The organism is Tatumella terrea (assembly GCF_039523755.1).
Classification (GTDB): Bacteria; Pseudomonadota; Gammaproteobacteria; order Enterobacterales; family Enterobacteriaceae; genus Tatumella; species Tatumella terrea.
The window spans coordinates 286,655-343,963 of record NZ_BAAAFX010000018.1; the positions used below are offsets into that span (position 1 = coordinate 286,655).

Annotated in this window: 59 protein-coding genes and 1 other annotated feature (2 of these 60 only partly in view); of the genes, 34 read left to right on the top strand and 25 right to left on the bottom strand. The window is 51.6% G+C overall.

What is annotated here, in order from left to right:
• The 9 genes from ABD035_RS14600 to ABD035_RS14640 all read right to left on the bottom strand — a co-directional run.
• On the bottom strand, nucleotides 1-440 hold the 5' portion of the coding sequence (locus ABD035_RS14600) for a recombination protein NinG (RefSeq protein WP_343870923.1). It extends 169 nt beyond the left edge of the window; the window shows 440 of its 609 coding nt (coding positions 1-440); the start codon lies at nucleotides 438-440; its stop codon lies beyond the left edge, outside the window.
• 101 nt (nucleotides 441-541) lie between these two features.
• Nucleotides 542-799 (bottom strand): hypothetical protein, encoded by a 258-nt coding sequence (locus ABD035_RS14605; protein ID WP_343870924.1) that lies wholly within the window; start codon nucleotides 797-799, stop codon nucleotides 542-544.
• Between the two features lie 9 nt (nucleotides 800-808).
• Nucleotides 809-1,258 (bottom strand): DUF1367 family protein, encoded by a 450-nt coding sequence (locus ABD035_RS14610; RefSeq protein ID WP_343870925.1) that lies wholly within the window; start codon nucleotides 1,256-1,258, stop codon nucleotides 809-811.
• 264 nt (nucleotides 1,259-1,522) lie between these two features.
• Nucleotides 1,523-2,038 (bottom strand): GNAT family N-acetyltransferase, encoded by a 516-nt coding sequence (locus ABD035_RS14615; protein WP_343870926.1) that lies wholly within the window; start codon nucleotides 2,036-2,038, stop codon nucleotides 1,523-1,525.
• A 243-nt stretch (nucleotides 2,039-2,281) separates the two neighbouring features.
• On the bottom strand, nucleotides 2,282-2,980 hold the full coding sequence (locus tag ABD035_RS14620) for a replication protein P (RefSeq protein ID WP_343870927.1): 699 nt from the start codon (nucleotides 2,978-2,980) through the stop codon (nucleotides 2,282-2,284).
• A complete protein-coding gene (locus ABD035_RS14625) occupies nucleotides 2,977-3,798 on the bottom strand; it encodes a replication protein (protein WP_343870928.1) in 822 nt (273 codons plus the stop codon). The genes ABD035_RS14620 and ABD035_RS14625 overlap by 4 nt, the downstream gene beginning before the upstream one ends.
• Complete coding sequence (locus ABD035_RS14630) at nucleotides 3,795-4,622, bottom strand: ParB/RepB/Spo0J family partition protein (RefSeq protein ID WP_343870929.1); 828 nt, start codon at nucleotides 4,620-4,622, stop codon at nucleotides 3,795-3,797. Before ABD035_RS14630 ends, ABD035_RS14625 begins: the two co-directional genes overlap by 4 nt.
• Before the next feature lie 34 nt (nucleotides 4,623-4,656).
• The gene (locus ABD035_RS14635; protein ID WP_343870930.1) at nucleotides 4,657-4,935 is read right to left on the bottom strand and encodes a CII family transcriptional regulator; all 279 of its coding nucleotides are present in this window, start codon (nucleotides 4,933-4,935) and stop codon (nucleotides 4,657-4,659) included.
• Between the two features lie 104 nt (nucleotides 4,936-5,039).
• Nucleotides 5,040-5,243: a Cro/CI family transcriptional regulator gene (locus tag ABD035_RS14640; RefSeq protein WP_343870931.1), complete on the bottom strand. Its 204-nt coding sequence runs from the start codon at nucleotides 5,241-5,243 to the stop codon at nucleotides 5,040-5,042.
• 100 nt (nucleotides 5,244-5,343) lie between these two features.
• Here ABD035_RS14640 and ABD035_RS14645 point away from each other — a divergent pair, with 100 nt between their 5' ends.
• The 17 genes from ABD035_RS14645 (at nucleotide 5,344) to ABD035_RS14725 (ending at nucleotide 14,859) form a co-directional block, all read left to right on the top strand.
• Nucleotides 5,344-6,051, top strand: a complete 708-nt coding sequence (locus tag ABD035_RS14645) for a LexA family protein (protein WP_343870932.1) — start codon at nucleotides 5,344-5,346, stop codon at nucleotides 6,049-6,051.
• 290 nt (nucleotides 6,052-6,341) lie between these two features.
• Nucleotides 6,342-6,830, top strand: a complete 489-nt coding sequence (locus ABD035_RS14650; protein ID WP_343870933.1) for a Panacea domain-containing protein — start codon at nucleotides 6,342-6,344, stop codon at nucleotides 6,828-6,830.
• Between the two features lie 16 nt (nucleotides 6,831-6,846).
• On the top strand, nucleotides 6,847-7,437 hold the full coding sequence (locus tag ABD035_RS14655) for a hypothetical protein (RefSeq protein ID WP_343870934.1): 591 nt from the start codon (nucleotides 6,847-6,849) through the stop codon (nucleotides 7,435-7,437).
• 515 nt (nucleotides 7,438-7,952) lie between these two features.
• Nucleotides 7,953-8,195 (top strand): hypothetical protein, encoded by a 243-nt coding sequence (locus tag ABD035_RS14660; protein ID WP_343870935.1) that lies wholly within the window; start codon nucleotides 7,953-7,955, stop codon nucleotides 8,193-8,195.
• A 75-nt stretch (nucleotides 8,196-8,270) separates the two neighbouring features.
• A complete protein-coding gene (locus tag ABD035_RS14665) occupies nucleotides 8,271-8,741 on the top strand; it encodes a hypothetical protein (RefSeq protein ID WP_343870936.1) in 471 nt (156 codons plus the stop codon).
• A 541-nt stretch (nucleotides 8,742-9,282) separates the two neighbouring features.
• The gene (locus tag ABD035_RS14670) at nucleotides 9,283-9,405 is read left to right on the top strand and encodes a hypothetical protein (RefSeq protein ID WP_256360140.1); all 123 of its coding nucleotides are present in this window, start codon (nucleotides 9,283-9,285) and stop codon (nucleotides 9,403-9,405) included.
• A gap of 94 nt (nucleotides 9,406-9,499) precedes the next feature.
• Nucleotides 9,500-9,700, top strand: coding sequence for a hypothetical protein (locus ABD035_RS14675; protein WP_343870035.1), 201 nt, complete (start codon nucleotides 9,500-9,502; stop codon nucleotides 9,698-9,700).
• Entirely contained in the window at nucleotides 9,690-9,950 is a 261-nt protein-coding gene (locus ABD035_RS14680; RefSeq protein ID WP_343870937.1) for a hypothetical protein, read from the top strand. The genes ABD035_RS14675 and ABD035_RS14680 overlap by 11 nt, the downstream gene beginning before the upstream one ends.
• 2 nt (nucleotides 9,951-9,952) lie before the next feature.
• A complete protein-coding gene (locus ABD035_RS14685; protein WP_343870938.1) occupies nucleotides 9,953-10,774 on the top strand; it encodes a PD-(D/E)XK nuclease-like domain-containing protein in 822 nt (273 codons plus the stop codon).
• Nucleotides 10,774-11,349, top strand: coding sequence for a hypothetical protein (locus ABD035_RS14690; RefSeq protein WP_343870940.1), 576 nt, complete (start codon nucleotides 10,774-10,776; stop codon nucleotides 11,347-11,349). Before ABD035_RS14685 ends, ABD035_RS14690 begins: the two co-directional genes overlap by 1 nt.
• Entirely contained in the window at nucleotides 11,346-11,663 is a 318-nt protein-coding gene (locus ABD035_RS14695; protein WP_343870941.1) for a hypothetical protein, read from the top strand. Before ABD035_RS14690 ends, ABD035_RS14695 begins: the two co-directional genes overlap by 4 nt.
• A 64-nt stretch (nucleotides 11,664-11,727) precedes the next feature.
• Nucleotides 11,728-12,096 carry a hypothetical protein gene (locus ABD035_RS14700; RefSeq protein ID WP_343870942.1) on the top strand — a complete coding sequence of 123 codons (369 nt, stop codon included), beginning with the start codon at nucleotides 11,728-11,730 and terminating at the stop codon, nucleotides 12,094-12,096.
• The gene (locus ABD035_RS14705; protein WP_343870944.1) at nucleotides 12,096-12,467 is read left to right on the top strand and encodes a hypothetical protein; all 372 of its coding nucleotides are present in this window, start codon (nucleotides 12,096-12,098) and stop codon (nucleotides 12,465-12,467) included. The genes ABD035_RS14700 and ABD035_RS14705 overlap by 1 nt, the downstream gene beginning before the upstream one ends.
• Nucleotides 12,464-12,907, top strand: coding sequence for a hypothetical protein (locus tag ABD035_RS14710; RefSeq protein ID WP_343870945.1), 444 nt, complete (start codon nucleotides 12,464-12,466; stop codon nucleotides 12,905-12,907). The genes ABD035_RS14705 and ABD035_RS14710 overlap by 4 nt, the downstream gene beginning before the upstream one ends.
• Nucleotides 12,908-13,348: 441 nt before the next feature.
• Nucleotides 13,349-13,828: a class I SAM-dependent methyltransferase gene (locus ABD035_RS14715; protein ID WP_343870946.1), complete on the top strand. Its 480-nt coding sequence runs from the start codon at nucleotides 13,349-13,351 to the stop codon at nucleotides 13,826-13,828.
• A gap of 184 nt (nucleotides 13,829-14,012) precedes the next feature.
• Entirely contained in the window at nucleotides 14,013-14,594 is a 582-nt protein-coding gene (locus ABD035_RS14720) for a hypothetical protein (RefSeq protein ID WP_343870948.1), read from the top strand.
• Between the two features lie 61 nt (nucleotides 14,595-14,655).
• Nucleotides 14,656-14,859 carry a hypothetical protein gene (locus ABD035_RS14725; protein ID WP_343870949.1) on the top strand — a complete coding sequence of 68 codons (204 nt, stop codon included), beginning with the start codon at nucleotides 14,656-14,658 and terminating at the stop codon, nucleotides 14,857-14,859.
• Nucleotides 14,860-15,116: 257 nt separating this feature from the next.
• On the opposite strand, the gene ABD035_RS14730 is transcribed toward ABD035_RS14725, so the two are convergent.
• Nucleotides 15,117-16,298 (bottom strand): tyrosine-type recombinase/integrase, encoded by a 1,182-nt coding sequence (locus ABD035_RS14730; RefSeq protein WP_343870950.1) that lies wholly within the window; start codon nucleotides 16,296-16,298, stop codon nucleotides 15,117-15,119.
• Nucleotides 16,299-16,474: 176 nt separating this feature from the next.
• Between ABD035_RS14730 and sbcB the strand changes: the two genes are divergently transcribed.
• Nucleotides 16,475-17,905 carry an exodeoxyribonuclease I gene (gene sbcB / locus ABD035_RS14735; protein WP_343870951.1) on the top strand — a complete coding sequence of 477 codons (1,431 nt, stop codon included), beginning with the start codon at nucleotides 16,475-16,477 and terminating at the stop codon, nucleotides 17,903-17,905.
• 717 nt (nucleotides 17,906-18,622) lie between these two features.
• Here the strand turns inward: sbcB and ABD035_RS14740 are convergent.
• Nucleotides 18,623-19,984, bottom strand: coding sequence for an APC family permease (locus tag ABD035_RS14740; RefSeq protein WP_212714743.1), 1,362 nt, complete (start codon nucleotides 19,982-19,984; stop codon nucleotides 18,623-18,625).
• Nucleotides 19,985-20,369: 385 nt separating this feature from the next.
• Nucleotides 20,370-21,206 (bottom strand): SDR family oxidoreductase, encoded by an 837-nt coding sequence (locus tag ABD035_RS14745; protein ID WP_343870952.1) that lies wholly within the window; start codon nucleotides 21,204-21,206, stop codon nucleotides 20,370-20,372.
• A 215-nt stretch (nucleotides 21,207-21,421) separates the two neighbouring features.
• Nucleotides 21,422-21,540: a sequence feature (His leader region), on the top strand.
• Nucleotides 21,541-21,600: 60 nt separating this feature from the next.
• On the opposite strand from ABD035_RS14745, the gene hisG reads away from it, so the two are divergent.
• The 10 genes from hisG (at nucleotide 21,601) to ABD035_RS14795 (ending at nucleotide 31,049) form a co-directional block, all read left to right on the top strand.
• Nucleotides 21,601-22,500 (top strand): ATP phosphoribosyltransferase, encoded by a 900-nt coding sequence (hisG, locus tag ABD035_RS14750; protein ID WP_025903437.1) that lies wholly within the window; start codon nucleotides 21,601-21,603, stop codon nucleotides 22,498-22,500.
• Nucleotides 22,501-22,503: 3 nt separating this feature from the next.
• On the top strand, nucleotides 22,504-23,811 hold the full coding sequence (gene hisD, locus ABD035_RS14755; RefSeq protein ID WP_212714741.1) for a histidinol dehydrogenase: 1,308 nt from the start codon (nucleotides 22,504-22,506) through the stop codon (nucleotides 23,809-23,811).
• On the top strand, nucleotides 23,808-24,887 hold the full coding sequence (gene hisC / locus ABD035_RS14760; protein ID WP_343870953.1) for a histidinol-phosphate transaminase: 1,080 nt from the start codon (nucleotides 23,808-23,810) through the stop codon (nucleotides 24,885-24,887). Before hisD ends, hisC begins: the two co-directional genes overlap by 4 nt.
• A complete protein-coding gene (gene hisB, locus ABD035_RS14765; protein WP_212714739.1) occupies nucleotides 24,884-25,951 on the top strand; it encodes a bifunctional histidinol-phosphatase/imidazoleglycerol-phosphate dehydratase HisB in 1,068 nt (355 codons plus the stop codon). The genes hisC and hisB overlap by 4 nt, the downstream gene beginning before the upstream one ends.
• Nucleotides 25,951-26,541: an imidazole glycerol phosphate synthase subunit HisH gene (gene hisH, locus ABD035_RS14770; RefSeq protein ID WP_212714738.1), complete on the top strand. Its 591-nt coding sequence runs from the start codon at nucleotides 25,951-25,953 to the stop codon at nucleotides 26,539-26,541. The genes hisB and hisH overlap by 1 nt, the downstream gene beginning before the upstream one ends.
• On the top strand, nucleotides 26,541-27,278 hold the full coding sequence (gene hisA / locus ABD035_RS14775; RefSeq protein WP_212714737.1) for a 1-(5-phosphoribosyl)-5-[(5-phosphoribosylamino)methylideneamino]imidazole-4-carboxamide isomerase: 738 nt from the start codon (nucleotides 26,541-26,543) through the stop codon (nucleotides 27,276-27,278). The genes hisH and hisA overlap by 1 nt, the downstream gene beginning before the upstream one ends.
• A complete protein-coding gene (gene hisF / locus ABD035_RS14780) occupies nucleotides 27,260-28,036 on the top strand; it encodes an imidazole glycerol phosphate synthase subunit HisF (protein ID WP_212714736.1) in 777 nt (258 codons plus the stop codon). The genes hisA and hisF overlap by 19 nt, the downstream gene beginning before the upstream one ends.
• Nucleotides 28,030-28,647: a bifunctional phosphoribosyl-AMP cyclohydrolase/phosphoribosyl-ATP diphosphatase HisIE gene (gene hisIE / locus ABD035_RS14785; protein ID WP_343870954.1), complete on the top strand. Its 618-nt coding sequence runs from the start codon at nucleotides 28,030-28,032 to the stop codon at nucleotides 28,645-28,647. Before hisF ends, hisIE begins: the two co-directional genes overlap by 7 nt.
• 401 nt (nucleotides 28,648-29,048) lie before the next feature.
• Entirely contained in the window at nucleotides 29,049-29,834 is a 786-nt protein-coding gene (locus tag ABD035_RS14790; protein WP_425579730.1) for an ABC transporter substrate-binding protein, read from the top strand.
• A gap of 96 nt (nucleotides 29,835-29,930) precedes the next feature.
• On the top strand, nucleotides 29,931-31,049 hold the full coding sequence (locus tag ABD035_RS14795; protein ID WP_343870955.1) for a succinylglutamate desuccinylase/aspartoacylase family protein: 1,119 nt from the start codon (nucleotides 29,931-29,933) through the stop codon (nucleotides 31,047-31,049).
• A gap of 27 nt (nucleotides 31,050-31,076) precedes the next feature.
• Here the strand turns inward: ABD035_RS14795 and ABD035_RS14800 are convergent, their stop codons facing one another.
• The 13 genes from ABD035_RS14800 to udk all read right to left on the bottom strand — a co-directional run bounded on the left by ABD035_RS14800 (nucleotide 31,077) and on the right by udk (nucleotide 46,879).
• On the bottom strand, nucleotides 31,077-32,357 hold the full coding sequence (locus tag ABD035_RS14800) for a glycosyltransferase family 2 protein (protein ID WP_343870956.1): 1,281 nt from the start codon (nucleotides 32,355-32,357) through the stop codon (nucleotides 31,077-31,079).
• Between the two features lie 343 nt (nucleotides 32,358-32,700).
• A complete protein-coding gene (gndA, locus tag ABD035_RS14805; RefSeq protein WP_212714732.1) occupies nucleotides 32,701-34,107 on the bottom strand; it encodes an NADP-dependent phosphogluconate dehydrogenase in 1,407 nt (468 codons plus the stop codon).
• A gap of 213 nt (nucleotides 34,108-34,320) precedes the next feature.
• Entirely contained in the window at nucleotides 34,321-35,454 is a 1,134-nt protein-coding gene (locus ABD035_RS14810) for a glycosyltransferase family 4 protein (protein WP_343870958.1), read from the bottom strand.
• Nucleotides 35,451-36,353, bottom strand: coding sequence for a glycosyltransferase (locus ABD035_RS14815; protein ID WP_343870959.1), 903 nt, complete (start codon nucleotides 36,351-36,353; stop codon nucleotides 35,451-35,453). The genes ABD035_RS14810 and ABD035_RS14815 overlap by 4 nt, the downstream gene beginning before the upstream one ends.
• On the bottom strand, nucleotides 36,350-37,507 hold the full coding sequence (gene glf, locus ABD035_RS14820) for a UDP-galactopyranose mutase (RefSeq protein ID WP_343870960.1): 1,158 nt from the start codon (nucleotides 37,505-37,507) through the stop codon (nucleotides 36,350-36,352). Before glf ends, ABD035_RS14815 begins: the two co-directional genes overlap by 4 nt.
• 3 nt (nucleotides 37,508-37,510) lie before the next feature.
• Entirely contained in the window at nucleotides 37,511-39,415 is a 1,905-nt protein-coding gene (locus ABD035_RS14825) for a DUF4422 domain-containing protein (RefSeq protein ID WP_343870961.1), read from the bottom strand.
• Between the two features lies 1 nt (nucleotide 39,416).
• On the bottom strand, nucleotides 39,417-40,157 hold the full coding sequence (locus ABD035_RS14830) for an ABC transporter ATP-binding protein (RefSeq protein WP_343870962.1): 741 nt from the start codon (nucleotides 40,155-40,157) through the stop codon (nucleotides 39,417-39,419).
• A complete protein-coding gene (locus ABD035_RS14835) occupies nucleotides 40,157-40,924 on the bottom strand; it encodes an ABC transporter permease (protein ID WP_212714726.1) in 768 nt (255 codons plus the stop codon). The genes ABD035_RS14830 and ABD035_RS14835 overlap by 1 nt, the downstream gene beginning before the upstream one ends.
• A gap of 161 nt (nucleotides 40,925-41,085) precedes the next feature.
• Complete coding sequence (gene galE / locus ABD035_RS14840; protein WP_343870963.1) at nucleotides 41,086-42,099, bottom strand: UDP-glucose 4-epimerase GalE; 1,014 nt, start codon at nucleotides 42,097-42,099, stop codon at nucleotides 41,086-41,088.
• A 35-nt stretch (nucleotides 42,100-42,134) separates the two neighbouring features.
• The gene (gene galF / locus ABD035_RS14845) at nucleotides 42,135-43,031 is read right to left on the bottom strand and encodes a UTP--glucose-1-phosphate uridylyltransferase GalF (RefSeq protein WP_212714724.1); all 897 of its coding nucleotides are present in this window, start codon (nucleotides 43,029-43,031) and stop codon (nucleotides 42,135-42,137) included.
• A gap of 747 nt (nucleotides 43,032-43,778) precedes the next feature.
• Nucleotides 43,779-45,578, bottom strand: a complete 1,800-nt coding sequence (asmA, locus tag ABD035_RS14850; protein ID WP_343870964.1) for an outer membrane assembly protein AsmA — start codon at nucleotides 45,576-45,578, stop codon at nucleotides 43,779-43,781.
• A gap of 20 nt (nucleotides 45,579-45,598) precedes the next feature.
• Entirely contained in the window at nucleotides 45,599-46,180 is a 582-nt protein-coding gene (gene dcd, locus ABD035_RS14855) for a dCTP deaminase (protein WP_025903416.1), read from the bottom strand.
• Between the two features lie 57 nt (nucleotides 46,181-46,237).
• Complete coding sequence (udk, locus tag ABD035_RS14860; RefSeq protein ID WP_212714722.1) at nucleotides 46,238-46,879, bottom strand: uridine kinase; 642 nt, start codon at nucleotides 46,877-46,879, stop codon at nucleotides 46,238-46,240.
• Between the two features lie 254 nt (nucleotides 46,880-47,133).
• On the opposite strand from udk, the gene ABD035_RS14865 reads away from it, so the two are divergent.
• The 6 genes from ABD035_RS14865 to mdtD form a co-directional block, all read left to right on the top strand.
• Complete coding sequence (locus tag ABD035_RS14865) at nucleotides 47,134-47,760, top strand: phosphatase PAP2 family protein (RefSeq protein ID WP_343870965.1); 627 nt, start codon at nucleotides 47,134-47,136, stop codon at nucleotides 47,758-47,760.
• 73 nt (nucleotides 47,761-47,833) lie between these two features.
• Complete coding sequence (gene yegD, locus ABD035_RS14870; RefSeq protein WP_343870966.1) at nucleotides 47,834-49,186, top strand: molecular chaperone; 1,353 nt, start codon at nucleotides 47,834-47,836, stop codon at nucleotides 49,184-49,186.
• 162 nt (nucleotides 49,187-49,348) lie between these two features.
• Complete coding sequence (locus ABD035_RS14875) at nucleotides 49,349-50,521, top strand: MdtA/MuxA family multidrug efflux RND transporter periplasmic adaptor subunit (RefSeq protein ID WP_343870968.1); 1,173 nt, start codon at nucleotides 49,349-49,351, stop codon at nucleotides 50,519-50,521.
• Complete coding sequence (locus tag ABD035_RS14880; protein WP_343870969.1) at nucleotides 50,521-53,652, top strand: MdtB/MuxB family multidrug efflux RND transporter permease subunit; 3,132 nt, start codon at nucleotides 50,521-50,523, stop codon at nucleotides 53,650-53,652. The genes ABD035_RS14875 and ABD035_RS14880 overlap by 1 nt, the downstream gene beginning before the upstream one ends.
• A complete protein-coding gene (gene mdtC, locus ABD035_RS14885; protein WP_343870971.1) occupies nucleotides 53,649-56,717 on the top strand; it encodes a multidrug efflux RND transporter permease subunit MdtC in 3,069 nt (1,022 codons plus the stop codon). The genes ABD035_RS14880 and mdtC overlap by 4 nt, the downstream gene beginning before the upstream one ends.
• Nucleotides 56,717-57,309, top strand: the 5' portion of a protein-coding gene (gene mdtD / locus ABD035_RS14890; protein ID WP_343870972.1) for a multidrug transporter subunit MdtD. The gene runs 841 nt beyond the window's last position; the window shows 593 of its 1,434 coding nt (coding positions 1-593); the start codon lies at nucleotides 56,717-56,719; its stop codon lies beyond the right edge, outside the window. Before mdtC ends, mdtD begins: the two co-directional genes overlap by 1 nt.

Consider the following 57,309-nt stretch of genomic DNA (forward strand, 5'->3'; position numbering starts at 1 on the left):
TTTCCGGACAGGTGCTGGTTACAGGGGACACATTGCTTATGGCAGTTTGTCTCGTCATACCGCGTTGCTGGAGAGGCTCCACGCGTCCGATAATGTCCGGCATCATACTTACCCTCATGATGACGTCCGCAGCTAATACAGGGCTGCTCAGCGTCTCTGATGCGGATGAATTGATTGAATGCTGCCTGGGCTTTGCTGTGGAAATAGCTGAGGGGTTTTACTTCGAGTTTGCGTATTTGGTGGTGACGTCTTTCCTGCTGCGCTTCTTTCTTCCTTTGCTGCTCCTGCTTTAACTTTTCCTTCTGTCTGAGCATTAGTGCGTATGCAGTGCCATGTTCCGGACTGCACCACCATTCGTTAGGGAATCGTGGGTTAAACCATTCACGGCATATTTTGCATCGTCGTCGGGATGACTTAGTCAATTTCGTTTGCTTCATCATCACCTCCCAGATCATAAAAGTTTGGGCTCTTTGCGCTGTACAGTTCATCGCAGGAGTCGCAGAGTTTCCCGTCAGTAGCCGGAAATCCGCAGGCTGTGCAGTCAGTTTGCATGGCACCCCCTGAGGTAACTATCCAGCAGTTTTATACGCCCTACCGATGGCATAGTGCTTTTCCGGTAAACGTTGGCCCATGCCCGCGCCGGATCGGTTTTGCACTGAATTTTGTCGTTATCAATCAGCCACCGGAGGTCCTGGTTTACTTTGCTGGCATGGGACCCTGTAGCTGCGATTATTTCGCCGTTGGTTAACCAGCGTCCGTCCTCGAATAGGTCGAGTATCTTTTGTCGGTATGGTGTCATAAGACTTCCTCAGAAAAAGGCATACAGCCTGTTTAAGATGTCCGGGTCTTTGGTACCCGCAAATACGTGTTTAATGGCGGCGTTAATCAGTGCGCTATACACCCTCTCGAAACGTTCCTGCGCCATGCTGGCGAACGCCAGGCTTTCCGCTTCTGTCCGGACGTCACCGTTTAATCTGACCGTCTGGACATAGAAGCCGGCCAGTATCGTCAGGTCTTTACGGAACCGGTCAAACTGACTGCTTTCGTCCATATGCTCCAAACCAGCACGGTTCGCGCACCAGTGATCGAAGCAAAAGCCAAAGAAGGCCATTACCTTGCGGTGAAAGGACGGATTACGGGTCAGTTTGATTTCGGCTGTGTAGGTTTCGCCGGTTTTGAAGCGCTGGAGTCGTTCGAGGTCAGTGTCATTTGCTGGAGAAAATACGCCACCTGGGTGTTTCACCAGGTCGAATTGCAATGGTTATCTTCCTATAAAAAAAGTAGTCTCATGAATACGTTAGTTTCCATCCCGAACCATTTACTTAATTAATAGCACTGAATGTCATACCACAATTAACATGAGCATTTAAAAAATAATTGGCACTACTTCTATATTTAGAATGAATGGCTTCATGGCTCCAAAAAAATAACAACCACAGAAACACTTAGTGCCATAATAAATAACAGGGTGGTTTTTATCGCAACTCAGTTATCAACCAATGAACTTCATTAGATAACCCCATCAAATATCCTTACCCATAATTTTCAACGGAATATTTTTAGCTCCTGCTTTTAGAGTGCCATTACTGATATAATTCAAGCCTTGGTTTTCATAAAATCTGCATGCACGCTCATTCTGTTTAATCACCTCTAGCCAAAAATAATCATACCCTTTATCTTTAGAGTATTGCATGATTAGTTCAAGTATATGTTTTCCATAACCTTTCCCTGTAGTCCCCTCATCAAGATATAGTTTACTTAAAAAAACCCCAACTCTACCTGTCCCTGGAACACGCATCTCCCAGATAACTTTAGCGAATCCTATTGGTCTGTCAGTAACTATCAAGTACCAAGTAACTCTCGGGTTAGCAAGACTTTTCCTGATCGATTCATATGAATATTCTTTATTTATATAGTCTTCCATATCATTCTTTGAAAGCCATATTTGGCTATAGTGAGTTCGATAAGTAACTCGTGCCAAATCATGAAGTAACTTCAAATCGCCTGAACTTGCTTTGCGTATACCTAACTCCATCATCTCGACTCCAACTCAACAAAATCCATTAAAAATATCAATGTAAATTATAATTAGCTCATAAACTTTTACGCTACTAAGTAATTTATTAACCGTGATTATCACATCGCCAGGCAGAGAGATAATAAATTTAACAAAGGAACAGTAGAATGTTGGGCCGAGGAATGTCAATAAATATAAGGATATATTATTAAAAAGTGTGACTAGTGCAATCAAATAAGTTCGATTACGTAAATTTTCTTCATGTTATCTTTTACGCAGTCCGAACCGGGCCCGAATATCTGCAATATGTGATTTCGCCACATCGGGTTTAGACGGTATGTGCAGCTGCGGGATTTGCTTCCGGGGCTCTGGGATATCCTCTCCGGAAGTTATCCGGTCTGCCATGGATTTGAGCTGCTTACCGCACCGCTGACGCAGTTCTGATTCCGTCAGGTTCCCGGCCTGCATCTGGCTGTACAGGGCGGTGATCATCCAGTAGTCAGCGTTGTTATCCCAGGGGTAGTTTTCCGGACAATCATAAAACCCCCGCTCCCCGCAGTATTTCATAACCCGGCGGTACAGCTCGTCAGCGTCCGGTAATCCTGCGGCGTGGCAGGCCCCAGCCTTGCACTGTTCGATGAACTGGCCCGGGGATGGCATGAACGGGGTATCTTTCGCCCTGGCCCACCGCATACCGGCCGCCAGTTGCTCACGGGTGGTGATCCCGTTTTCAGCAAAAGCAGCAATCCACTGTTTTTTCGCGGCTGATTCATCTGCCTGAGTACGCAGGTTTGTCGCCGCCGCCGCCGGGAATACCTGCCGGAACTGCCGGAACAGCGCATCGACCCGGCGCTCAGCCTCGCTGTTAACCACGCTTTGTGTCGGCTTATCAGGATAGTTACCTGCGATCTGCGATAACGTACCGGCGTCACGGTTGGCGACTGCCTGGAGTAATCGACTCATATAAATTCCTCCCATGATTCAGGGCTGTTCCAGTGGTGTTCAGGCTGTTGGTTCACTGGCGGGCTTGTTACAGGCCGACCCTTCGGTTTAAACAGGCCCTGGTAGCCGTTGGCGATGCTGGAATCAATCACCGCCGCCGGGTCATGGCCCTCGTCGTAGCATTCGCGTAGCAGCTTGAACGCCTTTGTCACGGTCACCTGTGTTTTGATTGGCTTACCAGACTGGCGACGGTAGTCCACCCATTCACTCCAGGACTGGCTATTCAGGAAGTCCGGAACGGGGATACTCAGAGGGTCAAACTTCGGCGATTCCCCCTTGGGGGATTTAGGGGGTTTATTACTTTCTTTCTTTTCTTTTGGATAATGTCTTTTGTGTGTCTCTGGATTAGAGACAGGCAAAGTCTCCAACTTAGAGACACTTTTTGTCTCTGGTTTAGAGACAAAGTTGCTAACTTGGAGACACTTGCTGAATTTCCACGCTGAAACCTCCTTGTTAACCCCGATCTGATTCCCTTCCATTAACAGGCAATTCATTGAAATCAGTTCTTTTTTTGCTTTGTTGACGTTCTGTCTCGATATCCCGGTGACCTGAGATATCTGCTCGTCAGCAATGCGATCTGTTTTCTTGTTGAAGCCATATGTTTTACGGATGTAAGCCATCATGACCTTCAACTGACGCGCTGTTAAATCGGCACTTGCAATGGCCTCCAGTAGTTCGTTAGCGATTTTGGTATAACCATTATCGGTATCGACCACGCGGCGCTCCACGGCCCGGAGATCGGGCCTGATTGGTGATACGTTATCGTATGCAAGGTTCATGAAACCTCTCCCTGCCGGATACCGGCTCTGTATTCGTCAAGGATGAGAGTGATTTCTCTGGCGGTACCGGATGCCAGAAGCAGGTGATCATCACCGCAGTTATCATTTTGCAATGATGCGTCTACCAGAAGCTCTACAAGCCGTCTGGCTTTGGATGCACTGAACAACGGTATAGCGTCAGCGCGGGTTATTTTCTTCTTCCCAGCGGCCTTAGCCTTATCCAGTTGTCCGACTGCAACAGATGTCGCATGCGGGCCGTGTTCACGGGATAAAGCGACGGCAGTTGTTGCCGCAACCTCACCAGACCGGACCATGTCGAGAAGCTCCGTTCCGCAACGGACCAGATCCAGATGCAGGTTAACGTCCGAGACAGACCGTTTAACTTTCCTGGCTATCTCAGCCGGTTCCCATCCCTGATTAATCATCCGCAGATAGGCAGAGCCACGTTCAATCGGTGTGAGAGGCTTACCCTGGGATGATGTAACCATGAAGGCGATACGGTCAGCATCCGAGCCGACAAAGTCCTTACACTCAATGCGCAGGATCGGGTGCCCCGCTTCTGTGGCGGCAAGTGCGCCGTAATAGCGGTGGTGACCATCCAGAATCTTAATGCCCTTCTCTGTGACCTGTACGGCCAGCGGAGGAAGGTATTCACCGGCGATGAAGGCATCCCGGAATTCATTAACGTGATCCTGGTCGATTTCACGAACGTTAAAGCCAGGTTCGACGTATAACTCAGATAGCGGTACCACATACGTTTTATTGACCGATGTGCCGGTGCCGTTTTTCTCTTTGTGCTTGTAAAGCTGATAAAGTGTAGACATAATGACCCCTGTGAATTGATCCAGTAATTCGCTATCAGGCCTCAAAGAATTCGCCGTTCTTTGGGGTCTTTTCATTTGTGAGCAATACCCGCAGACGCTGGGCCAGATCGTTAATCTGTTCGTCATCCACGCCCCACTCCAGCACCGCCAGTAGCAGTGACATCTTCGGAATGAAATTAACTTTCCAGCGCGACACCTGAGACTTATCGACGCCAACAGCTTTCGCTACGTTGGTCAGCCCGACTAATGCGATTTTGTTCAATAACTTGCTCTCAATAGCGCGAGCGTTGTTGCGTGTGGTTGTTACTTCCATTTGAGAAAATCCTTGTGTGTGTAGTTGAGTGATCAGCAGGTGCTGTCACTTAAATTGGTCCCTGGTATTCCGAGGGTGGCAGACTGTTAAAGAGCGGTTGGTGCTTATGCGGGTTGAATATCACGCTTATTGCTAGGGAATGGTTTCAGTTCTTCAGCGATCACTTTCCCATTCTCAAGGATGGTGACTGTGATGTTCCTGCCTGAAGAAATGGCTTTGCTGATTGCGCTTTGCCGGCAGTTAAAAACCTCAGCCGCCTTTTCTTGACCATTCCGAGAGACAAATGCTGATAGTGTTAATTTTTCCATAATCTCTCCTTAATCTTCGCCATCATTATCACTGTTAGTAATGAAATAGTCAACACTAGCGGTGATTGGTGAATATTCCATGCGGTTATAAAATGCAGCTATGAAAAAGAAACCTCTGACAGAAGAACAAATCGCAGACGCCGCAAGGCTTAAGGCGATCTTTGAAAGCAAGAAAAAAGAGCTCCGGCTATCTCAAGAGACGCTGGGAGAGGCTATTGGCATGGGTCAGAGTGGAGTGAATCAGCTTCTGAACGGTTCAAATGCCCTAAACCATGCTCACGCATCAAGGCTTGCAAAGTTACTGGGTGTTCCCGTTGAGGAAATTAGCCCCGTGCTGGCTGATGAAATTAGAGAAATGTACTCTGCTGTTCAGGGTGTTTTCTCAGCACCTAAACAACAGTATGAATATCCGCTTTTTACTACTGTTCAGGCCGGTAATTTTTCTGAGGTAGGCTCTTACACCCAGATGGATGCCAAAGACTGGATAAGTACCAGTAAGAAGGCCAGCAATTCAGCATACTGGCTTGAGGTTAAGGGGCATTCAATGACTGCACCACAGGGTTCAAAACCCAGCTTCCCCGAAGGGATGCTGATCCTGGTTGACCCTGCTGAAGATGTTCAGCCTGGTGATTTCTGCGTTGCATCTGTGAACGGTGACTCAGAGGTTACTTTCAAAAAGTACGAAAAAGATGCTGGCATCTGTTATCTGACCCCACTCAATCCCTCCTACCGCACCCTTGAGTGTGACGCCACTTGCAGGATTGTTGGTAAGGTCGTAAAGGCCCAATGGCCGGAAGACACGTTCTGAGGCGTAGCCGTTGAGGCCAAGATGCGGTTTAAGTGATGGGGTTGGCGTGAAGATAGGCCGCAGAAATGCGGCCTTTTTTATTGCCCACACCTTTACGAGCTCTGCGGGATATGTAAGTTCGTTATTTACGGTCAAGTAAAAAATGTGCTTCAAATTCACTCGCTTATCGTAAGTTGCTGATATAGCTATTGTTATAATCATATACATTACAACATGTGTAATGTACCATTTTTAACTATTAGACTTGGTCAAAGTGATCAAGTGATTACCTAAAGTTAAGGAGGCATAACATGGCTTATTCGTCTTTAGCAGTTGCAAATGCCTTTTATGATGAAGCGAAAAAATGCGGTGGGTCATTAAGCCCAATGCAGATGCAAAAGCTTGTTTTTATAGCGAATGGGTTCAAATTAGCGATCGAAGGTTCTGCTCTTGTAGATGATTCTTTTGAAGTTTGGCGTCATGGTCCTGTGGCACCGACTCTTTACAGATACTTGAAGTCATTTGGTTCGAATCCTATCACTTCTCCGATTAAATCATGGCGTATAGATGGAGAGGATTATGAAACGTTTACCCCATCAATCAAAAAAGATGATGGCAACTCGCACAATCTGATAAAAAAAGTTTTTTCTGTATATGGGGATGTTGATGCATTTGCCCTTTCAGAAATCACTCACCTTCCAGGGTCGCCTTGGTCAAAGACTAAAGAAGCTCATGGATTTAACTCTGTAATACCATCTGATATTATTAAAAATTATTATAAAAACCTATTAAATTCATAGCTTGCAAGGGTCTACATTGTCAAATAAATACAATGATGTAGCTAAGGCATTCCAGAAAGAAACTGTTAATGCAGAGGAAGCTGAAAAAGCAGAGAAAAAACGCCCAGGTAAAGCTGGGCGTCATAGTAAACACACTCATCACGAAGATGAAGAAGAATGTACTAACCCAAAGTGCTCACAGCTAATTAGTGGGTTAGAGGATGACATATCTGAGCTCAAAAAATATGCAGAGCAAGCTGAAAGTACCAAAGATTCATTATACCGGTTAGAAAGTTTAAGAAAGCGACTTGCATACATTATTTTTTCTATTATTGGCTTTTGGCTTGTATTGGTTTTTTGTTTGGTTTTTTTAGGTAGTTTGGATGTGACTTATTTTAAGGGGAAGTGTTCACCATCAAGTTATAACCTACTGAGATCTATAGATATAATTTCTCAGCAGTGCATATACTTGAAACATGGCACAGTTCTTTCCTTGAGTGAAAAAATAGTTATTACTTTAATTACTACAACAACAGTGAATGTCCTCGGGTTGGCTTATATTGTCGCTAGGTGGCTATATCCAGAACCAAAAGTAAAAAAGAAAAAAAAGAAAAAAAAAGGAAAATAGCAAACTCTGCCATAGCCAGCTTTAGCACCTCCCCTGATAGCTGTACCACACGAAATCACACCCAGACCGAACCTCCGACACTATCCCGCCCTGCCCTGTGCGGGATTTTTTTCGTCTGAGGAAAAATAAATAACCTTAAATACCAGTCAGTTAATTACCACGCGCAATTTATTATCACCGCTAGTGTTGACTATAAAATTACTACCGGTGATACTTAGCCCATCGAAACGAAACATCGATGCGGTAAACGGACTACCTACCGCGCCGGACATGAGGTCAGGCTGCTATTTAACAACAAGGTTCCTGTGAATACACAGGCCGAAGTGAGTTCTTCGGGGAGTGGTGAATGCGCAGGCTGATGCGTCAATGTCGCTGTATCGGTGACGCTCGGGAAATCCGAAAGTTGGGGTTGTACCCATGCGACAGGATGTAGATGGCGAGCTCTGAACACAGAATCCATGCCGGATATCAGCACCGGCCACCACTCCACCAAAGAACTTACAGAGGATATCCCAATGAACAGAAACAGACGCCGCATGGCGGAGTTCAACGCCCGCAAGGCAGCCGAAGCAATGCAGCTTAAACCAGTTGATCGCGTTGAGCAGGCACTGAAAGCACCGAACTGGCGCAACCGCCCTGAGCAGGAACCACCCCCTGCTTATGTACAGAAGTCCAAGTTTCAGAAAATATGCAACGAAGCCGGCCGGCAGATTCACGCTGTGCAGAAGGTCAGAGGCCGGTCTATTCCTTTAGTGTAAAAATAGAATACTCATGGACATCAATGCGTAAGAGTGCTAGGAATAATTAATCATCTTATTTTATAGGTTACTTTGATGGATGGGTTTCGCTTCGAAAATCTGAAAAGCCATATATTAAATTTATCCGAATCTGAAGATTTCTCTGTTGCGTGTAGCGAATGGATTCTTGATAGTATTGAACTATCTGAAGAATGGGATAATTGTCCTTGCGGTCAAGATATCAAAGAACATTGCTACATAAAGAATAAACTAAACAATAAAACTACCTACGTTGGTAACAAATGCATAAAAAGATTCATGCAAAAAGATGAAGATAATCTTTTTAGTGGGATGAGGCGCATAAAAGAAAACCCTCGAGCAAATGCTAGCCAGGCCGTTATTGATTACGCTCAGCGCAAGGGCTACTTGCATGATGAAAAAGAGTACAATTTTCTCGTGCAAACAAAAAATAAAAGAAAACTATCTGAGCTGCAACTAAGATGGAAAGAGAAAATCAACAACAGGATACTAAGCGGCATAGTTGTTAAGAAAAGGACTGTCAGATAATAGCTTAACTGATTAATTTTCAAGAAGTCATATGGCCCCTCTCGCAGGGGCTTTTTTGTGGAAGAGAGGAAATGGGATGCGATAAGTGCAAGGGTGGATTTGTTTTTACTCGCTGCTGTTCCGGCCTGGCTGAAATGTGTGGGTGCATGGGTTACCCGGTACAGGCCACCAACTGCAAAGAGTGCAACGCTGAAAACAAAGAGCCAGAAGACGATGATATTACCGAGCTTTTGCAACTTACCGAATGGGTAGATTAAGCAGCCACTGATCTGCTTTTATGGGAGAAGGTAGTGAAAAACTCAGGCCCCATGTGCACCGTGTATCGCAAATTGAAAAATGAGTACCGATGGAGAGCTAAATTCGCTCGGCCTAATGACTTCTATCGCAGGCAATGGATACGTCTCGCCTTAGTTAACCGAGATCGGGAAAGCCAAAGCAAACAATTAAGCAGCCACTGAGCTGCTTTTTTTACGCCCTCATATCAGCGTCCATTCACTGAGTGGGCGGTTATATGACCATAACACCTAACGGAGTATCGCTAATGACAACCAACGTCATCGGCGGCGTCATTGGCGCTGCTAAATCACTGTTTAAATCACAGCTTGACCGTATCAAGCGATTTGTTAATGAAGCGGCCCGTCCGGGCGGGGAGGCTTTTGCGTGAAGAGGCTGAAATTTAACGTCGGATTTATTCGCTACTCACTGCCGGATAACGATGCTAACCGGCTTCGGATGTTACAGCTTACCAGGAGGTCGAAATGAGCCTGAACCTGACTATCGAATGCTCAGATGTGCAGACACGCGGGGCTATGCGGCCCGGAAAGGTCAGCGTTTCACTTGAAGATTGCGCCATCGACGGCCTGACCACTGAGCAGCAAACAGAACTGTGCGGCCAGATGGATTTCGACGTCCTGGTTGAGTATGTGAATTCGCTTATGGAGGTGAACCATGCTGCATGAACCTTCATTTGCAGTCGCTGAGAACGCAGAGGCACAACGCTGGGATCGGCACTATGCCGAACTGAATTATGACGAAGCGGTGCGGGAACGGGCCGAGGAGTTATCTGCCCTATTCCCTGATGGCGTTGAAATGTTCGCAGCAGATAACCCGGCGTATTTCTCTCTGCTGGCAAGCGACGATGCACAGGACGCCTATGCCGCGTTCGTTGATCGCATTTGTCTGGCTAAAGCTCAAGCCGAATGGAGTTGACTATGGAACCAGGCATCTACCACAACTTATCAAATGCTGATTATCATGCGGACCCGGCGATCGGGTCTACTTCAGTTAAGCAAATCAGCGTTAGCCCAGCAAACCTCTACTTCAACCCATTCAAAGGCAGTAAGTCAGCTCATATTGGTAGCGCCATCCACGCAGCCATACTTGAGCCTGATGTGTATAAGCGGGACTTCCATTTGCTTCCTGATGGCCTTGACCGGCGATCAGCTGACTACAAGGCAGCGGTAAGTGAATACGGTTCAGACTTTGTTCTTGTGGGTAGCGAGGTTGAAACAGTAAACCGCATGGTTGAGTCAGCAAGAATGAACAGTGATTTTGTTGATTACATGCGGTCACCTGGTAAATCTGAGATCTCCATGTTTGCCACGTGTGACATCACTGGCCTTAACCTGAAATGCAGGTTTGACAGGCTTTCTGAGTCCTATCCTTACCCGCTGGATGTGAAAAGTTGCAGGGATGCATCGGAGCGAGGGTTCAGCAGTGCATTCGGCCAGTATCACTACCACATCCAGGCGGCCTTTTACCTTCATGTCCTAAGGCTGGTAACCGGCAGAGATCTTAATCAGTTCTGTTTTTTCGCCGTAGAAAATACAGCTCCTTATCGAAACTGCATGTATTACATCGGCGAGGAGTCGCTTGAGCAGGGACGAAAGCAGATGCTTGAGGCGCTGGAGAAACTAGCCGAATGCATGGAAAGCGAATCAGCCAGATATGAGGGGATTGTTCTCCCCTCGTCTGAAATAAACATCCCTTCTTATCTCTTCGATGAAGAGTTTGATGACGAGGTAATAATCTAATGGACCTATCAAAAACCATTATCCCACGCTCTGATCAGCTTAATTTTGACGATGTTCAGATAAGTAGTATCACCGCGGTAATTAAATCTGTCCGAGCCGGAAATAAAGAGCAGCCAGTATTTATTGATTTGGAAGGATATGACGGAAGGCCTTACAAACCATCAAAATCAATGCGCCGAGTCTTGATTGAGGGTTGGGGCAATGACGGCCATGCCTGGGCGGGGAAATCTTTAACCTTGGCCGGAGACCCCTCTGTGAAGTACGGAGGTGTGGCTGTTGGCGGCATTAAAGTTAAAGCCATGAGCGATGTCGAATCCAGCTTTTCTCTGATGCTGACGGTATCGCGAGGGAAACGCGTAGAGCATGTGGTCGAAAAATTGGTAACGAAACCCAAGGTAGACCCGCTGGAGTGGTTTTCCGAAGTAGCAATGCACTCAACGCTGGCTCAACTTGAAAGTAGATTTGAGAAAACAAAGGCGGCTCTTGCTGGCGATGACGATCGGGTGAGTAAGGCCACTGAGGTATATAAGACCAGAAAATCAGAGCTGGAGGCGGCCGGAGGAAATTCCGCATGAAGCTAACGCCCCACTACCGCCGGACAAGGGAATGTCCGCTATCTGGCATCAAGGAGAAGATAACCTGGCAGTTAAACAAGGGGCCAATGACAGGCCAGCAACTTGCCGACAAATTCGGCCTTAGCCTCGGAAGGATAAACGAGGTTATGCGCTCCAGCTTTAAAGGCGACACCGTAAAGCTCGGCAAAGGAGAGCCATTCGCCACTGATGGCAGAGCCATGGACAGGCTCTACTGGTTGGAAGCCAAACCACGGCGCGTTAATGCGAAAGAAAAGACACGGATCGTCTTCAGCCGAAAGCACTACGTCAATTAAACCCCATTCACCCACCCTATCCTCTGCCATACGGCACCGGGAGGGTTATCTGTTGGAGAGGAAAGTGACTAATAATCAATACGCAGAACGAGACATCATGGACCTGGATATATCAGGCAACCACTACTCCCGCCATATATCAGCAATGACCCGCGAGGGACTTCACAGTAAATCAGACATTGCTGCGGAACTGGCATGGCGGGACGCACGCATTGCAGAACTGGAAACCCGTACAGTGAAGCTGCCGAAGCCACACACCCACTTAATCTGGATTCAGGCAGGCCATGCGCCGGATGGCTTTTGGGATTACGTAACGGTATCTCACAGCGAGAAAGACAGAAGCTGTGATGGCTCTGAACGCTACCCGGTTTATGCGCGTTGGGACATCGAAGAGGTGCTAAAAGCTGCTGGCATCAAGTTGGAGTCTGAGTGATGAAAAAATTAACTAAGCGTGTGCAGGCTGGCGGCCTGTGGTTCGATGTTCCGGTAAATATTAACTATGTGGCGTTTTCGCACTCTGGTGATGTTTATTGTTACCTGCGTAAACCGCCAAAGCCAGTCGCCAGCTGGAAGAGATCGATGTTCCAACCTTGCGGAATGGTATCTCTCGAAGGTGCAGACTGGCGCGAGTGCTGTTGGTATGTGGGCGACCAGCTTGATGGTGAGGACACCGAACGCCGGGAGTGGATGGCGCGTGGTGTTGAATTAGCGATTAATAAACTGAAAGGACTCGGTGACAAATCTTATTCACCGTATGAGCTTGAGTGCCTCTCGAACTCCATTCGAGCCGGGGAGGTTGAATGAAACCAATAACTGAGCAGAGACGGCAGGAGCTGATTGCTGATTGTGAAAAGGAAATAGAACACGCTGAAAAGCTTCTTTTGTCAGCAGGTCTCGCAATAGGATGGCGGAAGGTACATGAAAATAACTTGTTAAAACATCAAATCGCCCTGGCTTCACTGACTGCGGCGCCGGAGGTATCAGAGATTGAGTCTGTGCACCCGGAAAATGGAAACACAATCATTCATTTACGCAGGGGCGGATTAAAGAACATCTCACCTGAGGATATTGCAGAGTATGAAATGATTGAAACCGAGAAATTCTACACCGCCCCGCCGGTTCCGGTGATTAAGTTGCCTGATGAGATTGAGGGTATCGAACATTCAGAGTATGGGGCTGGAAAGAAGGACGGGTGGAATTTATGTCTTGATGAAATCAAACGACGCAACGGCCTGGGGGAGTGATGACAAAAATACGAGCAATAGCATTAACCAGACCATGCAGTAACTGTCCATTCCTGGACTCTCCGGAGTCCATTTCTCACACGCTGAAGCCCGGGCGGCTGGCTGGAATTAAGTCTGGGCTTCTTGCTGACGATATGGCGCCGTTCCTGTGCCACAAAACACTGTCAGGCCATGAAGATGATTGCGGCCAGTATCAGCATAGTGGCAAAGAGTCTCACTGCATGGGCTCAATGGCTTGGCTTTATAATCAGGGCCGTTTTAATATCAGCATGAGACTCGCTACAATGGATAAGACATGGCTCGAAAACCTGAAGCAAAGCGCCCTTTTGGTGGTGCGATGATCCAGAGAATAAGCATGCTGATAATCAGAGGATGGTTCCCTGCTTTCATTAAACGAATAGCGTTCCGCATAGCTCTGTGGGATGCGTACAGGAGGAAGTGATGGATACGCCAGTGCTGGACATGTGCTGCGGCTCCCGAATGTTCTGGTTCAATAAAACAGATGAGCGAGCAACATTCTGCGATATCCGCTCTGAGAAGCACACTTTATGCGATGGACGCGCACTAAATATTTCCCCCGATATAATCGCCGATTTTCGTAACCTACCTTTCCCTGATGATAGTTTTGCTCAGGTAGTTTTTGACCCTCCCCACCTTGTGCGGGCTGGTGAAAATGGATGGATGCGGAAAAAGTATGGTGCTCTGGATAAGGATAACTGGCAGCGGGATATTGCGGATGGATTCCGTGAGGCATTTCGGGTATTGCGGCCACACGGGACTTTGATATTCAAATGGAATGAAACGCAGGTTCCGGTGAAGCTGGTGATCGCCCTAACTGACCAGATGCCGACCATCTGGCAGCGGACTGGTAAGGGGGATAAAACGCACTGGATTATATTCCTTAAGGAGCCACCCGCATGATACTCGCCGGATACGTCATCCTCATTCTCTCCGGTAACCAGGCAACTCCCCTCACTGAAACACTCTACCCAACCGAAACACAGTGCGAACATCAGATCGAGGCTATGGGTGATATCCAGCCCCGGCATATGCTTTTGTGTGGTAAAGTGATAAGGAAAATGTAAGATTTAGAGAGGGAGAGTGCGTGAGTTCAAATATTCTATACCCAGCAATAACTTCCGCTTTTGTAGCTGTTTTAGCATTATTGTTCAATAAAGAAATGAAGGAAAATGATTATACCAAAGATTGGATTAACTCATTTTCCGCTGCAACAGCTGAATTCATATCTCATTTAGTGCAAAGAAATAGATGCCAGCAGGAATTAACAAGGATAGCTGGATATTTAGGAACCTCTCAAATTAAAGATTCTGATCAAACCAGAAGAGATGAGCGCTGGGTGGATGCCAGGAAAGATTTGGAAAAGAATCTTTATAATCATTTGACCGAGTTAATAAAACAAGAGGCATTAATAAAGATGCTTTTAGTTTCATCAGGTAAAATCAAAGAAAATCAAAGGCTTCTACTAACCCAGAAGATCGAGGATTCTGAAGCATGGCGGCCGGGAGAAAGTTTATCTGAAAATGCTGAAGAAATTTGCAAAATGTCATCGGCAATAATTAAAGATGAATGGATTAGAATAAAAAAATATGGCCCCGTACACAAATTTGTTATCTTGGTAATAATATCCACCATTATAATTGGATGTATAGAATTGTTGAAAAAGTGAAGCCACATCAAAAACATAACCGCCCATCGAGGCGGTTTTTTATTGCCTAAAGGAAACCACTATGTACGCAGACCAACTCGACCAGGCTTCAGAACTGGAGCAGCAACAACTGAAAATTGCGATGGCGAACCGCCCGCGACCGAAGCCATTCACCGGCAAATGCTATAGCTGTGGCGACAAGATCGACAAAGGCCACTATTGCGATTCAGCCTGCCGTGAAGATGACGAGAAACGCGAACGCGCCACGAAGTTTAACCGCCACTAACCCCCCCACTAAACCAAACCACCCTACCCCCGCACCGGTCACCGGCGGCATCGTCGTGCCTGCGGGTTGGGTAAAGGAGAATGCTATGCAGATTGAGCAACTCGTCACTGAAAAAGAAGTAATGGCCTGCCTTAACATCCGATCGCCCAATACCATGTGGCGTTACAGAAAGGAATGCTGTTTTCCGGAGCCGGTACGTTCACACCCGAACCAATACCGGCCATCGGAGGTACAAAGCTGGATAAACAATGGCGGGTCTAAGCAGAAGATAGCTTCCTGACGTGCCAGAGTATCTTATCGGCGTGAAGCTCATACCCCTGCTTCTGCTCCTCGATCCAGTCATGCTTATTGTACACAGCCATAATCCCGCCCAAATCATGCCCCAGCATCTTCTCGGTGACATGGGGCGCAACTCCCTGCTCAGACAGTCGTGTAACGAGCGTTCGGCGAAAATCGTGCGCCCTCCAGTACCCGATATCCATCTCGTCACGAATCCTGCCTATATACCTGTTGGCCGCCGATATGGATATCGGCTTGTCCAGCGCATCTCCCGGAAACAAAATCCCTTTATATGTTGTCAGCGCCTTTTCAAGCAGTGGCTCAATTTTCGGAAATATTGGTCTGCGGATTATATTTCCCATCTTGCTCAGTTCAGCAGGAGTGGTCCACACCATGCTGTCGAGATCAAAGTGCTGCGTAGTGGCCTGCCTTAGCTCTGAGTTCCTGGCCCCCCATAACATCAGCATCTGATGAAGGAGCTTGTTAGACGTTGATGCCCGGCTACGGTCTATTTTCAGCCATATCTGTGCAAGCTCCGGATAAGTAAGAACCCTGTCACCCACCTGAGATGATGTACCAAAGTCGCGAGGCAGAATGTTCATCAGAGATGATGATTCAATATACTGCCTACGGATGCACCAGTGTGTTGCCGTTCTTAACTGGCTAAGAACCTGGCGGGCACGGCGTGGATTTTCCCGCTCCTGCACAGTAAAGAAATCGACCCATTGCTTAGCAGTAATATCTTCCATAGGTACAAAGCGAAATGCGCTATCCATTACCTTCATTACCGTGGAACTGTATAGGTCCCTGGTCTTAGGCCTGAGTTGCGTAATTACGTAGTTTTGATACCAGTAGTTCAGGCAATCAGAAAGAGTGGCTTTTGAACTCTGCCCCCTTTCAAACTTAGAGCGCGGGTCCGCGCCGGAAGCAACCAGCAGCCTCAGTTCATCAGTAATGTTTCTGGCATCTTTCAGAGACACGGACGGATACCGGCCAATGCTCATGCGCTGAAATTTCCCCTGCCATTTAAAGCGGAACTGGAAGTTGATAACTCCTTTTGGTGATATCCTTGCGCTCAGTCCATGAGAGTCTGTAACCTCAGAGGGTCCGGTATAGGCTTTGCCTGAAATTGTTCTTAGCTTCGTGTCTGAGAGAGCCATTCTAAAATTGGTACACCCGAAAAATTGTGGTTGGTACAAGAATGGTACAAAATATCACATGAAGTAAAGAGGATAACAAAGGAAAGTTCAGGATAAAAAAGGTTGTTAATTGAGCAATTATAGCGATAACAAATTGATATTTAATAAAATAACAGGAAAGAAAAGGAAGGTTTCGGATGAAAAAGAATGAATCAGTAACGCCTACCTTCCTTTTTCATGATTATGAGACCTTCGGTAAGCATCCGGCGCTGGATCGCCCTGCGCAGTTTGCAGGTATCCGCACGGATGCAGAATTCAATATCATCGGTGAACCTGAAGTCTTTTACTGCCGGCCTGCCGATGACTACCTTCCTCAGCCCGAAGCGGTGATGATCACAGGTATTACGCCACAACATGCGATGGCACAGGGCGTCAGTGAGGCTGAGTTCGCGCAACGTATTCATGCCCTGTTCAGTGAGCCAGGCACCTGCGTGGTCGGCTATAACAATGTGCGCTTCGATGATGAAGTCACGCGCAATATTTTCTACCGTAACTTCTACGACCCGTATGCCTGGAGCTGGCAGAACGGTAATTCGCGCTGGGATTTACTGGACGTTATGCGTGCCTGCTATGCATTGCGCCCGGAAGGAATTGTCTGGCCCGAAAATGAAGAAGGTTTTCCTTCATTCCGGCTGGAACATCTGACCAAAGCGAACAATGTCAGCCACGAACAAGCCCATGACGCCATGTCTGATGTGTATGCCACCCTGGCAATGGCAAAACTGGTCCGCGAAAAACAGCCAAAACTGTTCGATTTCCTCTATCTCCACCGCAATAAAAATAAGCTGCAGACGCTTATCGATATTCCGCAGATGAAACCGTTGGTGCATGTCTCCGGAATGTTCGGTGCTGCCCGTGGCAATACCAGCTGGATTGTGCCACTGGCATGGCATCCGGATAACCGGAATGCACTGATCACCCTCGACCTGGCCGGTGATATTCAGCCATTATTACAGGAGAGTGCGGATGAACTGCGCGAGCGTATGTATACCCCGCGGGAACAGCGGGGAGACCTGCCGCCGGTCCCGTTAAAACTGGTCCATATTAATAAGTGCCCGGTGCTGGCACCGGCCAGCACCTTGCGTCCGGAGGATGCCGCACGGCTGGGGATCGATCGCCAGTTCTGTCTGGATAATCTGGCGCTGCTGCGGCAGCATGCCGACATCCGTGAAAAAGTCGTCACTATCTTTGCGGATGGGCGTGAATTTGAACCCTCTCAGGATGTGGATGCGCAGTTATATGATGGTTTCTTCAGTGATGCCGACCGGCAGGCGATGAATATCGTCCGTGGCACCGAACCCGGGAATCTGCCGGCCCTGGACATCACTTTTGACGATAAGCGTATTCTGCCGCTGCTATTCCGTTACCGTGCCCGTAATTTTCCGGGAACCCTCGATCATGGTGAGCAACAATGCTGGCTGGAACATCGTCGTGAAACACTGAACCCGGCGCGGGTGGAGCACTATATCGGTGAGCTTGAACAACTCGCCAGCCTCTATGCCGATGATGAGCGTAAGCAGTCCCTGCTGAAATCCCTCTATCGGTATGCCGAAACACTGCTGAGCTGATATCGCGGGCCGCCCCGCCCCTGTGCGGCCCGTTTATACCGGTTTCTGGCGATCTGAGGGTGGTTCTGCCACGAGGATGACCGTCGGGTTCACTTATCCCCCGGCCCGAAGGCCGCGATTGCTGGTATAACTTCGTCCGCCCGATCACTGGCGCAACCCTGGTATCGTCTGCCTGAGAGTCGTTTTACCACGAGGATGACCGTCGGGTTCACTTATCCCCCGGCCCGAAGGCCGCGATTGCTGGTATAGCTTTGTCCGCCCGGTCACTGGCGCAACCCTGGTATCGTCTGCCTGAGAGTCGTTTTGCCACGAGGATGACCGTCGGGTTCACTTATCCCCCGATCCGAAGGTCCCGGCTGCTGGTATAGCTTCGTCCGCCCGGTCACTGGCAAAACCCAAGTATAGTCTGCCTGAGAGTCGCTTTGCCATGAGTATAACTAGCAGGTTCACTTATCCCCCGGCCCGAAGGCCGCGATTGCTGGTATAACTTCGTCCGCCCGGTCACTGGCACAATCCTGGTATTCACTGCTTAAAATGCCCCGCGATACAGGCTGAGTTATTCTTTGATTTACGAAAGTAACGGCAGGAAACGGGGATTGATGATGCCCCGGGGCAGTTGCGTACGGCCTTACCCGCTATCGGTTTAAGCAATGCCCATAAAAAAAGCCCTGTCAGGAAACCTGACAGGGCTTGATCAGTGACGCGTGCAGCGGAGGATTATAACCCTTCTTCGCTGTACTGAGGCACCGGCTTACGGAAGGCCCGGGTCACAAACGCCAGGTAGATAATACCGATAGCCGCCCAGATCAGACCGAGGATCATCGAGCTTTCTTCCAGGTTCAGCCACAGCGCTCCGACCGTCAGTGCCCCCAGAACCGGCAGCACCAGATACTGGAAGTGGTCGTTCAGTGTCTTGTTACGTTTCTCACGGATCCAGAACTGTGAAATCACAGACAGGTTAACGAAAGTAAACGCCACCAGAGCACCAAAGTTAATCAGCGCAGTCGCGGTGACCAGGTCAAAATTGATCGCCAGTAATGCAATGGCACCGACCAGCAGCACGTTATAGGTCGGGGTAGACCATTTGTGTGAGATATGACCAAAGAAACGGTTCGGGAACACACCGTCACGTCCCATCACATACATCAGACGTGAAACCCCGGCATGGGCTGCCATTCCTGAGGCCAGTACGGTCACACAGGAGAAGATCAGGATACCGAACTGGAACGTTCTGCCCGCAACATACAGCATGATTTCAGGCTGTGAGGAATCCGGGTCTTTAAAACGAGAGATGTCCGGGAAGTACAGTTGCAGGAAGTAAGACACCGCAACAAACAGTACACCACCGATCAGTGCCGTCATGAAAATCGCACGCGGGATGGTACGTTCTGCATCTTTCGTCTCTTCAGACAATGAGCTCAGACCATCAAAGCCCAGGAAGGAGAAGCAGAGTATCGTCGCCCCGGTGATCATCGGTACCACATGTGCATCCGAAGACCAGAACGGTTTGGTGCTGGTTAAGGTTCCTGCGCCAATACCGTGGCTGACGCCGTAGATAATCAGTCCGACAATCGCGACCATCACCGCAATCTGCAGCACAACGATAATACTGTTGAAGTTGGCAACCGTTTTAATCCCTTTCAGGTTAGTCACGGTCATAAATACCACCAGCAGTACCACGAAGATCCATGAAGGGATGCCCGGCAGCAGGGATTCAAAATAACTTTTTGCCAGCAGAATGTTAATCATTGGCATAAACAGGTAGTCCAGCAGCGAGGACCAGCCGACCATAAATCCGACATGCGGACTGATGGATTTTTGTGCATAAGTGTACGCAGAACCGGCCGACGGGAAACGACGAACCAGTTTACCGTAACTCAGTGCAGTAAACAGAATTGCGATAGTCGCAAAGATATACGCGGTCGCAACGTGACCACTGGTCAGTCCCGACACGATACCAAAGGTATCAAACAGGGTCATCGGCTGCATATACGCCAGACCGATCATGATCACAGGAAGTAGCGTTAATGTTTTTTTCAGGTTAGCGCGCTTAGGTGCAGCAGAGGGATTAGTTTGCATGATTCATGTCCCCTACAGTAACAATCGTGCGTGATTGTGCCACAGGGATATTCCGCAGAACGCAGAAAGGTGAGTATGAAGTTATCATCGTGCGCGTCGCGCCGTAGTCGTCGCGAAAGCGTGCACCAGACATCGCTGGTGAAGTGGTGAAAAGCCCCATCAAAATTTCCTCTAACTCACGCCATAGCGTGTATCTAATGTATATCTCTCCGGAAAACGTCCGGCCTCGTAGGTTTGTTTTATAACTAAATATGCAAAAAAAATAACCGACGCCGGAAAAAGGCATCGGTTATTCTCAAATTTGCAGGCGCGCATTCTGCCTAAAAATACCCGCTAACACAAGAGATTATCACCGTTATCCGGGCAATTATGGCAAATCTTCGGCTTACCCCTGAGTAAATGGCATGTCGTAAGGGTCCGGCCATTGATAGCGGAAACCTCGTTCGCGGCAGATCCGCTGCCCGTTGACCGCTTTTCCTGCGTCGGTGGCCGGTTCGCCGTCAAAGACCGGCGGGGTCCAGCCGGCGTGGGCCGCAAGTCGGGTGTAATATTCTTCCCGGAATGGATGGCCCTCAGCACAGAGATTATAGACGGTTCCCTGCGCAGGATGTTCGAGCAGCAGCACAATCGCGGAAATAACATCCTCCAGGTGAACCAGGTTGACCCCCTGGTTGCCATGACTCAGCCCGGTTTTCCCTGCCAGAAAGCGTCCCGGATGTCTCCCCGGCCCCACCAGCCCCGCGAGACGCAGTATATCCACCGTCGTCCCGGGTAAATCATGGAGCCATTGTTCCAGCCGCACCAGAGATTCACCGGCCGGGGTCACCGGATGCACAGGGCTGTCTTCGGAAGCCTCACCCTGCAGATTACCGTAGACCGAGGTAGAACTGGTGAAAATAATATGCCGGACCTGGCGGGCCAGGGCCATATCAACAATATTCTGCACCGCCTGAAGATATTGCTCACTGGTATCGACCGTCCGCCGCGCCGGTAACGTCACCACCAGGGCATCCACATCCAGCAGTTCGGCTAAATCATCAGGGTCACACTTCGGCTCCGGGTCCAGCGTCAGCAGACTGGCCGGAATGCCGCTTGCCTGTGCCGCCTGCACGCCATCTGCAGTCGTCTTACTGCCCGTCACCTGCCAGCCACGTCCGATCAGCGTCCGGGCCAGAGGCATCCCCAGCCAGCCCAGGCCGACAATTGCTACTTTTTTCGTCATAAGTCTGCCTTTATATTGTCCTGTCCGATACCGCAAGAATCAGCGGTGATCTTATGCCTGTGACCGTTTTCAGGCCAGTATAAATTTATTAAGAAATTTATGATTGTCAGGCCGAAAAAAGGGTTGCCAGTCGCCGCTATTTTGGTTAGGTTAATTGGCAGACAATCAAATCAATATACGTCGGAATATTTTATGAACAGCGTCCAGATTAACCACCATCATCACCATCACCCTGACTAGTCTTTCAGGCGATGTGTGCTGGGAGACGAAAAGATCTTCCAGTGGTTTGGACGCATAAAAAAACCCCGGAAGATTTCTTCCGGGGTTTTTTTATGGACAAAAGTTTCAGAATAATAAATTCCGTACAGGAAAAAATAAGCAGAGGACAGGACAGATGTTAGATAACAAACGTATCCGTATCGCAATGCAGAAATCAGGCCGTCTGAGTGATGACTCCAGAGAACTGCTTAGCCGTTGCGGCATTAAAATTAATCTTCAACAGCAGCGCCTGATTGCCTTCGCTGAAAATATGCCTATCGATATTCTGCGGGTACGCGATGACGATATTCCGGGCCTGGTAATGGACGGTGTCGTTGATTTAGGGATTATCGGCGAAAACGTGCTGGAAGAAGAGTTACTGACCCGCCAGGCTCAGGGCGAAAATGCCGGTTACACCACTCTGCGTCGTCTTGATTTCGGGGGCTGCCGCTTATCACTGGCGATGCCGGCCGATGCCGGATACACCGGCCCGGAATGTCTGGACAATAAACGCATCGCCACCTCCTATCCGCACCTGCTGAAACGCTACTTCGATAGCAAAAACCTCTCTTTTAAACCCTGTATGCTGAATGGCTCGGTCGAAGTCGCTCCCCGTGCCGGTCTGGCGGATGCTATCTGTGACCTGGTGTCTACCGGAGCGACCCTGGAAGCCAATGGCCTGCGCGAAGTGGATGTGATTTATCGCTCCAAAGCGGTGCTGATCCAGCGTGAAGGCGAAATGCCGGAAGAAAAACAGTATCTGATCGATAAACTGCTGACCCGTATCCAGGGCGTCATTAAGGCCCGCGAGTCCAAGTACATTATGCTGCATGCACCGTCTGAGCGTCTGGAAGAAGTGATTGCCCTGATGCCTGGCGCAGAGCGTCCGACTGTACTGCCACTGGCAGGCGATCAGGCGCGGGTGGCCATGCATATGGTCAGCAGCGAGACCCTGTTCTGGGAAACGATGGAAAAACTGAAATCTCTGGGAGCCAGTTCCATCCTTGTTCTGCCGATCGAAAAAATGATGGAGTAAGAGATGAGCCGCTTCGACACTATTATTCGCTGGAATGAGTGTTCTGCCGACGAGCAACAGGCTTTACTGAAACGTCCTGCACTGGCTTCTTCAGACACCATCAGCCAGACCGTACAGCATGTTCTCGACCAGGTGTTTACCCGCGGGGATGAGGCGTTACGCCAGTTCAGCGCGCAGTTTGATAAGGTGAGCCCCGAAACGATTGCCGTCAGTGCAGCCGACATCGATGCCGCGGTAGCCCGGGTCAGTGGATCCCTGAAATCGGCGATGCAGACGGCAGTCGCTAATATCGACGCATTTCATCAGGCGCAGGTGTTTCCGGGCGTGGATATCGAAACCCGGCCTGGCGTCCGTTGCCAGCAGGTTACCCGCCCTATCCGCTCGGTCGGTCTTTATATTCCGGGCGGCTCAGCGCCACTGTTTTCTACCGTCCTGATGCTGGCGACGCCGGCACGGATTGCCGGATGTGAAAAAGTCGTGCTCTGTTCACCGCCACCGATTGCCGACGAGATCCTGTACGCAGCGCGTCTGTGCGGTGTGACCGAAGTCTTTCAGGTCGGTGGTGCACAGGCCATCGGCGCGATGGCCTTCGGGACCGATAGCGTACCAAAAGTTGATAAAATTTTCGGGCCGGGTAACGCCTGGGTGACCGAAGCCAAACGTCAGGTCAGTCAGCGGCTGGAGGGTGCGGCCATCGATATGCCGGCCGGGCCGTCAGAAGTGCTGGTCATTGCCGATGAACAGGCAACCCCTGCCTTTGTTGCCTCTGACCTGCTGTCTCAGGCAGAGCACGGTCCGGACTCACAGGTGGTTCTGCTGACGCCGTCAGCGACACTGGCGCAGCAGGTGGCTGACGAAATAACTGCCCAGCTGACCCTGTTGCCTCGTGCAGAGACCGCACGGCAGGCTCTGGAAAGCAGCCGGCTGATCGTGGCCGATGACCTGGCACAATGCATCACTATTTCTAATCAGTATGGCCCTGAGCATCTGATCATTCAGACCCGTGATGCCCGCCAATGGGTTGAGCAGATTACCAGTGCCGGCTCGGTGTTCCTGGGCGACTGGTCCCCGGAATCTGCCGGGGACTATGCCTCCGGGACCAACCATGTCTTACCCACTTACGGGTATACCGCCACCTATTCGAGTCTCGGGCTGGCCGATTTTCAGAAACGAATGACTATACAGGAACTGTCTCCGGCAGGATTTTTATCCCTGGCTCCGGCGATTGAAGAACTGGCAGCGGCTGAGCGGCTCGATGCGCACAAAAATGCCGTGACATTACGGGTGAAAGCGCTGGAGGATAATGTATGACAGGTTCTATCGGGCAACTCGCCCGCAAAAATGTGCGGGAGCTAACGCCTTACCAGTCCGCAAGACGCCTGGGCGGCAACGGGGATGTATGGCTGAATGCGAATGAATATCCGCTGGCTGTCCCCTTTAATTTTACCCAGCAGACCCTGAACCGCTATCCGGAATGTCAGCCGGCCCGGGTGATTGAGCGATATGCCGCTTACTGCGGACTGAATAAAGACCAGGTGCTGGTCAGCCGCGGGGCCGACGAGGGTATCGAACTCCTGATGCGCGCCTTCTGCGAACCGGGTCAGGATAAAGTGATGTTCTGTCCGCCGACCTACGGTATGTATAGCGTCAGTGCGGAAACTCTGGCCATTGAAACACTGACCGTCCGCTCCCTCGATGACTGGCAACTCAATCTGCCTGCCATCCTGTCTCAACTGGACGGGGTAAAACTGATTTATCTGTGCAGCCCGAATAACCCGACCGGCAACCTGGTCAACCCGGACGATATCCGTCAGCTTCTGACGGCCACGGCAGGAAAGGCCCTGGTGATCGCCGATGAAGCCTATATCGATTTCTGCCCTGAGGCGTCGCTGGTCAGCTGGCTGGATGAATTCCCGAACCTGGTGATTTTGCGCACACTGTCGAAAGCATTTGCGCTGGCAGGCCTGCGTTGCGGTTTCACTCTGGCAAACCGGGAAGTGATCGAACTGCTGCTAAAAGTCATTGCCCCCTATCCGCTCTCTACGCCGGTGGCTGAGATTGCCGCCAGTGCTCTGAGCGAGCAGGGACTGGCTGAAATGCGTCGGCATGTAACGGAACTTAACAGCACCCGCGAATGGTTGTTGCAGCAGTTACAGGCCTCCCCGCTGACAGAGCAGGTGTATCCAAGCCATGCCAACTATCTGCTGGCTAAATTTACCGACTCCCCGCGCATCTTCCGTGCACTGTGGGACCAGGGGATCATTTTACGTGATCAGAATAAAAACCCCGGCCTGGCGGGATGTTTACGAATTTCAATCGGTACCCGTCAGGAATGTGAGACCCTGATCACTGCCCTGAATAACCTGACTTTGGCGGAGCAAGCATGAGCCAGAAAACCCTTTTTATCGACCGTGACGGCACCCTGATTTCTGAACCCCCTGAAGACTTTCAGGTCGATCGTATGGATAAACTGGCCTTCGAGCCAGGCGTCGTCCCGGCGCTGCTGCGCCTGCAGGCTGCCGGTTACCGGCTGGTGATGATCACCAATCAGGACGGTCTGGGTACAGAGAGTTTTCCGCAAGCGGATTTCGACGGCCCCCACAACCTGATGATGCAGATCTTTACCTCGCAGGGGATCGCCTTTGATGAGGTACTGATCTGCCCGCACAAACCGGAAGACCACTGTGACTGCCGTAAACCGGCGACAAAACTGGTTGCACCATGGCTGCAGGCCGGTGTGCTGGATAAAGAGCACAGCTATGTCATCGGCGACCGCCAGACCGATATTACGCTTGCCGAAAATATGGGCATCAAAGGCATTCGTTACGCTGAAGAAGAGAATTTCTGGCCCGCCATCGCCGATCGCCTGACCCGTAAAGATCGTCACGCTCTGGTCCAGCGTAATACCAAAGAGACCCGTATTACCGCCGAAGTCTGGCTGGACCGGGAAGGTGAAAGCAAAATCAGTACCGGTGTCGGCTTTTTTGACCATATGCTGGATCAGATTGCTACTCACGCCGGCTTACGGATGAACATCGATGTTAAAGGCGACCTTTACATTGACGATCACCATACGGTTGAAGATACCGGTTTGGCATTGGGTGAAGCCTTACTGAAAGCGCTGGGTGATAAACGTGGCATCGGCCGTTTCGGCTTCGTGTTGCCGATGGATGAGTGTCAGGCACGTTGTGCGCTGGATATCTCAGGTCGTCCTTACCTGGTCTATAAAGCTGAGTTTAACTTCCAGCGTGTCGGTGACCTCAGTACCGAGATGATCGAACACTTCTTCCGTTCCCTCTCCTATAGCATGGCTTGTACCCTGCACCTGAAAACCAAGGGTCATAACGATCATCACCGTGCCGAGAGTCTGTTTAAAGCCTTTGGCCGTACGCTTCGTCAGGCTATTCAGGTGAACGGGAACACACTGCCGAGCTCAAAAGGGGTTCTGTAATGGATGTGGTTATTCTTGATACCGGGTGCGCTAATCTGTCATCCGTAAAGTGGGCCATCGAACGGCTCGGCTATCAGCCGGTCGTCAGCCGCGATAAAAACATCGTGCTGAATGCCGACAAACTGTTTCTGCCGGGCGTAGGTACCGCCAGAGCAGCGATGGATCAGTTGCGTGAGCGTGAGCTTGTCGAACTTATCCGTAACTGCACCCAGCCGGTGCTGGGTATCTGCCTCGGGATGCAACTGCTGGCCCAACGCAGTGAAGAGTCTACCGGTATTGATACGCTGGATATTATCCATGCACCGGTATCACTGATGGAGACAGGTTCTCTGCCCCTGCCCCATATGGGCTGGAACCAGCTGACGGCCCATGCCGGCCATCCGTTGTTCCGTAATATTCCACCGGAAAGCTATTTCTACTTCGTACACAGTTATGCAATGCCGGTGACCGGCGCGACCATCGCACAGTGTGATTATGGCCAGCCGTTCTCTGCGGCCGTACAGCAGGATAACTTCTACGGTGTTCAGTTCCATCCCGAGCGTTCAGGCAAAGCGGGCGCACAGTTAATTAAAAATTTCCTGGAGATGTAATGATTATCCCCGCACTCGATTTAATAGAAGGTAAAGTCGTTCGTCTTCACCAGGGAGATTACGCACAGCAACGCGATTACGGTAATGATCCGCTGCCACGTTTACAGGCCTACCAGCAGGAAGGCGCTCAGGTGTTGCATCTGGTGGACTTAACCGGTGCGAAAGATCCGGCGGCACGTCAGATCCCGTTGCTGAAAACTCTGCTTGCCGGGGTCCCGGCCCCGGTTCAGGTGGGCGGCGGAATCCGCAGTCGTGAAGATGTTGCCGCACTGCTCGGTGCAGGCGCTGCACGTGTAGTAGTCGGGTCCACGGCGGTAAAACAGCCGGAAGAAGTCAGGCAATGGTTTGCCGAGTTCGGACCGGATGCGATCGTGCTGGCACTGGACATCCGTATTGATGAACACCAGCGTAAAGAAGTGGCTATCAGCGGCTGGCAGGAAGCCGCCGGTGTCACGCTGGAACAGGTGATCGAAGACTATCAGTCGGTAGGGCTGAAACATGTGCTCTGTACCGATATTTCGCGTGACGGCACACTGGCCGGCTCTAACGTTGCGCTTTATCAGGAAATCACCGCGAAGTACCCGGAGATTGCCTTTCAGTCATCCGGTGGCATCGGTTCACTGGAAGATATTGCCGCATTACGTAACAGCGGTGTCCGCGGTGTGATCGTCGGTCGTGCACTGCTCGAAGGTAAATTTACAGTGACGGAGGCTATCGCATGCTGGCAAAACGGATAATACCTTGTCTGGATGTACGTGACGGTCAGGTGGTCAAAGGGGTACAGTTCCGTAACCACGAAATCATCGGCGAGATCGTGCCACTGGCAAAACGTTATGCGGAAGAAGGTGCCGATGAGCTGGTGTTTTATGATATCACCGCCTCTTCGGATGACCGCGTCGTGGACAAGAGCTGGGTATCACGGGTCGCCGAGGTGATCGATATCCCGTTCTGCGTGGCCGGCGGGATTAAGTCCGTGGAAGATGCGGCCCAAATCCTCTCCTTCGGGGCGGATAAGATTTCGATTAATTCACCGGCCCTCGCCGATCCTGAGCTAATCACCCGTCTGGCGGACCGCTTTGGGGTTCAGTGCATCGTGGTCGGCATTGATACCTGGTATGATGAAAATACCGGCCTGTACCAGGTAAACCAGTATACCGGCGACGAGTCACGGACCCGTGTGACCCAATGGCAGACCACCGACTGGGTACAGGAAGTGCAGAAACGGGGTGCCGGTGAAATCGTCCTGAATATGATGAACCAGGATGGCGTGCGTAACGGTTATGACCTGAAGCAGTTAAAAGCGGTCCGTGAACTCTGCCATGTACCGCTGATCGCCTCCGGCGGAGCCGGGACGATGCAACACTTCCTGGAGGCCTTCCGGGAAACGAATATCGATGGCGCGCTTGCGGCCTCCGTATTTCATAAGCAACTCATTAATATTGCAGAGCTGAAAACGTTTCTGCAATCCAACAGTGTGGAGATCCGTGCGTGTTAACGGCAGAACAACTCTCCCGGCTTGACTGGGAAAAAACAGAAGGAATGATCCCTGCGGTCATTCAGCACAACGTTTCCGGCGAAGTGCTGATGCTGGGTTACATGAATGCCCAGGCACTGGAGCAGACACTGAGCAGCGGTAAAGTGACTTTCTGGTCACGTACCAAAGGTCGTCTGTGGACGAAAGGCGAATCTTCCGGGCATTTCCTGCAGGTTGAAAGCATTACGCCGGACTGTGACAACGACAGTCTGCTGATTCTGGCGAACCCGATCGGTCCGACCTGTCATACCGGGACCTCCAGCTGCTTTTCACCGGCATCCAGCGACTGGGGATTCCTCTACCAGCTGGAACAACTGCTGGCGAGCCGTAAGTCGGCCGACCCTGACAGTTCTTACACAGCCAGTCTGTATGCCCGCGGCACCAAGCGTATTGCCCAGAAAGTCGGTGAAGAAGGTGTTGAGACCGCACTGGCTGCCACGGTGAATGATCGTTTCGAACTGACCAATGAAGCCTCTGATCTGATCTATCATCTGCTGGTACTGCTACAGGATCAGGATCTGGATCTGAGTGCAGTGATCAACAATCTGCGCGATCGTCATCAGAAGAAATAATCCCTGCCGGCCCTTCCGCCCCGCACGGTGGCGGAGCCGGCGGTGACGACAGGCCGTGACGGTATCCCCGCCACGGCCTTTTTTCTTATCCGCATCCCTGCGCTTCCCGGAGACCCCTGACTCACCCGGCCGCCCCTCTGTCCTGCAGTGGCTGGGATTCCCATGCCGCTCCTGAGCACCGGTTGCCGGGCGACAGCGCACGGGCCTCCCTGCCGTGAACCGGAATACAGATAGTTACCGCGCAGTTCTGTCACAAGACCGTAATTATTGGTAGATTAACCCCTGGCTGCCTGAAACAGCCTTTTGGCAGGGCACGGAGTGTCACCGCTTCGCAATAAAACCTCCCGGTACAGGGAGGGCTCATTTATTACAACATCAAAATAATCAGGAAATAGCAAATTATGACGTTCACCCGTAAGTTACGCCTGTCATTGTTCACCGCGCTGCTGGCCGGAACCCCGTTACTGAGTCAGGCAGCACTCACTCAGGTTCGCTTTGCGGTAGACCCGACCTATCCGCCGTTCGAGTCGAAAACCGCTGACGGAAAACTGGTTGGCTTCGATATCGATTTGGGTAACGCCCTGTGCAAACAGATGGATGTGAAGTGTGTCTGGGTTGAAAATGAGTTCGACGGGATGATCCCCGCGCTGAAAGCCCGTAAGTTTGACGCTATTTTGTCCGATATGGGGATCACTGCTGAACGTCTGAAACAGATCGACTTTACCGTACCGGTGTATAACACCCCGGTGATGCTGGTCGCACGGAAAGGATCGGGTCTGTTACCCACGGCTGAATCCCTGAAAGGGAAATCTGTAGGCGTCGAACAGGGCACGGTTCAGGAGCGTTATGCACGACTGAAATGGCAGCCTTATGGCGTCAATGTCGTTCCTTACGGCGACCAGGCGCAGGTTGAAAATGATCTCGTGGCTGGCCGTATTGATGCAGAATTCACCGACGGTGCACAGGCCGGGATCGGCTTTTTGAAATCCCCGGCCGGAAAAGGCTTTGAATTATCCGGACCGGCAGTGGAAGACCCGATCATCGGCCCGGGCACCGCGATTGGTCTGCGTAAAGGCGATACTGAGCTGCGGACCGCACTTGATGATGCTTATGCAAAAATCAAAGCCGACGGCACCTTTGATAAACTTCAGAAAAAATACTTCACCACCGATATTTCTGTGAAGTAATTCGTTCTGTCACCGGGGGCTCCCCCCGGTGTTACTGTCAGCCCCCTTGTTTCGCAGTCTGTCCGCTATTACCCCCTGAGCCAGGATCCGCACGCTATGCAACAACACAACTCCCGGATATTATCCACGACGTTCGGCACTGAACGACAGATAGTCAGTTATGAATTCGGTCATGATGATCAGCAACAGGTATACATTCAGGCCGCTTTGCACAGCGATGAACTGCCCGGCGTGGCCGTCGCCTGGTACCTGAAACATGCACTCAGTGCGCTGGAAAGTCAGGGACAATTACGGGCGAAAGTTACCCTGGTCCCGGTCGCCAACCCTATCGGATTTTCTCAGCAGTTACAGGGGCAGCCTCTGGGACGTTTTGATAGTCTGTCCGGTCAGGACTTTAACCGCCAGTTTCCGGCTATCGGTGAGTCGCTGGCGGCGATCGCCGGCCCGGCACTGAGCCAGGATGTCAGCGCCAATAAGCGCGTGATCCGTGAGGCGATTGACCGGTATTTCGATGATTACATCCCGGCCACCGAACTGCAGTCACAACGGGCAATACTGATGCGTATGGCCTGCAAGGCTGACCTGATGATCGATATCCATTGTGACTGGGAGGCGGTTGCCCACCTTTATACAACGCCGCAGGCCTGGCCGGAAGTGTCGGTATTGGGTCACTATCTGGGCTGCCGTACGGCACTGATTGCGGATATTTCCGGCGGTGAACCTTTTGACGAAGCCTGTGCCGAACCCTGGTATACGCTTCATCAGCGCTTCGGCGCGGCTTATCCGTTACCGGCAGCGCTGAAGCCTGTCACACTGGAGCTGCGCGGTGCCCGTGATGTCAGCCATGATCAGGCCCGTGAAGATGCCCGGGCTATCCTAAATGGTCTGACCGCACTGGGATACATTGCCGGAGACGTTCCGCCCCTGCCCGCGGTGCCTGCCCCGTTAAAAGCGGACCTGGCGGGGTGCGAATATCTGACAGCACCGCATGCCGGTGTCATCCTTTATACCCGCCAACCCGGCGAGTGGATCCATGCCGGCGAGGTGGTGGCAGAAATTCTCGACCCGATCACTGACCAGCTGACACCCCTGGTTTGCCGGCAGGACGGGCTGCTCTATGCGCGTCACTGGGTGCGCTTTGCAACCGCTGGCCTGCTGGTCGTCCGTCTGGCCGGCGGAAAAGCCGGCCGTGAAGGTCCCCTGCTGGTTCCCTGAGTTCCGCCGGAGGTGTCGCAGGGAGCCTTACTTCCTGCGGCCCCCCAGCAACGAACATAACTTCCCGGCAATGGTCGTCGGCCTCTGTGCCCGCTCCTGCTGATACTGTTCATTTAAGGCCTGTAACTCGCTGGCATGAAGTTGCTGGCCGGCGATCTGCTGTTGTAAACGCTCAATTTCCGCAGCCATCCGGTGATTTTGTGCCACCCGTTCCGCCTGTTCAGAAACGGCACGCTCTGCTTCGGTTAACTGCTGCTGTAAAGCCAGTCGTTGCTGCTGTTGTTCGGCCGCGCAGGTCATATGATGACGGAGATCCTGCTCCAGCCGGCATTTCAGTTTCATCAGCGTGGTTTCGGGGTCCCCGCAGGTCAGATCCTGATAACAGGCCTCAAGGTATTCTGATTCGATCTCTGCCGCCGGTACCGGCGGAATTTGCTGGTAAAACGTGCGGATCTGCCGGTAAAAATCCGAATAGGCCGGCCAGTGTTTCAACGTCGACAGGCTCCAGCTGAGGAAATCGATACTGTAATTAAGGAAATCCCCGTGTAATGGCTGGTAAACCGGCTGCTCGTTCAGATGATGATAGAGGGCACGGATAGCCTGTAGTGAGCAGTCATAGGAGAGCTCGCGGGTATTCGATAACGACCCTGCGCGGTTATCCCGATGGCTTATCAGTGTCGCGTCACAGACGGAGATCGCCCCGGCCTGCAGTAACAATGCACAAACAAAGAATAAATCATTACTGGTACGGATTTCCTGAAACTGTAAACCTGAACGCAGGATCAGATCACGACGGATCAGTTTGTCCCAGGCCCACCAGATAAAAGCCCGGAAAAAATTTCCACGCGTTTCAAACGCGGTAAAGGTGCGGGAGAGCGGCAATGACTCTGCCTGGATGGTCCATGGTGCGGGTGTCCGTTGCTGTGTCAGACTATCCAGATTATCGCTGCGAAAGACCACCACATCAGCGCCGGCAGAGACTGCGTGACCATAGGCCTGTTCCAGCATATCGTTTGCACAGAGGTCATCATCATCCAGGAAGCTCACAAACTCTCCTGTCGCGAGAGGGAAAGCCCGGTTACGTGAATAACCCGCCCCCCGGTTTTCCTCATTCACCAGTATTGTCACCCGTTCATCCGTCGCACAATGCTCACGGAGAATGGCGACAGTATTATCGGTGGAGGCATCATCAACGATGATAATCTGCAACGCTTGTAAGCTTTGTGATGTAATGGTGTGGAGTGTTTCAGCGATATAGTGTGCGGCATTGAACGTTGTGATTATCGCCGTGACCTTTGGTTCCGACATGAATTTCTCCTCTGCTGATGCCTTGTCCCCCGGGACTCCTGTCCTCCGTTAGCCAGGACATTAAGACGGCACTATGCCTGGTTGCGCATACAATACCTTTTCCGGTATCCGGTGCATATTCTGCGGTCATAAAATCGGGAGCCGGCATCACATTTACAGGGTCTGTGCGACCGGCAGGTCCCGCAGAGGCAGGCGATTTCGGATAAATCACACTGAAAGGTGATTAAAAAATCCTGGTATTGTCGTGAAAAAGCAGGGACGGCAGGTTATGGCGCCACGGCCGATAAAAAAACCCGGGGACTGGCCCCGGGTTATTGCAGATTTCAGACTCACGTCGCTGAAATTAATCTAACCACTCAGTGTGGAAAACGCCGTCTTTGTCGATACGCTTATAGGTATGTGCACCGAAATAGTCACGCTGCGCCTGGATCAGGTTAGCTGGCAGGACTTCTGAACGGTAGCTGTCGTAGTAAGCGATAGCGGCAGAGAAGGTTGGCGTTGGAATACCGTTCTGTACAGCATACGCAACAACATCACGCAGCGCCTGCTGGTATTCATCAGCGATGTTTTTAAAGTACGGTGCCAGCAGCAGGTTTGCGATTTCCGCGTTTTCTGCGTAAGCATCGGTGATTTTCTGCAGGAACTGGGCACGGATGATACAACCGGCACGGAAGATTTTTGCAATTTCACCGTACTGCAGATCCCAGTCATATTGTTCAGACGCAGCGCGCAACTGAGAGAAGCCTTGTGCGTAAGACACAATTTTACCCAGGTACAGGGCACGACGGACTTTTTCGATAAAGCCGGCGCTGTCTTCGGTGACGGTTTTCGCTACCGGGCCGCTCAGGACTTTAGAGGCTGCAACACGCTGAGTTTTCAGAGAAGAGAGGTAACGGGCAAAAACTGATTCTGTGATCAGCGACAGAGGCTCACCTAAGTCCAGAGAGCTCTGGCTGGTCCATTTACCGGTGCCTTTGTTGGCCGCTTCATCCAGAATAACGTCGACCAGGTAGTTACCTTCGTCATCTTTCTTGGTGAAGATATCTTTGGTGATGTCGATCAGGTAGCTGTTCAGTTCACCGGTGTTCCACTCGCTGAAGGTTTCAGCCAGTTGCTCGTTGCTCAGGCCTAAGGCACCTTTCAGTAATGAGTAGGCTTCTGCGATCAACTGCATATCGCCGTATTCGATACCGTTATGGACCATTTTCACGTAGTGACCGGCACCGTTCGGACCGATATAAGCCACACAGGCTTCACCTTCGGCACGGGCAGCAATCTGATCCAGGATAGGCGCAACCAGCTGGTAAGCTTCTTTCTGACCGCCAGGCATGATGGATGGACCTTTCAGCGCCCCTTCCTCACCGCCGGACACACCGGTACCGATGAAATTAAAGCCCTGCTCAGACAGCTCTTTGTTACGACGAATGGTATCTTTATAGAAGGTGTTGCCGCCATCGATAAGAATATCGCCTTTATCCAGATGCGGAGTCAGGGAAGCGATAGTTTTATCAGTTGCTTCACCGGCCTGTACCATCAGCAGAATACGACGTGGCTTTTCCAGGGACTCAACAAACTCTTCGACACTGTAGTAAGGCGCGAGTTTTTTACCCGGGTTTTCAGCAATGACTTCGTCTGTTTTTTCACGTGAACGGTTAAATACAGAGACGGTATAACCACGACTCTCAATATTCAGGGCGAGGTTACGGCCCATTACCGCCATACCTACGACACCGATTTGTTGCTTGGACATCACTTTCTCCTGTCTGAAGACTCAGGGTACAAATTTTGTTGAACCCTTAATTTACTTATAATTAAGAAAATTTGAAATTAAAACTAACAGCACCGCGTCATTAACTCCAGTAAATCAGCACAAATCGAACAACAAACCACCTGTGCGGTGCTTCAGAGCCCGCGGCAGCCCCGTATCAGTGCTATGCCCGTACTGCCGACAGGGACGATAACGCTACGGCACCATCAATATCCGGTAGATATTCAGGGTGTTAGTGATCACCTGTGCCGCTGAAAATTTATCCAGAACCAGCGTCCGTCCCTGCAGTCCCATCTGCTGGCGTAATTCTCTATCCCCGATCAGCACTTTCAACTGACGGCAAAACTCATCTTCATCGCCGCGACTGATCAGGAATCCGTTAACATTATTAATAACAATACTGTTACAACCGCCACTGTTATAAGCAATACATGCTCTTCCCTTCGCAGCGCCTTCAATTAATATGCGCGGCACACCTTCCGGATATAAGGTGGGTAAGGCGACGATACTGGCACTCCCCAGCAGTACCTCCATATTATTACAGGTACCCAGCCACTCAATATCCCCCGCGGCGGCCCAGCGGGTAATGTCCGTTAACGCAATGGCATCCGGATCATCCGCCACCATGATCCCGGCCACGCGCAGGGTAAAATAAACGTCTTCCCGGGCAAGTTGCTGTTTAATACGCACCAGTGCTGCGAGCCCTTTTTTATGCAGCATCCTGCTGGCAAACAACACGATTGGCGGGTCGCAGGCCTCCTCTTCGCTAAAAGCATATTGTTCCACATCGACGCCACAGCCATCGATGACCGACGCCCTGCCGACTGAAAACGTCACATTCCGCTGAAACTCCAGCAGATCATCGTGGTGTTCAAAAATAATCCGACTGCGGGGGTTTGCAAAAATAACGGAATAGCACAGGCAAACCGCTTTTTTCAGACGCCGGTACAGCCAGTTTTCGGGCTGGAACACCCGCCCCAGACCGGCTATATTCGCGACAAAAGGGACAGAGAACAGCCGTGCATAGAGTCCGCCGATGATCACCGGTTTAATCGTCACCGCATGAATTAAGGCAGGTTTGATTCGCCGTAACAGCAGAGCCGATGACACCAGCGCAGCAATGAAGCCGAAAATATTACAGGAGCGTTCTTTTATCGGCAGAGAATGACAGCAGAGACCCAGTTCGGTGAAGCGCCGCAGGTATTTCTCTTCTGAAATACGGGTAATAATATGAACTTCATAGCCATGATGTTTGGCGGAAAGCGCACGCGCCAGCCAGTGAAGGTCGAAATACCAGTCTGAGTTAACGAAATAACATATCGTCTTCATAAGCCAGGCTTCCCGGGCATCGGCCGCTTACCGGAAAAGGCGTGCCAGACAGCCTTAACCAGTAATCGTAAGCAGTACAGGCGTTGCGGACTTTTCATTGCCCTCCGCAGGCTATGCGCTATGCGCAGGGCTGTGGCGGTCCGGCCAAAAAGAGGAGGACAATCCCTGAGGCGCCGGAAGACTAATAAATTTCTCAGCAGGTAATAATGCTTCCAGGCAGGAAGGTCACTCACCGCAGAAGGGACATCATGATGCATGATCAGCTCAGGATGATAGAGGATCGGGTTCCCCTGAGAAAACAGTCGCCAGGAGTAACAGACATCGTCAAAGTAAATAAAGAAATCTTTCTCTATTAAGTCACCACTCTCACGGATCAGCCGTGAGCTGACAATCGCCCCGACAAACGAGAATGTGCATACCCCGCCGGGGGTATCCGGATCCGGGATAAACGCATGTTTATTTACCAGAGAGTGTATCGCAGCGAAGAATGTGTCCTGAGGGGCCGACCAGGGCACATTCATCGGACAGAGACGTCCCTCGGCTGACAACACTCTGGCACAATAGAGCTCATACCTGCCGTCGACGATACGGGAAAAATTATCAATAAAAGAGGGATCCGGCCACGCATCATCATCGTAAAATACAACCCAATCGGTCGTGAGATTCTCCGCAATATAAGCCACACCCCGGGAGAATCCCCCTGCCCCGCCACTGTTCACCGGACTGAAACAACAATGCAGGCGCGGATCGCTCTGTGCCTTCAGCCACTCCCGGGTCCCGTCAGTCGAATCATTATCGATGACCACTATCGAATCAAACGGTAACGCCAGGGTCGCGGCCAGACTCTTCTGCAGTTTCTCCAGCCGGTTATAGGTCACTATCAGCGGCGTCATTTTCATATCATATCCACGACAAACGCCGGCATCGGGGTCGCATCGCGCAGGCATCCGAGATACCGGCCGGCCGCAGCCAGGGCTTCTGCAATCGTGATATCCATATCGAGATAGCGGTATGTCGCAAGGCGTCCGGCAAAGGTCACCCCTGTTTCCTGGCCGGCCAGCGCGACATAACGGGCCAGCATCGTTTTCTCATCCACCTGCCGCACCGGGTAATACGGGATATCACCGGGCTCAGACTGCCGGCTATATTCCCGGTAACAAACGGATCCCTGATGGGTCTCCCACGGAGAGAAATACTTATGTTCGGTAATGCGCGTGAAAGGAATATCCTGATCGCAGTAATTCATCACCGCAGTCCCCTGGAACTCTCCCTCATCGTAGAATTTCTCAAAGTCCAGTGTCCGGTAGCCGAGACGGCCATAGGCAAACTGATAATAGGCATCCAGCGGGCCGGTAAAAAACAGATGATCACAGGACGCCCGGTCTTCCGGCTGAAAAGAGCGGTTGAGTTCTACCGTGATCAGCGGGTGGTCCAGTATTGCCGCTGCCAGAGCCGTATAACCGTCACGCGGCATTCCCTGATACCGGTGGCTGAAATAATTATCATCGTAGGTAAATCTGACCGGCAGCCGTTTCAGGATGGCTGCCGGTAATGCGGAAGGTGAGATGCCCCATTGCTTAATGGTATAACCCTTAAAAAAGGTCTGATAGAGCTCCCGGCCAATAAAACGTAATGCCTGTTGTTCAAAATTTTGCGGATCAGTCAGCGATTTATCACTTTTACTGTCGATTAACGCTTTTGCCTGTACCGGTGAACAGGTGGTATGAAAAAACTGGTTAATCGTATGCAGGTTAATTGGCAGTGAAAATACCTGTCCGGCCGCAGTCGCCTTGACCCGGTTAATATACGGCATCATGGTACAAAAGCGGTGAATATAATCCCAGACCATCTGATTATCGGTGTGAAATATATGGGGTCCATAGGTATGGACCATAATACCTGTCCGGGCATCCCGTTCACTGTAGCAATTACCTGCGATATGTGAACGGCTGTCGATAATACGGACAGCATGCCCTGCTTCAGCCAGTTCCCGGGCGATAACGGCACCGGTCAGTCCGGCGCCCACGATAAGAATATGTTTTTTATTATTCATTATTCACCCCAGGATCCGTCTGCGGATAGCATAATAATACTTAATCAGGAAGTTCCGACGCGGACTCCCTGTCGGGGCATAACGGTTAAGTAAAGGCATTATTTTTCTTTTTATCCGCGTCTGCAGAAGCAATACCTGTTGTCCGGAGGGCATCACTTTCAGGTGTGATTCCGGCACCGCATTCCCCGCCAGCCGTAAATAAAGCTCCCGCTGCCAGGGGGTTCCGGTAAGGTATTTCTCAAAATTATCGTAGAAGTCGACCTTATTTGTATTCCAGGGCTTATTTTCTCCGGCATAATGGATCAATTTCGGATGCTGACGGGCAGAAAGAAATTCCATATAGGTTGAAAAACACAGGTTCGGGAAAAAATCATGAGTATTTCCATTACCGTGATAGACATTCCATTCCAGCGGTAAATAAAAGACCCGGTCATAAAACACCTTATTCATAATGTCCTGATCCAGGAACCAGTAACGCTTCGATTTCATGGCTTCCATCAGGGAATGAAAGGTGTTCTCTTTTACCATCTGACTGATATTAAAGAGAATAATACCTGCCTGAAAATAATTCTCCGTCCGGGTCATACCCAGAGTTTTTAGCAGATACTTCCGTGCCGGTATTTGCCCATCAGAAGAGTCAGAGATAGCGCCAAATTTAACAAACCCCTCCATGACAATATCCCGCACTGCAGCCACCAGATGATCCCCCAGGTCTGTGTCATAGACGTTTCCGACATCCTCTTCCGTTACCGTATCCGCATCGATAAATAAGACTTTATCGTAGAGAGAGAAAAGACGGGGTATAAACAGCCTGGCATAGGTCGCAGAGGTAAAATGTCCACGGACAGGGACCTCACTCAGTTCGGCAAAGGTATTAATATCAAAAAAACGCAAACTAAAACTTTTCTTATCTTTTACCAGACTGTATAATCTTTGCTTGTTGAGGGTGGAGATGCCGTTTTCCAGAATAACAATGTCATAGTTCCTCTGGTCATTCGCATTCTTTAACAAAGAGTTAATCAGTGCAGCACCGGAGATACTGTAATTATCGTCAAAACAGATAACTACAGGTACCGATGGCCCGGAAAAGGCGGGTGGGATCTTCCCGTTAAATGTTTCTTTAGAAATAAAAGTACGCTGCACTTCTTTGATAACGAGTTCCGGTTGCTGTTTTCTTTTGTGTAAAATAAAAATATTAAACAGTCGCTCGGCAATATGCCCGATAACACGTTGTTCACTGGCACTGTAGTTTCTGAAAGAAATTTTTTTCTCCAGTTGCTCAAGGATAGAGAATAGCCATTCGGAATATTCATTAAATAATTCGCGCTTCATGACAAACATATTGGTGTAATACCCGCAGTCCGCCTGATTAAACGTTTCGGCCTCCGGCCTGTAGTCGGGGTATAGCTCATAGAGTGTGGCGAGTGCCAGGTCATAATCTGCAATATGCAGATCTTCACTTGCGCCGTAATGAATATAGTTATTTTTGCTACCGGCCTTTAATACCGACCAGACTTTAGGTAACACGATATCTGCCTGCTGCAGACAGCGTTCAATCCCTGCATCCGTTAGCTGAAATTTTTTCTCGTAGGCCGCGTTTATCTCTGGCTGAACCGCGACCCCCCAGTTATCCTCCGCGTAATCCTGATGTTCAGAAAAGTTGAGATGACGCCGGTAATGCATAAAACCGACATACTCCGAAGGCTCCCCGTTCTTCCAGGCCCAGTATTGTGCCGTCAGCTCACAGTAAAACGGATTTTTGTAGGAGATATTCTCCCCGCGGTCATCCCCCTCACAACAGAGTGTGTTCAGACTGTTGGCCTTACCCACATGTAACGGGACGATGGACGAGGCAGAGAGGAAAGCCCCGGGTTTATGATAGCTGGTGTAAAGGATAAATTTTTTCATATTAAGACATCATTTTTATATATTGTGGAATAATATCGTCTGCCTTACCGACAGCCTGCAGCCGATGGTTTTCGATCCAGATGACCTTGTCACAAATTTTTCCGACATCCATCATGTTGTGACTGACGAAAAGTATGGTGACCCCGCGTTGTTTAAATTCACGGATGGTTTCAAGACATTTTTTTTGAAAGGCAATGTCTCCCACAGCCATGACTTCATCGATGATCAGGATTTCAGGGTCCGTCTGACTGATGACAGAAAATCCCAGTTTTGCCAGCATTCCGCTCGAATAGACGCGTATAGGCTCATCAATAAAATCCCCCAGTTCAGAAAAAGCGATAATGCCGTCCAGCTTCTTCATCACCTGCTTCTTCCTCAGGCCCAGCAGGGTCGCATTGAGGATGATATTCTCCCTGCCGGTCAGTTCCGGATGAAACCCGCCACCCAGCTCCAGCATCGAGGCAATTCGGCCGTGGGTGATCACACTGCCGCTGCTGGGTTTTATGACACCTGCCACCAGCCCGAGTGAAGTACTCTTCCCCGCACCGTTACGCCCTATCAGAGCAACCGCCTCGCCTTTATCAACAGTAAAACTAATATTTTCAATCGCGGTATATTTCCGCCCCCGTAACAGCGTAATGGCACGACGTGGATGAAAAATAAGATCTTTAATGCCGGTTCCGATATGGTGGTATAACGGGTAGGATTTCGAAACCTCTCTGAATTCAATAGCAATACTCATTATAAAATCTCAGCAAATCTGAATTTCAGCTTATTAAAAATATAGCTACCGGCCATCAGTACCAGTATTGCCCATAGATACATCTGTGCAATATCAGGGTAATGAATAATTCCTTTCATAAAGAGGTCCCGCCATGCCAGCATTAATTCAGATACCGGATTAATCGTCAGCAGCCATTGATATTTTTCAGGAATAAGATCAGCAGAATAGAGTATCGGGGTACAATAAAACATCAGCATAATACCCAGCGGGATAAATCGTTCCAGATCTCTGAAGAACAGGTTGAGCGAACTGATTGCCAGCGAAAGGCCAAAGGTCAGTATCATTTGCGCCAGACCTATCAGCGGCACACCCCATAGCCAGCTGATGGACGGTGACATGCCGTAAAACAGTAGGAAGGCAACAATCACCGGCAGCGTACAGAGGAAGTGCAGAAATTCCATAAATACATTACAAAACGGAATGATTGATCGCGGGAATACTGTTTTCTTTATTACCTGGGCATTAGAAATAAATGAAAATAATGCATTGTTGACCGAGCTTGCAAACCATTGCCAGGGAAATAATCCAGTGATAAGAAAAACTGTATAATCAGGGATCTGTACCCTCATCACTAATTTAAAAATAAAATAATAGATTAACGCAAATAACAATGGGTTAGCGACAGACCATAAATAGCCGAGGAAACTACTTTTGTATCTGACCTTAAGTTCCTTTTCAGTCAGTACAGAAATAATATCAACCAAATAACCGGGACTATACTTCATTTCATTAATTTCCGGGTTCTTATGAGTGGTTCAGAGTATCTTATAAAAACACGTTACCGCTTCAGACGGGATGCCTGAATAAATTTGCCACTCACTGTAATTACTGTTTTGCCTTGGCAGGGGCTAAGAGAGCCCCTGCCGGAGAGGTCCTGCCGTTTAAATTACCGATATCCGTTCGGGTTTTTACTCTGCCAGTGCCAGGTATCACGCATCATTTCATCAATACCCCGGCTGACGGTCCAACCAAGTTCTTTCTCCGCCAGTGAAGGATCGGCCCAGAACGCCGGTAAATCACCGTTGCGGCGCGGTTTAATCTCAAACGGGATAGTCTTACCACAGGCTTTCTCAAAAGCTTTGATCATTTCAAGTACCGAGTAGCCTTTGCCCGCCCCCAGGTTAAAGGCACGGCATCCCTGACCTTTCTGAAGATTATCTAATGCCTTCAGATGCCCTTCTGCGAGATCCACCACATGGATATAATCCCGCTGACAGGTACCATCCGGTGTAGTGTAGTCATCACCAAAGACACCCAGCTTTTCCAGCTTACCGATGGCGACCTGAGCAATATAGGGCAGCAGATTATTAGGGATACCGGCCGGGTCTTCCCCGATCTCCCCCGAATGATGCGCACCCACCGGATTGAAATAACGCAGAGCGATGGCATTAAAGCGCTCGTCCGCACGGGCAAAATCCTGCATCACCTGTTCAATCATCAGTTTCGATGTTCCATAAGGGCTGGTCGTTCCCCCTATCGGTGTGGTTTCCACGTAAGGTACCGGTGCGTTTTCACCATAGACCGTGGCTGAAGAACTGAAAATAAAGTTCCATACCCCGGCTTCACGCATTTCTTCAAGCAGGATAACGGTACCGGCCACATTATTTTCATAATATTCCAGCGGCATACGGGTCGACTCACCTACCGCTTTCAGCGCAGCAAAGTGGATAACCTCACTCACCTGATGGTCTGCAAATAACTTTTTCAGACATTGACGATCACGGATATCTCCCTGGACAAATACAGGCGCTTTCCCCGCTAAAGCAGCGACTCGTCGCAGCGATTCCTCAGAGGCATTACAAAGGTTATCCAGTACGACAACATCATCTCCGCGTTCGAGAAGCGCCAGTACTGTATGAGAACCTATGTAACCTGCTCCCCCCGTGACTAAAACAGACATATCAGACTCCGTATCTTAAAAAGTTTTATTCGTAATTATTTCGCAATGATTTCCCTGAGGGTCTCACGAAATTCCTGTCCCTGGGCCGGATTTCTCAGGCCATAACTGACAAAGGCCTGCATATAGCCGAGTTTACGGCCACAATTATAATCAATACCGGTCAGTAACATGGTATCTACCGGTTGCTTTTGATTCAGACTGGCAATCGCATCCGTCAGCTGTATTCTTCCCCAGGCACCCGCGCCGGTATTTTCAAGCTCTTTCCAGATATCTGCGGATAATACATAACGGCCGACAGCCGCGAGATCGGAATCCGGCAGAGCATCTTTTTCAGGTTTCTCGACAAACAGTTCGATGCGACTGGTATCGCCCGGATTTTCGAGAGGGTCGCGGGTGGTAATAATCGAATATTCGCTGAGATCTTCTCCCGGCATATGCTTACTCAGCACCTGGCTATGACCTGTCTCTTCAAACCGGTTGATCATGGCGGCCAGATTATAACGCAAATGGTCGGCGCTTGATTCATCCAGTACGATGTCCGGAAGCACCACCACAAACGGGTTATCACCGATCATTGGTCTGGCACTGAGTACCGCATGGCCAAGCCCCAGAGGCTGAGACTGGCGGACATTCATAATGGTCACACCGGGCGGGCAGATTGACTGTACTTCGCTGAGCAACTGACGTTTAACCCGCTGCTCCAGCAGAGCTTCGAGTTCATAGGTGGTATCAAAATGGTTTTCGACAGCATTCTTTGAAGCATGCGTGACCAGGACGATTTCCTTAATTCCGGCGGTCGCACACTCATCAATGATGTACTGAATCATCGGCTTATCGACAATCGGCAACATTTCTTTAGGGATAGCTTTGGTTGCCGGCAATAAATGCATACCTAAACCTGCAACAGGAATGACTGCTTTTAATTTGGTCATAAACATTCCGTTTTGAAAAAAATCAGTTCCGGCAGTATGAGTGAAAAGCAACGACAAGCAGCATCGGCATTCTCTGAAATTAGGCTGATCCACACTGACACCTTCTATCCTCCGGCATATGTGGTCTGACAGTACTGACGTATTATCTATCATAGTGGCTTTTCAGATAATGAATCTTATATTACGCCAAAAAATTGTCATTTTCTGATCATTGTCTAAATGTCGGGTTTTATTGCTGGATTTATTTACTCACTGTAGTAGTGGGCTCTGAAGAGATGAGATTTTTTAACGAAGGCAGAGTGCAGGCGGTGCAATAAAAAGCAGGTCAGTCACCGTCGTACAACGGGCTGTCAGCCAGCGCGGCAATAGGCCACAATGTGGTAATGATGCAGACAGAGGATGGCTGAACGGACAGCTTATGACAGCCCAACCTGCGATGAAAGACAGGAAAAAAGGCCACAACTCAAATATGCAGATAAAGAATGACTGAACGGACAGCTTATGACAGCCCGACCTGCGATGAAAGGCAGCAAAAAAGGCCATAACTTTCATATGCAGATAAGGAATGACTGAACGCACAGCTTCTGACAGCCCGAACCGGCGAAGAACAGCTCCGGTAACCGGAGAGAGAAATCCTGTGTCCCTGGCATAGACGGTAAAGGGTTATTCCGCAGATACCGTCCCTACAGGCGGCGGGAGACCTGCACCGCCGCCTTCAATCTGAAATCACCGTGGATTCAGGAATAACTACGGGTGAGTCGGGTGTTTCTCCGGGTTCTGCGCCCGCCACTGATTAAAACGGCTTTTAAGCTCATTACGGAAATCACCATTCAGCACACGAGTCACCGGTAGAGAGTAACTCAGCTTATCCCAGGGACCGTAGAAGCGTATCGGAATAACCTGCCCTGACAGCAGATGAACCAGCCGGCTATCCCCTTTCCAGTTTGCCATCAGCATATTAAATGTCACATCCATGGTGCGCTGACGGAAATCCACTTCACCGGTGGCATCCATCTGTAGCCCATTCCCTTCACCTTTCAGCGAAGCAAAACGCAATATTCCCGGAGTGAGGTGTAAATCCCCGTCCAGAGAAGGCATTACCGGCGTTTGCTCCGGCTGATATTTCACCCGGTCACTGTTGACAGCGACGGCATCACTGACCATTTGCTGCAGGTTAAATGCGCCGGTATTCGGGTGAGTTACACGGATACTGGCCTGCCCCTGCCATCCGGTCAGGATATCCCGGTGAGTGAAGCCGTTGCCGGTGAATTGCCCCTGCAGGGTCACTTCCCCGGCAAACGCCTGCGGGAGTTGCAGGAAAGCCAGCACCGGCTGCAGGCTGATATTCTGCAGTTGGGGCCGCAGACTCACCTGCGGCAACGTGCTACGCCAATCCACCTCACCCGGCAGTGAAAAATGGCCATCCCCTGACTGCCCGTCAAGGGTCGCCACCCGGGTAATACCACCGGACGTGGTGGCCTGAAGTGACAGATTTTTTAACTGTAACCCCCGCCAGAGGGCGTTCTCTGAATGGATGCTGACATCCATATCGGCGGTACGAAGCCAGCTATCCTGCAGCGGCAGGTCATCACGGTCGGCAATGACCGGCGCACTGACCACGCGCACCACGGCGTGCCCGTCGGAATTGCCGCCAGCGGCGAGCAGGTGGTCAAAATCGGTATTTACCGAGGTCAGCCGGGCGTGCAATGACAATGAAGGCTGCAACTGCCCGGCAATTTCCCCGCTGAAGTCACTATTATTGGCCTGAAGTTTCAGCGCAGAGAGCCGGAAATACTGTGCCGCAGGCTGCCAGCTGGCGCTGAATTCCGCCTGACCGTTAATGCCGGCGGCCGGCAGATCAACTCCCGAAGCCTGGTAGGTAGCCTGGCTGACCTGCAATGCCAGTTGCTGCGGATACTGGCTGGCATCCAGATGGCCGTTCACCGTTAATTGCAGATTCTGTTGATTACGTGAGACACGGGTACTGAATTCAAACTGCCCCTGCTTCACCTGATCCTGGCGGATGCTCAGATTAAGGTCACGGAAGTTGATTTGATTGCCCTGAGCATCCTGCCAGATAAACAGACTGTCAGCGATGTTCAGTTGCGCGATGTCAAAACTCCAGCCACGGGTCAGAGAGGCAGACGACATACCATCCTCCGGGGCAACCGGTGCGCCCGGAGGGAGCTCCCGTGCCGCGGCGGGGATATCACGGATCACCGCATTTTTCAGCAGAACCTGACTGACTTTCAGTTGGTGAGATAATAGCGGGAATAATTCGACATCGAGGCGCATATTTTCGGCGCTGACCGCCGGGACGGTCGCCCCGGGGGCCGTCAGGGAGAGCTGATCACTAAGAATGCTGAGACGTGGCCAGACATGCCAGCGTAAATCACCGGAGAGCTGTAACTGATAACCGCTGCGTTTCGCCACCTGCTGTACCATGTAGCCACGGAAATCATTGGGATTGACCAGCATCACTAATGCGGTCATTCCTGCGACTACGACCACGAGCAGAATGGCCAGTGTGGTTATCAGTCTTCTCATACCATCCCCGGTGTATTTAGCTAGTCTTTATCAATCCTGCTGGCTACAGCACCCTGCTGATCGCGATATTTTGCATCCTGCCGACGGTTGTAAGGCCGTTCTGCCGGGCCGGATAATGGTTCAAAACTCAGCGCTCCTATCAACATACCCGGTCGAAGCGCTAATGGCAATTTACCGGAGTTGAAGAACTCCAGCACAATCCGGCCTTTCCAGCCCGGATCGATGCGATGGGCAGTGACGTGCACCATTAACCCCAGCCGGGCCAGTGATGAACGACCGTCCAGCCAGCCGACCAGGTCAGCCGGTAAGGTCACGGATTCCAGCGTCACCGCCAGAGCCAGTTCACCCGGATGCAGGAAAAAGGCTTCGCCCTCAGGCAGAATGATCTCTTCACTCATCACGCGATCCAGCGCGGCACTGACTTCATCTTTCGGACCACTCAGGTCGATAAACGCCGCAGTATGTCCACGGAAAGTCCGAAACTGGTTGCCCAGACGCACATCCACAGTGGCTCCGTTAATCCGTTCGACAGGCGGACGAGGTGAGATTTCCAGCCGGCCATCATCCAGCCAGCTTTCTATGTCACGGTCACACAATCTCATGCAGATAACTCCATTTCACTGACAAAACAGGGAAGGCACGCCTTCCCGGTGAACTATTTATTCAAAAAACTGATTGATCTTCGCTTTAAGAATATCGATAGCTATACGGTTTTTGCCACCGCGTGGCACGATGATGTCCGCATATTGTTTTGACGGTTCAATAAACTGCAAAAACATCGGACGCACTGTTTTCTGATACTGGGTCATTACGGAATCCATCGAACGACCCCGTTCATTCACATCCCGCTTCATCCTGCGCATCAGGCAGATATCCAGCGGCGTATCCACAAAGATAGAAAAATTAAGTTCGTCGCGTAACCGGGCATCGGTCAGCAGCAAAATACCTTCCAGGATAATCACCTTTTTCGGTTCCAGCTTACGGGTTTCTTTCATCCGTGTATGTTCAGAATAGCTGTAAACCGGGAGATCGATCGCATGACCTGCTTTAATTGCCTGTAAATGCGACAATAATAAATCATGATCCATCGCATTCGGATGGTCATAATTGGTTTTAATTCTCTCTTCCATGGTGAGATGGCTTTGATCCCGGTAATAACTATCTTCGGGAATAACACCAATATGTTCGTCACCTACCTGGTCACGAATTTCACGATAGAGCGTGCTGGCAATCAAACTTTTACCTGAAGCAGATGCGCCGGCAATACCCACGATTACGCACTGATGGGACGAGTCAGTCATACGTTTTAAAGACCTGAAACTGAAGCCGGTATCATTTCCGGTTAACGGCCGGGAGATACGGGCAGAATGAGAGGGTTTACGGCGGCGATTATAGGGATTTCATCCGGTTGATGCCAGAAAAAAGCGTGCTTTATCTTCAGACATCCCTCATAGGCGGTTCTGAAAACTTCTGTATACTGTTAAGTCTGCCTTATAATGGCGCATTTCTTTCCCGGATCCCTTGATCCGCCCGTTGGCCTGTTGACTGGAAAACCATGTACTGGAAGAATCTGACCTATTTCGGCGACAGCATGCTGTTACTGCCGACCGCCCTGCTGCTTGCAATCTTTTTATTCTGGAAAAGTCAGCGCTGGCAAACCGCCTTCGGCTGGTTACTGAGTTTTGGTGTTGCCGGAGGACTGGTCAGTATCTCAAAGGTGATGTTCCTGGGGTTTTTCCTCGGCAGTCAGTCACTGAACTTTACCGGATTCAGCGGACACACCACCCTGTCTTCGGTACTCTGGCCGGTCGTGATGTGGATGATTTCCGCAGGCCGCCAGCCCTGGCTGCGCCGCACACTGATCACCCTCGGCTATCTGTTGCCGCTGGCGGTGGGATATTCCCGCTTGCAGTTGCATGCGCATTCTCCCAGCGAGGTGATAAGCGGCGCGACACTGGGAGCTCTCCTGAGTACCGGTTACCTGCTGATACAGCGTCATACGCGGCTTGATAAAGTCAGTCTGCTGCAGCTGGTATGCTTTGCGGCCCTGCCCGCGGTGATCATCTTCACCGGCCAGCCTGCCACCACACAGCAGTTCCTGGCGACCCTGTCAGCACGCCTGGCCGGCATCGAAAAACCCTATACCCGCGCCCAGCTCCTGCAAGCCGGTCACGCCAATTAGTGGTCCGCCATTTACGGCATCACGATTACAAGGTAAAGTCGCCCCCTTTTTTTGACTCTCCGGGGGCGCAGACATGTTTATTGGTTTTGATTACGGTACAGCTAACTGTTCAGTAGCGGCAGAAGAAGACGGGAATTTCCGGCAACTGTTGCTCGAAAATTCCTCTGCGCTACTCCCTTCGATGATCTCTGCGTCGCTGCGTTCCGTCCCCAGTGAGTGGCTCTATCGCTGTCACAATGTTGATTTTCCTCTGCCGGAAAATAAGGCTCTGTTGCAGTCTTCTCTGCGACTGAACCGGGAAGAGGATATACCGGTTACCCCCGAGGGGGTCAGCTTCGGGTTACAGGCGCTGGAAAACTATATTGCGGACCCGGAAGATGTCTGGTTCGTCAAATCCCCGAAATCCTTCCTCGGTGCCCCGGGTCTGAAGCCTCAGCAGGTTGCCTTCTTTGAAGATCTGGTCTGTGCCATGATGCTGCACATTCGTCAGCAGGCAGAACGGCAAACCGAACACGCCATCACCCATACGGTGATCGGTCGCCCGGTAAACTTCCAGGGCAACGGCGGCAGCGAAGCCAACGCCCAGGCACAAAATATTCTGTTACGCGCCGCCCGGCGAGCCGGTTTCCGTGAAATAGAATTTCAGTATGAACCGGTGGCGGCCGGGCTGGAGTTTGAATCCACACTCACCCGTGAGACCCGGGTACTGGTGGTGGATATCGGCGGGGGGACCACCGACTGTTCTCTGTTACTGATGGGGCCGGAATGGCAGCATAAAGCCGACCGGGTGGAGAGTCTGCTTGGGCACAGCGGTTGCCGGGTCGGCGGAAATGACCTGGATATCATGCTGGCCTTTAAAACGCTGATGCCTTTACTGGGGCTGGGGGGCAGTGCACGTAAAGGCACCGCCCTGCCGGCGCTCCCCTGGTGGAATGCCGTAGCTATCAATGATGTCAATGCACAAAGCGAGTTCTACTCCGGCGAATGCGGTCAGTTACTCCGCCAGATGGTGAGAGACGCTGAGCATGCGGATTTAGTCACCCGCCTGCTGAATGTCTGGAAAAACAAGCAAAGTTACCAGCTGGTCCGCAGTGCGGAGGAGAGTAAAATCCGCCTGTCCAAAACCCCGGAAACCACGGTCCCGCTGGAATACATCGATGCCGGGCTGGCGGCTGTACTGGAAGTGCAGCAAATGGAAGACGCCATTGCACAACCGCTGGAGAAGATGGTGCGGCAGATTTCCGGCGTAATGGCCGAATCATCCACCCGCCCGGACGTCATCTATCTGACCGGCGGCAGTGCCCGCTCTCCGTTATTACGTGAAGCCATCAGCCGCATCCTGCCGGGCATCCCGCTGGCCAGCGGCGATGACTTCGGCTCGGTCACCCTTGGTCTCACCCGCTGGGCGAAAACTCTGTTCAGCTAATTCTGCCCCGGTGCCGGCAACCCCGGCACCGTCATGTTTTTTCTCCCCTCCTGCGATGCATTTCCTTATTTCCTTCAACTTTCCTCGCTGATTTGTCGTTATACTGACAGGCCAACGTGCGGATATTGCCTGATTTAATGATGCGGGAGAGAATAATTAAGCATGAAAGCAAATCATCGAATGACCCGTTTCTTTCTTCTGTTATCTGTTGTGATCATTGCCGTACTGGCCGGTGTGCGTTTCTGGCAGACTGACCGCGCAGAGGCAGCATCCCCTGCCGGACGTGCCGTTTCTTCCGCCCCGCCGGTTCAGGTGGCCAAAGTTAACGCAATGACCGTCCCGCAATATATTTCCGCTCTCGGGACCGTGACGGCCTCTTCCACCGTGACCGTACGCAGCCGTGTCGACGGGCAACTAATGTCTCTGCATTTTCGTGAAGGCCAGCCGGTCACCGCCGGACAATTACTGGCTGAAATTGATCCCCGCCCTTTTCAGGTCGCCCTGTTACAGGCAGAAGGCCAGCTGGCGAAAGACCAGGCCACCCTGGCGAATGCCCGTGCCGACCTGCAACGTTACCGGAAGCTGGCCGCCACCGGGCTGGTCGCCCGCCAGCAGCTGGATAATCAGCAGGCACTGGTCAGCGAAACGGACGGTACCGTCAAAAGTGACCAGGCATCGGTGGAGAATGCTCGTCTGAACCTGACGTACAGCCAAATCACTGCGCCTATCAGCGGTATCGTCGGGCTGAAGCAGGTGGATGCCGGTAATTATATCTCCGCCGGCGATACCAATGGTATCGTCGTGATCACCCAGACGCACCCGGCCGACGTGATTTTTACCGTGCAGGAAGGCGACATTGACCGTATCGTCCGGGCACAGAAACAAGGGCAGCCACTGACTGCAGAGGCCCGTGATCGTACCGATACCCGTACGCTGGCGGAAGGCACTTTGCTGAGTCTGGATAACCAGATAGACAGCAGCACCGGTACGCTGAAGCTGAAAGCCCGGTTTACGAACCAGGATAATCAGCTGTTCCCGAACCAGTTTGTGAATATCCGCCTGCGGGTCAGCACCCTGAAAGATGCCTTAGTTATTCCCGTCGCGGCATTACAGATGAATACCGAAGGTTACTTTGTCTGGCTGGTCGGGCCGGACAATAAAGTGCGCCGGGAATCGGTGACTCCGGGACCACAACAGGGAGCGTTGCGGGTGATCGATAGCGGTTTACAGGCGGGTGACCGCGTGGTGACCGATGGCCTCGATCGTCTGAATGAAGGGACCGCCGTCCGGGTCGTGACCCCGGCGCCGGCAGACCGCACCGGAGATGCTACCTGATGAATGCATTCTCCGGGACCCCGAACGGGGGGCCTTCGCGCCGGTTTATCCTGCGACCTATTGCCACGACCCTGTTGATGGTGGCCATTGTGCTGGCAGGGATCATGGGTTATCGCTTTTTACCGGTCTCTGCCCTGCCTGAGGTGGACTATCCGACTATCCAGGTGATCACCGGCTATCCCGGGGCCAGTGCAGACGTCATGACGACCTCGGTCACCGCGCCGCTGGAACGTCAGCTTGGGCAGATGTCCGGGCTGAAACAGATGGCTTCCGGCAGTTCGGCCGGAGCCTCAGTCATTACCCTGCAGTTCCAGCTCTCTCTGCCGCTGGATATTGCTGAGCAGGAAGTCCAGGCCGCCATCAATGCAGCGATGAACTATCTGCCCGATGACTTACCCAACCCGCCGGTCTATAACAAGGTCAACCCGGCGGACCCGCCGATCATGACACTGGCGGTTACCACTCAAAGTCTGCCGCTGACCCGGGTGGAAGACCTGGTGGAAACCCGTATCGCGCAAAAGATCTCTCAGGTCAGTGGCGTCGGTATGGTGACCCTGGCCGGGGGACAGCGGCCGGCCATCCGCATCAGCCTGAATGCCCCGGCCCTGGCTGCACTGGGGTTAACCAGCGAAGATATCCGAACCGCTATCGGCGACGCCAATGTGAATACGGCAAAAGGCAGCCTGGATGGTCCGCAACGCTCGCTGACGCTCTCCGCGAACGATCAGCTGAAAAGTGCCGGAGATTATCGCCAGCTGATCATCAGTTACCGCAATAATGCCCCTGTCCGTCTGGGCGATGTGGCCACCGTCAGCCAGGGGGCGGAAAATCAGTGGCTCGGTGCCTGGAGTAACGGTCAGGGCGCCATCGTGATGAATGTCCTGCGCCAGCCCGGGGCGAATATTATTGCCACCGCTGACAGTATCCGCGCCCTGCTCCCCTCATTACAGAGCAGCCTGCCGGATTCGGTGAAGTTACAGCTGATCAGTGACCGCACTCAGAATATCCGTGCCTCGGTCAGCGACACTCAGTCAGAGCTGATGCTGGCGATTGCCCTGGTCGTGATGATTATCTATCTGTTCCTGAGGAATATCCCTGCCACCATCATCCCCGCGGTGGCGGTACCGCTGTCGCTGATCGGCACGTTTGCCGTGATTTATATGCTGGGCTTTTCGGTCAATAATCTGACGCTGATGGCGCTCACCATTGCCACCGGTTTTGTGGTGGATGACGCCATTGTCGTGATCGAAAATATTTCCCGGCATATCGAAAACGGTCTTTCTCCGCTGAATGCCGCCCTGAAAGGGGCTTCCGAGATCGGCTTCACCATCATTTCCCTGACGATTTCACTGATAGCGGTACTGATCCCGCTGCTGTTTATGGGAGACGTGGTCGGTCGTCTGTTTCGTGAATTTGCCGTGACCCTGGCCGTTTCTATTTTAATCTCGGCGCTGGTCTCGCTCACCCTGACCCCGATGATGTGCGCCAGGATGCTGAAAGAGGGGACACACCACCAGCAAAATCGTTTTTCACTGGCCTGTGAGGCGCTGTTCGATCGTACAGTCGCCGGCTACGGTCGACTGCTGACCCGGGTGTTGCGCCACCGCTGGCTTACCCTGGGGGTGGCGGTCGGCACCCTGATCCTGACGGTTCTGCTGTGGATATTTATTCCGAAAGGCTTTTTCCCCGCCCAGGACAACGGCCTGATTCAGGCCACCCTGCAGGGGCCACAGTCTGTCTCCTGGCAGGGCATGGCTGATCGTACCCGTCAGGCAGCAGCCATTATTCAGCAAGACCCGGATGTGGCGAATGTCACCTCGTTTGTCGGTGTCGATGGAACGAATGCTGCGCTGAATACCGCACGCTTACAGATCACCCTGAAACCCCTCTCGCAGCGCAGCGACCGGATCCCCGCCATTGAGAACCGTTTACAGCAAGCGGTCAGTCAGCTTCCCGGCGTTCAGCTATGGATGCAGGCGGTACAGGATCTGACGATTGATACCACCGCCAGCCGGACCCCTTATCAGTTCACGTTGCAGTCACCCTCACAATCCGATCTGGCATTATGGATACCACGGCTGGTCGCCAGATTGCAGCAGGCACCGCAATTACGGAGTGTCAGCAGTAACTGGCAGGACCAGGGGAATGAAGCCTACATTCGCGTCGACAGGGATACCGCCAGTCGTCTGGGCATTTCAATGTCAGATATCGACAACGCACTGTACGATGCTTTCGGACAACGCCTGATATCGACCATTTATACCCAGTCTAACCAGTACCGTGTGGTTCTCGGCCAGTCCGTGCCGGCCAGTGGAGGACTGAGTCCACTGCAGAATATCCGCCTGACCAGCAGTGAAGGAGGCTCCCTTCCACTGAGCGCAATCGCCAGCATCGAACAGCGTCACACGCTGCTGACGGTGAACCATCTGGATCAGTTCCCTTCTGCAACAATATCGTTTGATATTGCGGAGGGGGACTCCCTGGGGGATGCCGTGGATGCGATTACGCAGATTGAACGGTCGCTGAATTTACCGGCAGATATGACGACCAGTTTCGAAGGCAGTGCTCTTGCCTTCCGGGCGGCGCTCAGCAGTACCGTCTGGCTGGTTATCGCGGCCATTATCGCCATGTATATCGTTTTGGGCATTCTGTATGAAAGTTTTATTCATCCGGTCACCATCCTGTCGACCCTGCCGGGTGCCGGCGTAGGTGCATTACTGGCCTTACAGATCTCGGGGCATGAACTGGATATCATCGCCATCATCGGCATTATTCTGCTGATCGGTATTGTGAAGAAGAATGCCATTATGATGATCGACTTCGCCTTATCAGCCGAGCGTAATGAAGGTCTGTCGCCGGAGGAGGCCATCTTCCGCGCGTGTCTGTTACGCTTTCGCCCCATTCTGATGACCACCCTGGCAGCCCTGCTCGGTGCGCTGCCGCTGATGCTGAGTACCGGCGTCGGCGCGGAATTACGCAGGCCGTTGGGGATTTCGATGGTCGGTGGCCTGGTCGTCAGTCAGGTGCTGACGCTGTTTACCACCCCGGTGATCTATCTGTTGTTTGACAGCCTGTCAAAAAAACTGAGCCCTAAAGGGCCTATGAGCACTGAACAGGACAGGCCGCTGTGAAAACTCTGGATTTGTTCATTCACCGCCCGGTCGCCACCCTGCTGTTTTCACTGGCGATCGTGCTGGCGGGCATCCTGGGCTTTCGGTTACTGCCGGTGGCCGCCTTACCGCAGGTGGATTTTCCTGCCGTGGTAGTCTCGGCCAGTATGTCAGGAGCCTCGGCAGAGACCATGGCGGCCTCCATTGCCACGCCACTGGAGCGCTCACTGGGCCGGATTTCCGGCATCAGCGAGATGACCTCCACCAGTACGCTGGGGACGACCCGTATTATCCTGATTTTTGATCTTAACCGGGACATTAACGGTGCCGCCCGCGATGTTCAGGCCGCACTGAATGCTGCCCAGAGCCTGTTGCCGAGCGGCATGTCTTCACGCCCGACTTACCGGAAAGCCAACCCGTCCGATGCCCCGGTCATGATCCTGACACTGACCTCAGATACCTACTCCCGCGGCCAGCTATACGATTATGCCACCACCCGGCTGGCACAGACGATATCCCAGATAGACGGCGTCGGCGATGTGACCATCGGCGGCGGATCCCTGCCGGCGGTGCGGGTCGATGTGAATCCACAGCAATTGTTCAGTCAGGGAATTTCGCTGGACCAGATCCGCAGCCAGCTCAGCGCGGCAAACCAGCGACTGCCGCTCGGGGCCATTGATGACGGAGAGCAACGCTGGCAACTGGCGACCAATGATGTGCTGGATGATGCCAGCCACTACCGCTCGGTCATTATTCACTATAACAACGGCGCCGTCGTCCGGCTGGGCGATATTGCCAGCGTGACGGATGATGTCCAGGACATACGTAATATTGGGCTGAGTGACGGTAAACCGGCGATCCTGATGATGATCCGTAAAACCTCCGATGCCAATGTTATATCGACGGTGGACCGCATCCGGGAAAGATTGCCGGTTTTACGCCAGGAAATTCCGGCGGCTATCCAGCTCAGTATCGCCCAGGATCGCTCACCGACGATCCGGGCCTCCCTCAGTGAGGTGGAGCAGTCGCTGATTATCGCCATTGCGTTGGTGATCCTGGTGGTCTTCCTGTTTCTGGGATCGGCCAGAGCGACGCTGATCCCGGCGATCGTAGTGCCGGTCTCGCTGATAGGCAGTTTTTCTGCCATGTATCTCTGCGGTTTCAGCCTGAATAATCTGTCACTGATGGCCCTGACCATCGCCACAGGCTTTGTGGTCGACGATGCTATCGTGGTGCTGGAAAATATTGCCCGTCACGTGGAAGCCGGGATGAAACCCTTCGCGGCCGCTCTGCAGGGGATCCGTGAAGTCGGGTTTACCGTACTGGCAATGAGTCTGTCGCTGGTGGCGGTATTTTTGCCACTGATGTTCCTGGGCGGGCTGATTGGCAGGTTCTTCAATGAATTTGCCATGACGTTGTCGGTCGCGATCCTGATTTCTCTGGTCATTTCCCTGACCCTGACCCCGATGATGTGTGCCCGGTTACTTAAGCTGACGCCGGCAGACAGGCCGCTGCGCCTCTCCTGGTTTCAGAAAGGAATGAACAGTCTTCAGGCCGGCTATGCACGTTCATTACGCCGTGTGCTGCGCCATCCGAAAACGACCCTCTGTGTGTTACTGGCCACGGTCGCGCTGACGGTCGGATTATTTATCAGTCTGCCGAAAGCATTTTTACCCGAACAGGATACCGGCCGTATCTCGGGCAATATCCAGGCAGACCAGAGTATTTCTTTCCAGGCCATGCGCGATAAACTGGCCGATTTTATGCGCATCGTCAGCGCGGATCCCGCCGTCGATAATGTCACGGGCTTTACCGGGGGGATGCGTACTAACAGCGGTTCACTCTATATTTCACTCAAACCGCTGGCCGAACGAAAGGTCAGTGCCCGCCAGGTGATCGATCGCCTGCGAAGCGCACTGGCCAACGAACCCGGCGCCCGCTTATACCTGAATCCGGTCCAGGATATTCATACCGGTGGCCGCTCATCCAACGCCAGTTATCAGTACACTCTGCTTTCGGATGACCTGCAGGCACTCCGCCAGTGGTCCCCCAGACTCCTCCAGGCATTCCGGCATCTGCCGCAACTGACCGATGTGAGTTCAGACCAGGAGGATCATGGCGGTGAGCTGCAACTGGTGTATGACCGGGCCAGCATGGCCAGGCTGGGGATCAGCATGGCCCAGGCGAATGCCCTGCTGAATGATGCCTTTGGTCAGCGGGAAATCTCCACCATTTACCGGCCCATGAATCAGTACAAAGTGGTACTGGAGGTGGATCCCCGCTATCTGCAGGATGCCTCGGCCCTCGACCAGATGTACCTGATCAATAAACAGGGTCAGTCGATACCATTATCGCGTATTGCACACTGGGCCCCCGGCAATACCCCGACCGCGGTCAACCATCAGGGACTGTCGGCCGCGGCCACGCTTTCATTTAACCTGCCCGATGGGGTCGCGCTGTCGCAGGCTTCCGCGGCCATTGACCAGACGATGGTGCGTCTGGGCGTTCCGGCTTCCATCCGGGGCGAGTTTGCCGGCGATGCCAAACTATTCCGTGACAGCCAGTCCAGCCAGCTATGGCTGATCCTCGGGGCGATTGCCACTGTCTATATTGTGACCGGCATGCTGTATGAAAGCTATATTCATCCGGTGACCATCCTCTCAACCCTCCCCCCTGCCGGTGTGGGTGCCTTGCTGGCATTACGCCTGTCCGGGACGCCCTTCAGCCTGATTGCGATGTTAGGTATTCTGCTATTGATCGGCATAGTGAAAAAGAATGCCATTATGCTGATCGATTTTGCGCTGGCCGCAGAGCGGGAAGGCGGGCTCCCGGCTCGCGAGGCTATCTATCAGGCCTGTCTTCTGCGTTTCCGTCCGATACTGATGACGACTCTGGCAGCACTTTTCGGTGCACTTCCGCTGGTATTTACCTCCGGAGATGGCGCAGAATTACGGCAACCTTTAGGAATAGCCATCGCCGGCGGATTAATTATCAGTCAGTTACTGACGCTGTACACCACCCCGGTGGTATTTCTGTTCATGGATAAACTCAGTAGAGGCCGCAAGCCTGTCTCAGGAGAACCGTGATGCACTCAGAACCCCGCACCGCCTCTGCGCCTGCCATGCCTTCCGTGCGCTGGCAGTTATGGATCGTCGCCATCGGTTTTTTTATGCAATCGCTGGATACCACGATTGTGAATACGGCGCTGCCTTCTATGGCAAAGGCGCTGCATAGCAGCCCGCTGAATATGCATATGGTGATTGTGTCCTATGTATTAACGGTCGCGGTGATGCTGCCGTTAAGCGGCTGGCTTGCGGATCGTCTGGGGGTGAGGAACATCTTCTGCAGCGCCATCGTTCTGTTCACGCTGGGCTCGGTCTGTTGTGCCCTCTCCTCCACGCTGGATCAGCTGGTGATGGCCCGCGTGCTGCAGGGCATGGGCGGTGCCATGATGGTGCCGGTTGGCAGGCTGACGGTAATGAAAATGGTACCCCGCGCCCAGTATATGGCGGCGATGGCTTTTGTCACCTTACCAGGCCAGGTCGGGCCGCTGGCCGGGCCGACTCTCGGCGGTCTGCTGGTGGAATACACCAGCTGGCACTGGATTTTCCTGATCAATATCCCGGTGGGGGTGATCGGTGCCTGGGCGACCCTCCGTCTGCTGCCAAATTACCGTTT

Bases quoted from the DNA above. Each gene is read 5' to 3' on its own strand.
- ABD035_RS14605 (WP_343870924.1), bottom strand. From the start codon at position 799: ATGACACCATACCGACAAAAGATACTCGACCTATTCGAGGACGGACGC.
- ABD035_RS14615 (WP_343870926.1), bottom strand. From the start codon at position 2,038: ATGATGGAGTTAGGTATACGCAAAGCAAGTTCAGGCGATTTGAAGTTA.
- ABD035_RS14620 (WP_343870927.1), bottom strand. From the start codon at position 2,980: ATGAGTCGATTACTCCAGGCAGTCGCCAACCGTGACGCCGGTACGTTA.
- ABD035_RS14625 (WP_343870928.1), bottom strand. From the start codon at position 3,798: ATGAACCTTGCATACGATAACGTATCACCAATCAGGCCCGATCTCCGG.
- ABD035_RS14630 (WP_343870929.1), bottom strand. From the start codon at position 4,622: ATGTCTACACTTTATCAGCTTTACAAGCACAAAGAGAAAAACGGCACC.
- ABD035_RS14635 (WP_343870930.1), bottom strand. From the start codon at position 4,935: ATGGAAGTAACAACCACACGCAACAACGCTCGCGCTATTGAGAGCAAG.
- ABD035_RS14640 (WP_343870931.1), bottom strand. From the start codon at position 5,243: ATGGAAAAATTAACACTATCAGCATTTGTCTCTCGGAATGGTCAAGAA.
- ABD035_RS14645 (WP_343870932.1), top strand. From the start codon at position 5,344: ATGAAAAAGAAACCTCTGACAGAAGAACAAATCGCAGACGCCGCAAGG.
- ABD035_RS14650 (WP_343870933.1), top strand. From the start codon at position 6,342: ATGGCTTATTCGTCTTTAGCAGTTGCAAATGCCTTTTATGATGAAGCG.
- ABD035_RS14660 (WP_343870935.1), top strand. From the start codon at position 7,953: ATGAACAGAAACAGACGCCGCATGGCGGAGTTCAACGCCCGCAAGGCA.
- ABD035_RS14665 (WP_343870936.1), top strand. From the start codon at position 8,271: ATGGATGGGTTTCGCTTCGAAAATCTGAAAAGCCATATATTAAATTTA.
- ABD035_RS14670 (WP_256360140.1), top strand. From the start codon at position 9,283: ATGACAACCAACGTCATCGGCGGCGTCATTGGCGCTGCTAAATCACTG.
- ABD035_RS14675 (WP_343870035.1), top strand. From the start codon at position 9,500: ATGAGCCTGAACCTGACTATCGAATGCTCAGATGTGCAGACACGCGGG.
- ABD035_RS14680 (WP_343870937.1), top strand. From the start codon at position 9,690: ATGCTGCATGAACCTTCATTTGCAGTCGCTGAGAACGCAGAGGCACAA.
- ABD035_RS14685 (WP_343870938.1), top strand. From the start codon at position 9,953: ATGGAACCAGGCATCTACCACAACTTATCAAATGCTGATTATCATGCG.
- ABD035_RS14690 (WP_343870940.1), top strand. From the start codon at position 10,774: ATGGACCTATCAAAAACCATTATCCCACGCTCTGATCAGCTTAATTTT.
- ABD035_RS14695 (WP_343870941.1), top strand. From the start codon at position 11,346: ATGAAGCTAACGCCCCACTACCGCCGGACAAGGGAATGTCCGCTATCT.
- ABD035_RS14705 (WP_343870944.1), top strand. From the start codon at position 12,096: ATGAAAAAATTAACTAAGCGTGTGCAGGCTGGCGGCCTGTGGTTCGAT.
- ABD035_RS14710 (WP_343870945.1), top strand. From the start codon at position 12,464: ATGAAACCAATAACTGAGCAGAGACGGCAGGAGCTGATTGCTGATTGT.
- ABD035_RS14715 (WP_343870946.1), top strand. From the start codon at position 13,349: ATGGATACGCCAGTGCTGGACATGTGCTGCGGCTCCCGAATGTTCTGG.
- ABD035_RS14725 (WP_343870949.1), top strand. From the start codon at position 14,656: ATGTACGCAGACCAACTCGACCAGGCTTCAGAACTGGAGCAGCAACAA.
- ABD035_RS14730 (WP_343870950.1), bottom strand. From the start codon at position 16,298: ATGGCTCTCTCAGACACGAAGCTAAGAACAATTTCAGGCAAAGCCTAT.
- sbcB (WP_343870951.1), top strand. From the start codon at position 16,475: ATGAAAAAGAATGAATCAGTAACGCCTACCTTCCTTTTTCATGATTAT.
- ABD035_RS14740 (WP_212714743.1), bottom strand. From the start codon at position 19,984: ATGCAAACTAATCCCTCTGCTGCACCTAAGCGCGCTAACCTGAAAAAA.
- ABD035_RS14745 (WP_343870952.1), bottom strand. From the start codon at position 21,206: ATGACGAAAAAAGTAGCAATTGTCGGCCTGGGCTGGCTGGGGATGCCT.
- hisG (WP_025903437.1), top strand. From the start codon at position 21,601: ATGTTAGATAACAAACGTATCCGTATCGCAATGCAGAAATCAGGCCGT.
- hisD (WP_212714741.1), top strand. From the start codon at position 22,504: ATGAGCCGCTTCGACACTATTATTCGCTGGAATGAGTGTTCTGCCGAC.
- hisC (WP_343870953.1), top strand. From the start codon at position 23,808: ATGACAGGTTCTATCGGGCAACTCGCCCGCAAAAATGTGCGGGAGCTA.
- hisB (WP_212714739.1), top strand. From the start codon at position 24,884: ATGAGCCAGAAAACCCTTTTTATCGACCGTGACGGCACCCTGATTTCT.
- hisH (WP_212714738.1), top strand. From the start codon at position 25,951: ATGGATGTGGTTATTCTTGATACCGGGTGCGCTAATCTGTCATCCGTA.
- hisA (WP_212714737.1), top strand. From the start codon at position 26,541: ATGATTATCCCCGCACTCGATTTAATAGAAGGTAAAGTCGTTCGTCTT.
- hisF (WP_212714736.1), top strand. From the start codon at position 27,260: ATGCTGGCAAAACGGATAATACCTTGTCTGGATGTACGTGACGGTCAG.
- ABD035_RS14790 (WP_425579730.1), top strand. From the start codon at position 29,049: ATGACGTTCACCCGTAAGTTACGCCTGTCATTGTTCACCGCGCTGCTG.
- ABD035_RS14795 (WP_343870955.1), top strand. From the start codon at position 29,931: ATGCAACAACACAACTCCCGGATATTATCCACGACGTTCGGCACTGAA.
- ABD035_RS14800 (WP_343870956.1), bottom strand. From the start codon at position 32,357: ATGTCGGAACCAAAGGTCACGGCGATAATCACAACGTTCAATGCCGCA.
- gndA (WP_212714732.1), bottom strand. From the start codon at position 34,107: ATGTCCAAGCAACAAATCGGTGTCGTAGGTATGGCGGTAATGGGCCGT.
- ABD035_RS14810 (WP_343870958.1), bottom strand. From the start codon at position 35,454: ATGAAGACGATATGTTATTTCGTTAACTCAGACTGGTATTTCGACCTT.
- ABD035_RS14815 (WP_343870959.1), bottom strand. From the start codon at position 36,353: ATGAAAATGACGCCGCTGATAGTGACCTATAACCGGCTGGAGAAACTG.
- glf (WP_343870960.1), bottom strand. From the start codon at position 37,507: ATGAATAATAAAAAACATATTCTTATCGTGGGCGCCGGACTGACCGGT.
- ABD035_RS14825 (WP_343870961.1), bottom strand. From the start codon at position 39,415: ATGAAAAAATTTATCCTTTACACCAGCTATCATAAACCCGGGGCTTTC.
- ABD035_RS14830 (WP_343870962.1), bottom strand. From the start codon at position 40,157: ATGAGTATTGCTATTGAATTCAGAGAGGTTTCGAAATCCTACCCGTTA.
- ABD035_RS14835 (WP_212714726.1), bottom strand. From the start codon at position 40,924: ATGAAGTATAGTCCCGGTTATTTGGTTGATATTATTTCTGTACTGACT.
- galE (WP_343870963.1), bottom strand. From the start codon at position 42,099: ATGTCTGTTTTAGTCACGGGGGGAGCAGGTTACATAGGTTCTCATACA.
- galF (WP_212714724.1), bottom strand. From the start codon at position 43,031: ATGACCAAATTAAAAGCAGTCATTCCTGTTGCAGGTTTAGGTATGCAT.
- asmA (WP_343870964.1), bottom strand. From the start codon at position 45,578: ATGAGAAGACTGATAACCACACTGGCCATTCTGCTCGTGGTCGTAGTC.
- dcd (WP_025903416.1), bottom strand. From the start codon at position 46,180: ATGAGATTGTGTGACCGTGACATAGAAAGCTGGCTGGATGATGGCCGG.
- udk (WP_212714722.1), bottom strand. From the start codon at position 46,879: ATGACTGACTCGTCCCATCAGTGCGTAATCGTGGGTATTGCCGGCGCA.
- ABD035_RS14865 (WP_343870965.1), top strand. From the start codon at position 47,134: ATGTACTGGAAGAATCTGACCTATTTCGGCGACAGCATGCTGTTACTG.
- yegD (WP_343870966.1), top strand. From the start codon at position 47,834: ATGTTTATTGGTTTTGATTACGGTACAGCTAACTGTTCAGTAGCGGCA.
- ABD035_RS14875 (WP_343870968.1), top strand. From the start codon at position 49,349: ATGAAAGCAAATCATCGAATGACCCGTTTCTTTCTTCTGTTATCTGTT.
- ABD035_RS14880 (WP_343870969.1), top strand. From the start codon at position 50,521: ATGAATGCATTCTCCGGGACCCCGAACGGGGGGCCTTCGCGCCGGTTT.